The sequence below is a fragment of the Stenotrophomonas sp. 99219_Sma genome, from assembly GCF_056480785.1.
Genome location: NZ_CM151117.1, coordinates 1,011,373 through 1,065,735 on the forward strand (window position 1 = coordinate 1,011,373; position 54,363 = coordinate 1,065,735).

Here is a 54,363-nt window from a genome sequence, read left to right on the forward strand (position 1 = left end):
GCCCAGCGCCTGCAGCTTCCGCAGCGTGTGCCGGCGCGCATCGGCCAGGCGCGAACGTACCGACTGCATGTGGCGGCGGTAGCCGCTGTCGGTCAGCGCGATGTGCATCAACTGCATCGCCAGGTGACCGCCGCCGAAGCTGGTGGCCAGCTTCAGATCGGTCAGCGCCTCGATCCACTCAGGGCGAGCGGCGACGTAGCCACAGCGCGAAGCCGCCGACAGCGTCTTGGAGAAACTGCCGACGTGGATCACCCGCGACAGTCCATCGAGCGCGGCCAGCCGCGGTGCAGGCTGCAGTTCGAAGTCGGCGAAGATGTCGTCCTCGATGATGATCAGTTCATTGCGTTCGGCCAGGCCCAGCAGGCGGTGCGCGGTGCTGGCGGAAAGCACCGCGCCGGTCGGGTTGTGCAGGCCTGAGTTGGTGATGTACAGCCGCGGCGTATGCGCCTGAACTGCCTGCGCGAACGCCTCCAGGTCCGGGCCGCTGTGCGTGTACGGCACGCCGATGGCCTGCACCTGGTGCGCCTTCAGCAACGCGTGGTAGTTGAAGTAGCTCGGGTCATCCACCAGCACGCAGTCGCCGGGCTTGAGCAGGAAACGGCAGAGCAGATCGACCGCGTGCGTACCGGATTCGGTCAGCAGGATCTGCTCCATCGGCGCATCGATGCCCAGCGCCGCGCTGCGCCGTTGCAGCAGCTGGCGCAATGCGGGCAGCCCGAGCGGGCCGGCGTAGTCGACCAGCTGTGATGCATCGGCACGTGCGAGCCGACGCAGGCCGCGGCGCACGCCATCGTGATACAGCCAATCACTGGGCATCCAGCCGCAGCCCGGCTTGAGGTGGCCCGCCGGCGTTTCCAGCGATTGCCGCGACACCCACAGCGGATCCACCGCGCGGTCCAGCCGCGGCTCCATTTCAGCCAGCGCCAGCGGTGCGGCCGGCCCACTGACGTAGAAGCCGGATCCTGCGCGCGCACTGATCAGGCCTTCGGCGGCCAGGCGCTCGTAGGCCTCGACCACGGTCGAGACCGACACCCCCATCGCCGCCGCCTGCGCACGTACCGAGGGCAGGCGGGAGCCGGGGCCATCCACCCGCGCACCGATGCGGGTGCGGACGGTCTGGATGACCGATTCGATGCGGGTGAGCGAACGTGGCATGGCGGAACCGTAGTGGAAGTGTGGGCAGTACAGTTACTTGCGACTGTACTGGATTGTAGCTGGGGTCGTTCCGCGCTGGATGCTTCCATACAGGTCCAGCCGGGCATCGTCCGGCACCTTCAGGAGTACAGGTGTGGAACGGTCGGCGAGTGGTTGGATCAATGGCTTCATCGGTGTGGTGATCTTCGCGGGCTCCCTGCCGGCCACCCGCTTGGCGGTGCTGCAGCTGGACGCCGGATTCGTCACTGCTGCACGCGCGACCATTGCCGCTGTGCTCGGCCTTGGCCTGCTCCTTCTGCTGCGCCAGCCGTGGCCGCGGCGCAATGACCTGCCAGGCCTGGTGGTGGTCAGTCTGGGGGTGGTGGTCGGCTTTCCGCTGTTGACCGCGCTCGCGCTGCGGCATGCGTCATCGGCACACACCATCGTGTTCCTCGGCCTGCTGCCACTGAGCACTGCGGTGTTCGGCGTGCTGCGCGGCGGCGATCGACCGCGCCCGGCGTTCTGGTTGTTCTCGCTGCTGGGCAGTGCCTGCGTGGTCGGCTATGCGGTGCGCAACGGCATCGAGGCCTCGCTGCAGGCTGACCTGCTGATGCTGGCGGCGATCGTGGTGTGCGGGCTCGGCTATGCCGAAGGTGGTCGACTTGCCCGCCACCTTGGCGGTTGGCAGGTGATCAGCTGGGCGCTGCTGCTGGCGTTGCCGGTGATGCTGCCGCTGACAGTGCTGATGCGCCCGGCCTCGTTCACCGCGGTCGGTGCGTCGGCGTGGTGGGCGCTGGGCTACGTGGCGGTGTTCAGCATGCTGATCGGCTTCCTGTTCTGGTACCGCGGGCTGGCCCAGGGCGGCATCGCCGCTGTTGGCCAGCTGCAGTTGCTGCAGCCGTTCTTCGGCCTGGCCCTGGCCGCGCTGCTGCTGCACGAATCGGTCAGCCTCAGCATGGTGCTGGTGACCGTGGTCGCGGTGATCTGCGTGGCAGGCGCGCGCCGCTTCAGCCGCTGAGCGAAAAAGGGGACGGAGGGGATTAAGTCGTTTCAGGCACGGTAGGGTGAGTTACGACTTAATCCCCTCCGTCCCCTTTTTCGGTGATAGCGAGAGCGTATCGTGGCCGATGGTCAACGGTATTGGCGGGGGCGGTGAGCTTGGCTGAAGCTGTGCGCATGAAGCCGATTTCGCATATTTCCTTCGAGGGCCAGGTGGGCCTGGTGACCGGTGCCGCGGGTGGGTTGGGCCTGGCCTACAGCTGCCTGCTGGCCGAGCGCGGTGCGCAGATGGTGATGCATGACGTCGGTGCCGGTACCGATGGCCGCGGCGCCGATCCACAGCGCATCCTGCGCAGCGTCGAAGCGCTGCAGCGGCAGGGTTTGCCAGTGCAGGCCGCAAATGGTCCCATCGATCATCGCAGCGGTTGCCATGCGCTGGTGCAGGATCTGCTGCAGCAGCACGGCCGCATCGATTTCCTGATCCACAACGCCGGCTGGGTCGAGTACCAGACGCTGGAAGCGATCGAGGACGATGCGCTGGAGCAGATGCTGTGCCTGGCCGCGAAGACGCCGTTGTGGCTGGCGCAGGCGGCGTGGCCGGCAATGCGCGCGGCGGGCGGTGGGCGCATCGTCATCACCACGTCCGATCGCGCGCTGTATCCGCAGTACGCACAGCGCGGGCTGTCTGCGTACGCGATGGCCAAACTGGCCGCGCTCGGTCTGGTCAATGTGCTGGCACTGGAAGGTGCCGAGCATGGCATCGTGGTCAATGGGGTTTCGCCGGTGGCAAAGACGCGCATGTGGGGCATCGAGGGTGAGCCCGATGAGCTGCATCCGGAAGCTGTTGCGCAAGGTGTGGCCTATCTGGCATCCACGCGCTGCCAGGACGGCGGCTGGGTGCTGCGCGCAAGCAATGGCCAGTTCCACGCACTGCGCCTGCAGGAGGCCGAGCATGTGGCGTACCCAAGGGATCTGCGCGCGGTCAGTGCCGACAGCATCGAGTCGGTGGCGCTGCAGTGGCCGGCCATCGCTCGCGCCAGCGTCGACGTGCGCGGCTGAGGGCGTACCCTAGGCGGGTTCCCACTGCCTGCATCGAGATGATCGACCTGCGCCTGCTGCGCCAGTTCGTGGCCGTAGCCGAAGAGCTTCATTTCCACCGCGCCGCAGCCCGCCTGCACATGTCGCAGCCGCCGCTGACCGCGGCAATACGACGCTTGGAAGACGAACTCGGAAGCGAGCTGATCGTGCGCGGCAACCGTACCCTGGGCCTGACCGTGGCCGGGCAGACGCTGCTGGTGGAGGCGCGGGCAACGCTGCAGCAGGCCGAGCAGGCATTGCAGCGCACGCGCGAAGCCGCCGCCGGGCAGTCTGGCAGCCTGCGCGTGGGTTATGTGGGCAGTGCGCTGTATGGCCGGTTGCCGGGCCTGATCCGCCGCTTCCGCCAGCAGTACCCGCAGGTGCAGCTGCATCTGCAGGAAGCGACCTCGCGTCAGCAGCAGCTGTGGCTGCGTGAGCAGCGCATCGATGTCGGCGTGTTGATCCCACCGATTCCCGCCGCCGAGCTGGTGCTGTACGACTTCGACCACGACCGCCTGGCGATTGCGCTGCCGCGTGCGCATGCGCTGGCCGATGCGACGGAGGTCAGTGTGGCGATGCTGGCCGACGAACCGTTCGTTTCATGGCCGGCAGGCGAGGGCATCGGCTTCCACGCGCAGGTGCTGGGCCTGTGCACGGCTGCGGGTTTCACCCCGCGCGTGGTGCAGGAAGCGCAGGGCATGCATGCGGTGTTGTCGCTGGTGGCGGTGGAGGCGGGCGTGGCGATCGTTCCGGCCAGCATGGCCAGCTTCCGCCCGGAAGAAGTTGTGTACTCCCTGATCGACGGTGCCGAGGCCGGTTTCGAACTGCAGTTCTGCACGCGCCCGGCCGTGGCGGGGCCGGTGCTACGGCACTTCCTGGCGATGGCCGTCCAGTAGGATTCCGTCGTGATGGACATCGTGACATGCGTTAGTCGGCCACGCAGCGCCTGAAACGCGGCGTGCAGCACGCTGTTGCACCGCTGCGTGGGCACCGCAGGGCAAAGGTTTCAGAGCGACACGCTGGCAACTCGTAGATTACTGATTGGTACTTGCTGGCAAGCCCTGCAACCAGCGTCGTCGCATGCGGTCAGCAGCCCTGCGCCGGCTGTCATGGCTAGTTGGGATTGGTATCCCACACACAAATCTGGCGTGTGCTCGGAAGATGTCCAAGGAGGGCGCTTCCCGGATGACGCGGCCCGCTGGTCTGTGGTGGGTGATGAGTGGGGATCACCACATTCCACCGGTCCTTTCCAGAGTTGCCGGTATGCCAACCCGTATCGCCCGCGCACCCGCGCACTGCGTGAGTGTGAGGGATGCCGCTTCGCAACGCGGAGCGCACCCCATATGGGGAATGGCGGCGGGCGGTGCATTTACGACAGCGAGGCGGATGGTCGCAGCCTACGGCAGCAGATGGCGTGTCATGCGGAAGATGTCGGTGACCGCGTACAGGCCCCAGTGCCGCGCCAGATGTGCGTTGTCCGGGCCCTGCGCGATGCCGCTGGCGAGCAGGCGGAACTGATGGGCCGGGTCGGGCTGCTGCTGCAGGCCATACAGCGCATACCGGTCCAGATACGCGCTGCCATCGTCGGATCGCCCACCACGGGCGTTGACACCCTGCAGCTGCTCCCATGCCAGCGGCATGGTCTGCACGATGTCGTAGAACTCGACGATAGGCGCGCCCTGGCGGACCTCCAGTACATGAAAGGCATGGTGGAGATCAGCCACCTGCATGCCGACCACGTCACCGCTGCGCCACGCGGTGTGCGCTTTCGCCATCGCGGGGCGGCGTGCCGGCATCACAGCCGGGCTGCGTAGCAGCGCCTCGATATCCACGCGGCGGCGGTGAAATACGTCATTCAGCGCAACAGCGGCATTCAAGGCGGTGATCGCCGCCACCGCTGCGTTGGTGAGTTCCGCATCGGCGAATCCCTGCCGGTGCAGGCACACTGCCAGCGCCAACGCGGTCTTATGGACATACAGCGGCGCAACCCCGGCCGGGTCGGCCTGCAGGATGCAGTTCCAGCGCAGCAGCACATTCGCGATCACCTCTGCGCCGATCTGCGCAGGCTCACGCGTGGCCGCTTCAGGGGGCAGCCGCGTCTTGAGCGAGCAATGCTTGACGTCGCCGTCGATGGCCGCGACCAGGTCGGTGGCGGCGAGTAGTTTCAGTACGTCCAGGTGTTTGATCGCCATGTGCGTGGCCGCTTCCGATATTGCTGCACAGTCTATCGAGCGTTGAACAGGTGCTCGACCATGTAGTCGATGAACACCCGCAGGCGTGCACTGGGATGGCGCCCACCGGGCCACAGCAATGAGAACTGCCCCTGGTGCGTGGGCAGTGCAGGCAGTACCCGTTGCAGGCGGCCATCGGCCAGCGCGTCGGCTGCGAGGAAGTCAGGCATCCAGGCCAGGCCCATGCAACCGATCGCAGCGGCCAGCACGGCCTCCATGTTGTTGCAGGTCATCGCCGTGGGAAGGCGCGCTCCAGCATCGCCTTCGACGCCCGGCAGCTGCCAAGGGTGCAGCTTTCCGGTGGTGGGGTAACGGAAGCGCAGCGCGGTATGCAGGCGCAGCTCGCTCACATCACCGGGCGTGCCGTGCGCCTGAAGATAGCCGGGCGCCGCACAGAGGATGAAACGAAAGCCACCCAGTCGCCGTGCGGTCAGACTGGAATCGGCCAGTTCACCGCTGCGTATCACCGCATCCAGGCCTTCGCTGACCACGTCGACGATGCGGTCGTTGAAGTCCAGTTCCAGCTGCACCTGCGGGTAGCGTTGCTGGAAGCCGGGCAGCACCGGCAGCAGGAAGCGGTAGCCGATGGTGGGCAGGCCGATGCGCAGCAGTCCACTCGGGGCGTGCTGTCGCTGCGCCAGATCCGCCTGCGCTTCGGAAAGTTCATCCAGTGCCCGCCGGCAGCGCTGCAGCAGCAGTTCGCCTTCGTCGGTGAGGTGCACGCGGCGGGTGGTGCGCTGGAACAAGCGGGTGCCGAGTTCCTGTTCAAGGCGGGCGATGCGCTTGCCCACGGCCGACGCGGACAGGCCTAGGACGCGAGCGGCGCCGACGATGCTGCCTGCTTCGGCGGTACGGACGAAGGCCAGCAGGGCAGAGATGGAATCCATGCGGGGCATGATTACGGAACATTGGGCCGCAATCAACGTCCATCGAGCCTGTTTTTCAGGAATAGCGGCCTGTCCATCATCAATGCCCCTGATGGATGGAGGCCCGCATGGCCCCGGTTTCGATGCTTCCCGTACCTTCCCACACGCAGCAGCGCTGGGCCCTGCTTGCCGTCTGCCTGGCTGCACTGGCGCTGCCCTTGTCCTTCTCGGCCGGTGCCGTCGCGGTGCCGGCGCTGGCCCGTTCCGCGGCGTCGTCGCCGACTGCGCTGGCCTGGGTGACCAACGCCTTCATGCTCACCTTCGGCAGCCTGTTGCTTGCTGCCGGTGGCCTGGCGGACCGCTATGGCCGACGGCGGTTGTTCCTGCTGGGTACCGCGGGCTTCAGCATCGCCACTGCCGTCGTCTGCCTTGCGCCCACGCTGCTGTGGCTGGATCTGGCGCGCGGGCTGCAGGGCGTTGCCGCTGCAGCGGCGCTGGCGTCCGGCACCGCTGCGCTGGCGCATGCCTGGCAGGGCCCGGTGCGTGCCCGTGTGTTCGCCCTGCTGGGCACCACATTCGGTGCGGGGCTGGCGCTGGGGCCGCTGCTCGCGGGTCTGCTGTTGCAGGCATTGGGATGGCGCAGTGTGTTCGCCGCGGGCGGTGTACTGACGCTGGCGGCGTTCGCCGTGGGCGCGCGCGCGTTGTCCGAAAGCCATGGCGAACGCGGGCGGCTGGATGTCGGCGGCATGCTGGGTTTCAGCCTGATGCTGGCGGCGTTGACCCTGGCCCTGCTGTGGCTGGGTGAATTCGGCCTGCATGCCATGCACGTGCAACTGGCGCTGTTGGCGACGCTGATGCTGGGCGGGGTATTCGTCTGCATCGAACGGCTGCACCGCTCACCGTTGCTGGACCTCTCGCTGTTCTCGCAACCGGCGTTCCTCGGTGTCCAGCTGCTGCCGGTCGCAACCTGCTTCGGCTACGTGGTGCTGCTGGTGGTGTTGCCTCTGCAGCTGCTGGGCGTGCATGCACAGAGCGCGACATTGGTCGGGCTGCAGATGCTGGCCCTGTCCGCGCCGATGCTGGTGCTGCCGATGCTGGCCGCGCGCTGGGCGGAACGCGTTGGAAGTACGCGGCTGTGTACGCTGGGCCTGCTGGTCTGTGCCTCTGGGTTGTACCTGTTGTCGCGCCACGCATCGCATCCGTCGCCGTCGCAGTGGGTGCCGTTGCTGATGCTGATCGGCGCTGGAACGGCCTTGCCGTGGGGCTTGATGGATGGGCTGTCGGTCAGTGTGGTGCCGGTGCAGCGTGCGGGCATGGCCGCCGGCATCTTCGGAACCGTGCGGGTGGCCGGCGAAGGCATCGCATTGGCCGCAGTCACGGCCTTGCTTGCGCTGCTGATCGGCCACCAGCTGCAGGGAGCATCGCCGGCATCGTTGGCGCGTGCCGGTGCCTATCTGGCCACGGGGGCGCAGGCACAGGCGCAGGCACTGCTTCCGGCGATGAGCGGCGCACAGCTGCAGCAGGCCAGTGCCGAGGCGCTGGCGATACTGCTGCGTGTCCTGGCGCTGCTGACCGCCGCATGCGCGGTGCTGTTGCACCTGCTGCTGCGGCGGCCAGCGTTGGCCGTGATCAGAACCGATAGCTGATGGTGCCGGTCACCACGCGCGGGTAGCCGGCGAAGCAGTCGCCAAAGGTGCGGCACGGCGCGTAGTAGCGCTTGCCGGTGAGGTTGGTGATGTTCAACGCCATCGTCCAGTCGGTCACCTGCACTTCCAGCAATGCATCGGCCAGCGTGTAGCTGGGCGTGACGATGCGCCCGCCATTGCCCAGCGACACCGTGTTGCCGACATGGCGCACGCCCAGGCCCAGGCGCAGGCGTGCGGCATCGTCCAGTTGGAAGCCCTTCGACACCCAGGCCGAGGCCAGGGCCTGCGGGGTGTCGTTGAGGCGCTGGCCTACTTCCAATGCGAAGTTGCTGCGGCTGACCTCGGCCTCGTTGCGCGCAACGGCAGCGGTGACCGTCAGGTCGTTGGCGAACTGGAACTGCCCTTCCAGCTCCACGCCCTTGGAGCGGATCTGCCCGGTCTGCACCACGTTCAATACGTTGTCCGGGTCGTTGGTCTGCCGGTTGGTTTCGGTGATGCGGTACGCCGCCAGCGTCAGCAGCAGGCTGCGCGCCGGTTGCCACTTGATGCCGGCCTCGGACTGGCGGCCGCGCATCGGCTTGAAGGCGCTGCCGAACAGATCCTGGCCGGATACCGGCAGGAACGATTCGCTGTAGCTCAGGTAGGGCGAAACGCCCGCACCCAGTTCGCCGATCAGCCCGGCGCGGTAGGTGGTGGCATTGTCGGTCTGGCTGGGCTGGCCTTCGGTCTTCGAGCGTGCATGGTCGCGGCGCGCGCCCAGCACCAGCGAGATGCGGTCGGCCCAGCGGATCTGGTCCTGCACATAGACACCCAGCTGGGTGGAGGTCTGGTCCGGCTGACGATTCCAGCCACGCACGATCGGTGCGACCGATACCGGGGTGTAGATGTCGATCGGCGTGCCGGTGGCGTCCAGCCGCTGCAGTTGCTCCTTGTATTGGCTGTAGTCCACGCCGGCCAGCAGCAGATGCTGGAAGGCACCGGTGGCGAAGTCGAACTGCAGCGCATTGTCGGCGCTGAAGATCTGCACGTCGGGGCGGGTGCCATAGGCCGTGCGGTTGACCACGCGCCGCTCGGCGTCGATGAAGGGATCTTCCGGATTGCTGTAGCTGTCCACGTACATCTGCTGCAGGGTGGTCCTGCCATCGATGTAACGCACTGCCGAGCGCAGGCTGAGCGTGTCGTTGAAGCTGTGGTCGAACAGCGCGGTCAGGCTGTAGACGCGCGAGTCGATGCGGTCGAAACCGGGATCGCCGATGAAGGTGGACGGGTCGAGGCGGCGTCCGGGCGGGGCAAGCAGGGTCGCGGCCAGCGGCAGGAACTGCTGGCTGGAGCCGGTCTTGTCATGCTGATAGCTGGCCAGCAGGGTCAAGGTGCTGCGTTCACCGCGCCAGCTGATCGACGGTGCCAGATAGACGCGGTCATCCTTCAATACATCGGTCTGCATGTTCGATTCGCGCACCAGCCCGACGAAGCGGCCGGCAAGCGTACCGGCATCGTTCAATGCGCCGCCGATGTCACCCTGCAGCTGCCTGCGGTCGAAACTGCCGAGCTGCACGCCGACCTCGCCGTTGAGGGTGCCGAAGGTCGGGCGCTTGCTCATTGCATTGATGATGCCGCCGGTGGCGCCGGCACCATACAGCACCGAGGACGGGCCGCGCAGCACTTCCACCCGCTCCAGGCCATAGATTTCCGGGCGGGCGAGGGGGCTGAAACCGTAGCTGCGGCGCAGGCCATCCTGGTACTGCACCGGGTCCAGCCCGCGCACCGAGGTCGCATCGTTGCGGGTATCCAGCCCCCATGCATCGGCGGTGACGCCGGCGCTGTAGCGCAGCACTTCCTGCAGGTTGTGCGCGCCGCGATCGGTGAACAGCTGCTGGGTGACCACGCTGATCGCCTGCGGCGTCTCGGTCAGGGCGGTGTCGGTCTTGGTCGCGGTGCTGGCCCGCTCGGCCACCACCGTTACCTTGTCCAGGGTGCGCGCCGCCGGGGTGTCCTGGGCCTGGGCGATGGCCGAGGCCAGCAGGGTGGGCAGGGCGAGCGTGTACAGCAGCGGACGCGACGGCAGAGCGGGCATCGGGAGTGATCCGGGAAGGGCGGTGACGGCGGATTATCCGGATGCCCGCCCTCAAATACAAATGATTCCCAAGTGCGATTGGGGCGCCCTGGCCCGGCGTCAGGGCAGGCCGTCCGTCGCGCCGCGGATGCTCATCCAGGCGCCACCACCGGGGGCGCTGCCGGCGCGGACACGGAAGCCGTGCAGGCCGGCAATGGCGGCCACGATCGACAGGCCCAGGCCGAATCCCGGTCCTTGGCCGGCACTGCTGCTGCCGCGGAAAAAGCGCTGGTAGATCAGCGTGCGGTCCTGTGGCGGAATGCCCGGCCCGTTGTCGATCACATCGATCCTGGGGACGCCCTGGTCATCGACCGCACGCAGCAGGATGCGGCCCTGCGCCGGCGTGAACTGCAGGGCGTTGGACAGCAGGTTGGCCAGCGCTTCGAACAGCAGTTCGCGGTCGCCACGAAGTTGCCCGAGCTTCGGGTCCACCTGCAGTTCCAGCAGCTGTTGCTTCTCTTCGGCCAGCGGCAGGTAGAACTGGTGAAGTTCCTGCAGCAGATCGGCGATGTCCACCGCGTCGAAGGCCGAACGCCGCTGGTGGCTCTCCAGCTCGGATACCCGCAGCAGCGCGGCGAAGCGCGCCATCAGCATGTCGGTCTCGGCCAGCGCCTTGTCCAGTGGATCGGCATGCGGGTTCTGTTCGTCCAGGCCCACGCGCATGCGGTACAGATGCGCGCGCAGGCGGGTCAGCGGGGTGCGCAGATCGTGGGCGATGCTGTCGCAGACTCCTTTGACTTCGGTCATCAGCTGTTCGATGCGTTCCAGCATGGCATTGACGATGCTCGACAGCCGATCGATCTCGTCGCGACGGCTGGAGACCGGCAGGCGCTGGCCGAGGTCGCCGGCAACAATGCGGTTGGTGGCCGCTTCGATCTGCTGGATCCGTTTCAACGGGCGCCGGCGCAGCAGATGCCAGCCCACCAGGCCGGGAATGACGGTCAGCGACACGCCCCACAGCAGTGCATCAAGGATGATGCTGTTGACCGCCATGAGCTTGCCGTTCTGGCGCACAAATACCAGCGTGCGGCCATCGCGGGTCACCACGCCGAGCGCACTGCCGCCGTTGTCGTGGCGGCCATCAGCCAGCGTCCAACCGTCCACCGCATGCGAGTTGCCATCCAGCGGCAGTCCCGCGGGGATCGCTGTCAGCGGGCCTGCCATCGGCATGCCGGCCTTGTCGAACAACCCATAGGTATAGACCTGGTGCAGATCGAAGCGCTGGCTGTCGCGCAATGCTTCATCCAGTGCCGGCCCGTCGAAGCTCATGAACAGGTGGGCGCGCTGCTGCAGGCCCGATTCGGTCAGGTCACTGAGGTAGTCCGAGATGCGCCAGTACATCACGCCCAGCAGCAGGCTCGACCACGCTACGAACAGGATGCAGTACAGGCCCAGCAGCCTGCTGCTGGAGGAACGCCAGTGGTCAGGATTGCGCGTCGAAGACATAGCCGGTTCCACGGACGGTCATGATCGGCTGCGGCCGGCCGGGTTGTTCGATGCGTTTGCGCACGCGACCGATATGCACGTCGATCAGGTTGGTACCCGGATCGAAGTGGTAGCCCCAGACTTCCTGGAACAGCATGCTGCGGGTGACTACCTGGCCGGCGTTGCGCACCAGGAATTCGAGCAGCTTGAACTCGGTCGGCAACAGCGCGATTTCATGCCCGCCGCGTCGCGCCGAACGGGTCATCAGGTCCAGTTCCAGGTCACCGGCGCGCAGCACGTTATCGATGGCGCCAGTCGGGCCCTGGCGCCGGATCAGCACTTCCACGCGTGCAGCCATCTCATCGGAGGCGAAGGGCTTGGTCAGGTAGTCGTCGCCACCGGCGCGCAGGCCACGCACGCGTTCATCCACGTCCGACAGCGCACTGATCATCAGTACCGGCGTGGTGATGCCTTCACGGCGCAGCGTGGTGACCAAGGCCAGCCCGTCGATGCCGGGCAGCATGCGGTCCAGGGTGATCACCGCGTAGTCGCCTGCACGTGCCAGCGCCAGGCCGTTGCTGCCGTCGCTGGCCAGGTCCACGTCGAAGCCGTGGCTGCGCAGTTCGGTGGCGATCTCCTCGGCGGTGACAAGATCGTCCTCGATGGTGAGTACGCGCGGCATGGGCCAGTGTGCAGAGTGGGACAGGGGCATCCTCGCAATCGTGGGCAGCGACTGCAAATGAAAAATGTTTCATGCGCGATTTAGCAGGATCGTGCCGCCACGTCTTCTATATTCGGCGCCGAACGCTCCCCCACGCGTGGAACCCTGCAGCCGATGATCCTTCCGAACCCCTCCCGTCCGTACCGTGCCTGGCGGCTGCCGCGAACCGCGGGCCTGCCGCTGCTGGCGCTTGCCCTGGCGGGCCTGCTCAGCGCCTGCGGCAAGGACGCGCCCAAGCCCGGCGCCGCGGCACCGGAGGTGACCGTGCTGACCCTGCGCAGCCAGCCGCTGGCACTGCAGCAGGAACTACCCGGGCGCAGCGTCGCCTCGCAGGAATCGGACGTGCGCCCGCAGGTCGATGGCGTGCTGGTGAAGCGGTTGTTCGAGCAGGGCCAGTGGGTGAAGGCCGGGCAGCCACTGTTCCAGATCGAGCCCGCGCTGTACCAGGCGGCGCTGAACGAGGCGCAGGCCAACCTGAAGACCGCCGAGGCCGCTGCGGTGACCGCGCGCCTGCGGGCGCAGCGCATGCAGGCGTTGGGCAAGGACCAGCTGGCCGCGCGCCAGGACGTGGACGATGCGATCGCCAGCGACCAGCAGGCTGCCGCCGCGGCGCAGGCCACACAGGCCGCGCGTGACACGGCCAGCACACGGCTGGGGTTCGCCACGGTGACCTCGCCGATTGCCGGGCGCATCGGCCGCGCGCTGTTCACGCCGGGGGCGCTGGTCACCTCGGGCCAGGCCGATCCACTGGCACGGGTGCAGCAGATGGACCCGATGAACGTGGACATCACCCAGTCCAGCAATGAGTACCTGGCACTGCGCCGCGCCATCGCCGACGGTGGCGTGCAGGCCGACACAGCACCGGTGCGGCTGCGCTTGTCCGATGGCACCGACTACCCGCTGCCCGGCACGCTGGAATTCGCCGACGTGGACGTGCAGCAGGAGACCGGCAGCATCACCCTGCGGGCGCGTTTCCCCAACCCGGATGGGCAGCTGCTGCCAGGCATGTACGTGCGCGCGCTGGTGGGACAGGGAATCCGCCAGCAGGCGCTGCTGGTGCCACAGGCTGCGGTCGACCGCAGCCCCAAGGGCGAGGCACAGGCGTGGCTGGTGGACAAGGACGGCAAGGCGCGGCTGCGGCTGTTCCGCACCGCGCGTGCGATCGGCGACCAGTGGCTGGTCCTTGATGGCCTGGCCGCCGGCGAGCAGGTGGTGGTGGCCGGCGCGCAGGGCCTGGCCGATGGCATGACGGTGCGGGTGAAGCCTGCACCGGCACCGGTCGGGAAGGACTGAGCAGATGCTGCCGCGCTTCTTCATCCATCGCCCGGTATTCGCCTGGGTCCTGGCGATCTGCATCATGGCCTTCGGCACCATCGCGGTGACCCAGCTGCCGGTGGAGCAGTACCCGGACATCGCGCCGCCGCAGGTCAACATCACCGCCAACTACACCGGTGCCTCGGCGCAGACGGTGGAAGACAGCGTCACCCAGGTGATCGAGCAGCAGATCAAGGGCATCGACCACCTGCTGTATTTCTCGTCCACCAGTTCCTCGTCCGGGCAGGCGCGCATCACGGTCACCTTCGACCAGAGCGCCAACCCGGATATCGCCCAGGTGCAGGTGCAGAACAGCGTCAATCAGGCGATCAACCGGCTGCCGCAGGAAGTGCAGCAGCAGGGCGTGACGGTCGCCAAGTCGCAGGGCGATTCGCTGATGGTGGTCTCGCTGTACGACACCAGCCGGCGCATGGAGCGCGTGGACGTCTCCGATTTCCTTGTCAGCAATGTGCAGGATCCGATCAGCCGCATTCCCGGTGTCGGCGAGATCAACGTGTTCGGCTCGGCCTATGCGATGCGGGTGTGGTTGGACCCGCACAAGCTGCGCGCCTACGACCTGATGCCGTCGGACGTTCGCGCTGCGATCCAGGCGCAGAACACCCAGGTGACGGCGGGTGAGCTGGGCGCGATGCCGTCCAGCCCGACGCAGAGCCTCAACGCCACGGTCACCGCGCAGTCGCGCCTGCAGACGCCCGAACAGTTCCGCGCGATCATCCTGCGCACGCTGCCCAATGGCGCGGCGGTGTTGCTGGGCGACGTCGCACGGGTCGAGATCGGCGCGGAGAACTACCAGACCAGCAGCTATCTCAATGGCTATCCGGCGGCTGGCTTCTCGGTCACTCTGGCCTCCGGCGCCAATGCGTTGGCCACGGCCGATGCGGTGCGCGCGGAGATCGAGCGGCTGCGGCCGACTTTCCCGCCCGGCCTGCAGGTGGCCTACCCGCGTGACAGCACACCGTTCGTGCGGGTCTCGATCGAGGGGGTCATCCATACCCTCATCGAAGCCATCGTTCTGGTGGTGGTGGTGATGTTCCTGTTCCTGCAGAACCTGCGCGCCACGCTGATTCCGGCGATCACGGTGCCTGTGGTGCTGCTGGGCACGTTCGGCGTGCTGGCCGTTGCCGGATTCACCATCAACACACTGACCCTGTTCGCGATGGTGCTGGCGATCGGGCTGCTGGTCGACGATGCGATCGTGGTGGTGGAGAACGTGGAGCGCATCATCCACGACGAGCATCTGCCGCCGCGCGAAGCGACCGAAAAATCGATGGGCGAGATCACCGGCGCGTTGATCGGCATCACCGTGGTGCTGGGCGCGGTGTTCCTGCCGATGGCGCTGTTCGGTGGTTCCACCGGCATCATCTACCGGCAGTTCTCGATCACGATTGCATCTGCCATGGCATTGTCGGCGCTGGTGGCGCTGACGCTGACCCCGGCGCTGTGCGCGACCCTGCTCAAGCCGTCTTCGGCGCAGAAGCCACAGGGTCGTTTCTTCCGGGCGTTCAACCGGGGCGTCGAGCGCAGCCAGTTGGCCTACCAGGGAAAGCTCGGTGGCGTCGTTACCCGGCCGCGGCGCTGGATGGCGTTCTACCTGCTGCTGGTGGTCGCCATGGTCGCGCTGTACGCGCGCATGCCCACCGGCTTCCTGCCGGTGGAAGACCAGGGCCAGGTAACCTTCCAGTTCTCCACGCCGGAAGGCACGCCGATGGCGCGTACCGAAGCATTGGGCGAGCAGATCAGCCGCTACTTCATGGAGCACGAAAAGCAGAACCTGGATGTGGTGTTCGTGGTGGTCGGCCGCAACAATGCCGGCACCGGCCAGAACGCGGGGCAGGGCTTTCTCGCACTGAAACCCTGGGATGAGCGCACGGGCGACAACACCGCTGCAGCGATCATCACACGCGCCAATGCCTACTTCCGCAGCTTGCCGGATGCCAAGGTCAATGTACTGGCACCGCCGGCGGTGCGTGGACTGGGCCAGTCCAGCGGCTTCGAACTGTGGCTGCAGGACACCAGCGCGGCCGGGCGCGTGGCCCTGCAGTCAGCGCAGGAACAGGTGGTGCGTGCGGCCGGCGAAGACGACGGGCTCACCTCGGTGCGCCTGAACGGTCTGGGCGACAAGGCCGAGCTGCGGCTGGACATCGACCATGCCCAGGCCAGCGCGCTCGGCCTGGCCCAGGCCGACATCAATTCAACGTTGTCCGCGGCCTGGGGCGGCAGTTACATCAACGATTTCCTCGACCGTGGCCGGGTCAAGCGGGTCTACATGCAGGGCGACCAGCCCTACCGCAGCGTGCCCGACGACATCGGCCAGTGGTATGTGCGTGGTGGCAACGGCCAGATGGCGTCGTTCGCCAGTTTCGCCAGCAGCCATTGGGCACGCGGGCCGCAGCTACAGCAGCGTTTCAATGGCCTGCCGGCAATGCAGATCCAGGGCAGCGCCGCTGAAGGGCGCAGCTCGGGCGAAGCGATGCAGCGCATGCAGGCGCTGGTTGCCGATCAACCCGGGTTCGACCTGCAGTGGAGTGGCCTGTCCTACCAGGAACAACTGGCCAGCAACCAGACGTTGTGGCTGTACACCGCCTCCATTGCTTTCATCTTCCTGTGCCTGGCGGCGCTCTATGAGAGCTGGACGGTGCCGGTGGCGGTGGTGCTGGTGATCCCGCTGGGCGTGATTGGTACGGTGCTGGCGACTACCGCGGCCGGGTTCGTCAACGACATCTACTTCCAGGTGGGGCTGCTGACCACCATCGGCCTGTCGGCCAAGAACGCGATCCTGATCGTGGAGTTTGCCGAGGCCCGCTATCGTGCCGGCAGTTCAGCGGTGGAAGCGGCCCTGCAGGGCGCACGCCTGCGCCTGCGCCCGATCGTGATGACGTCATTGGCCTTCGTGGCCGGTGTGATTCCGTTGGCATTGGCGACCGGTGCGGGCGCAGTCAGCCGCCGTGAAATCGGCATGAGCGTGATCGGCGGCATGGTCTCCGGCACGGTGCTGGCGGTGGTGCTGGTGCCGTTGTTCTTCGTGCTGGTGCGTCGCCTGGGCCGGTCACGGCCGCAGGACTGAGGGGGGCGCGGCTGTCATCTGGCTGCCGCAGCACCCTCACCCGTTCTTTGCCCAGGTGCCGCTAGCGTAGGTCGTCCCCGTCCCCCACGGAGACCTGCCATGTGGCTGCTCGATCATCTCTGGCCCGGCCGCAGACCTGTTCCTCCCCCGGTCGTCACCGAACCGCAGGCGACGCCCCGCCGGCCCTGGCTGAAGCGCCCGGTGCGGGCAGGCCGCAGCGGCATGGCCCCCTGGCAGAAGGTTGCCGCACCGCCACGGCGCACGCGCCACTAACCGGTGCGGTCGGCGGGATGGTTGACCCCATCGTTGACCGGGATCACACCCAGCGCGAACGGGTCGATGCCTTCCAGGCAGGCCACGTTGTAGCCGTACTGTTCCGGGTTGGAGCGGCGCCGGTGATGGGTGTAGATGCCGCACACGCCACAGAAATAGTGCTCGGCCACATGGGTGTTGAACTGGTACCGCTGCAGGTGGTTCTGCCCGCGCACCACCTGCAGGCCCGCGCGGCTGACGCTGGCGGCAATGGCCCCCCGGCGCCGGCACATCGAGCAGTCGCAGCGGCGGGGTTCGACAATACCGTCCGGCAGGTCCAGCAGCAGTTCGACCGTGCCGCAGTGGCAGGTGGCTCGGTGCCGGGGTTGGACCGGAACGCCGGCCACGGAAGTGATGCCCATCGTTGCTCCTGTGAAGTGAACCTGGCCGCAGAGGCCGCCGCCGACGGTGCGCTGCCCAGCCTGAACGGTCCGTAGATGCCACGGTGAACCCGCTTGTGGCTAACTATGCGGCTTCAAGACCGCGACAGGATGCCAGTGAACGCCGCAGGACGTTGGATGACAGGGAGTGCCATGGCGCTGGCGGCGCTGTGGGTGAGCGGGCTGCTGGCCTACCAGCTGCCGGGGCCGGATTGGCTGGCCACCGGCGTGGCCGTGCTGTGGCTGCTGGTGGCGCTGTGGGCGTCCTGGCGGGGCGCGCGGGGACGTGCCTCGCGCCGCCTGGGCACGGCCTTCGGTGTGGCGCTGGCGTTGGCCGGCCTGTGGTGGCTGCTGCTGACCCCGCGCCAGGACCGCGTATGGGCCGACGACGTGGCCCAGCGCCTGCATGTGGTGTCCTTCGACGGGCGCCATGTGGTGCTGGACAACGTGCGCGACTTCAGCTGGCGCAGTGAAACCGACTACGACGCGCACTGGGTGCGCCGCGAATACGACCTGGACCAGCTGCGCTCGGCCGACCTGGTGCTGTCGTACTGGATGGGCCCGGCGATCGCCCACACGCTGATCTCGTTCGGTTTCGAGGATGGTCGCCACGTGGTGTTCTCGCTGGAGATCCGCAAGGAGCGCGGTGAGTCGTTCTCCGCGCTGGGCGGCTTCTTCCGCAAGTTCGAGATGACCCTGGTGGCTTCGGAGGAGACCGACATCATCCGCACCCGCACCAACGCGCGGGGCGAGGATGTCTACCTGTACCGTCTGCATGGCATGGACCGCGCGCAGCTGAAGGAACTGTTCGCTGCGTACATCGAACAGGCGCGTGAACTGGATGCCAAGCCGGGTTTCTACAACACGCTGACCAGCAACTGCACGACCATCGTCTTCGACCTGGCCCGCCACATCGCACCGCGCCTGCCGTTGGACTACCGCCTGCTGCTGTCCGGCTATCTGGCCGAGTACGCGCAGGAGGTCGGTGCGCTCACGCCGGGCATGCCGTACGCCGAGCTGCACGACAAGGGCCGCATCACCCAGCGCGCATTGGACCTGGGTGATGGCGAGCATTTCTCCACCGTGATCCGCCAGGGCGTGCCCGGCACCGAGCAGGACCCGCAGTAATGACCCAACTCTTTCTGACCCGCTGGCAGCGCCTGCTGCCGGTGTTGTTCGCCGCCTTCCTGCTGCTGGGCAGCAGCGGCTGCGCGATGGTTACCGTCAAGCAGGTCAAATCCAGTGATTCACTGGTCAACAAGCGCGCGGATGTGCTCAACACTGGCAAGCTCAGCCCCGCCGCGCGTGAAACGCTCAGCGCAGCGGGCCTGGACGAATCGCAGTGCGAGAAGGACTTCCTGGTCTGCCGCAGCACGTTGCTGATGACCGACGACCTCAATGTCGAGCAGCGGCTGTCGGCGCTGTCCGAGCTGTGGGTGAAGGCTGCATTGGCGATGACGCCGAAGAAGACCGCCGCAGGCGATCCGCCGATGAGCGATGCGGCATTGGATGCCTGGCTGGAAGCCGCGCGCTATGCCTATGCCTACCTGTTCTACAGTGGCCGCTCACCGTCCGACCGGGCCTTCGAGGACCGGCAGACGCAGGTGCGCGACTACTACAACTACGCGGCCGAGAAGGCGGCGGTGGTGTTGTTCGTGCGCGCACGCGCCGCTGCGCTGGCCGGCGAGGACTATACGAAGCCGCTCACGGTCGGTAGCTGGTCGCTGGCCTCCAACTACCAGCAGCTGGGTCTGAAGAGCATTCCGGCGCAGCTGGTGCCAGCGGGAACGGTCAGCTTCGTTGGCCTGCGCAGCACCTATCGCCGCGATGGCTTCGGTGCCGAACTGGTGATGGTGATGGACCCGCCGAAACTGGTCGCGCCAGTGATCGCGCCCGACGGCCCGAAGGCTGAAACCGCGCAGGACGACGAGGACGACGAGCGTCGTGGCCGCCGCCACCGCCATGACGATTCGGTGCCCGAGTTCAGTGAGATGTCCTCGATCAACGTCACCGCACTGCTGCGGTTCGAGGGCAGCAGCCTGGAAGACGTGATGCGCACGCGCCGGGTCGAGCTGGATGCCTATTCGCCGGAAGCGACCGAGCGCATCACTCTGCACGGTGAGCAGGTACCGCTGGCCGGCAACTTCACTGCCGCCTACGGCCTGTGGCTGGCGCAGAGTGGCTTCGCCCGGCAGTCGCTGCGTACCCTGTTCGGCATGAGCGAGGGCATCGGCGAGCCGCACATCTACCTGATGCAGCCGTGGGACCCGAACCGCCGCATCATCTTCATGCTGCACGGCCTGGCCAGCAGCCCGGAAGCGTGGGTGAACCTGGCCAACGAGATCATGGGTGACCCCGAGCTGCGCCAGCAGTTCCAGGTGTGGCAGGTCTATTACCCGACCAATGCGCCGATCGCGCTGAACCGCTACGAGATCGCCAATGCATTCAACGACACGCTGAAGCATTTCGATCCCAACGGCAGCACGCGTGCGTCGAAGGACATGGTCTACATCGGTCACAGCATGGGCGGCGTGCTGGCCCGCCTGCTGGTGAGCGATTCCGGCGATGTACTGTGGAACGACCTGCTGGCCAACTACGACCTGAAGGGGGAACGGCTGAAGCGGGTGCAGAACAAGCTGGGCCCGCTGCTGCATTTCAAGGCACAGCCGAACGTGGAGCGTGCGATCTTCATCGCCGCGCCGCACCAGGGCACCGACATTGCCGGCAACAAGGTCGGTCGCCTGATCGGTCGCCTGGTACGCCTGCCGCTGACCATTCTCGGCAAGTTCGAGGACGTGTTCATGGCACTGGCACAGGCCGAGCAGCAGGTCGATGGCACCGCCAAGCCGAAGATCCCGAACAGCATCGACAACCTCAAGGCCAGCGATCCGTTCGTGAAGGCCGCCGCACAGCTGCCGATTGAGGCGGGCCTGAAGTACCACTCGATCATCGCCCAGCGCAAGCCGGAGCTGCCGGTGGAAAAATCCGATGATGGGCTGGTGCCGTACTGGAGCGCACATCTGCCGGGCGCGCTGTCGGAGAAGGTGATCATCTCCGGCCACAGCGTGCAGGAAACCCCGCAGGCGGTGCTGGAGGTGAGGCGCATCCTGCACCGGGATATCGATGACATGGGGACGGGTACCCGGTAGTGCCGGCCGCTGGCCGGCAATCCCGCAATGCGGCGGTGCTACACCCGCCGCGCGATCACCGTGGACAGCAGCGCCAGTCCGAAGGTGATCGCCAGGCACAGCAGGTAGCCGGTGTGTGGCGCGGCTTCCACGAACAGCGCGAACAGTGCACCGGAAACCGCCAGTGCGGTGGTCACCGACAGCGCCTCGCTCAGCTGCAGCGCCGAGGTGTTGGCGCCCTGCTCATGCGGCGCCGACAGCGAAAGCGTCAGCACCGACAGGCTGGCGTAGATCATGCCCATGCCGAAGCCGGTCATGGCCCAGCCGACCAGTGCCACCGGCAGCGGCACTGCGTTGAACAGCACGGCCAGTGTGGCGGCGATACCGATCGTCATCAGCGGTGTGCCAACGCGCAGCAGCTGCTGGCGTGACCAGCCGCGCTGCTGGTGGCCCTGCAGCCATGAACCGGCGAACCAGCCCAGTGCACCAAGACTGAGCACGGCACCGGCCCAGCTGGGCGAGAGCCCGCGTTCGCGCTGCAACAGCAGTGGCAGGTAGGCCTCACAGGCGAAGAAGGCCGCAGCGGCGATGCCGCGCAGCGCGATCACGCTGGGCAACCCGCGGCGCAGCAGCAGCGTGCCGGCCGGCAGCAGGCGGTGCACGCAGAACAGCAGCGCCAGCAGCGCTGCGCCAATGCAGAGCAGGGCGGGCAGGCCGCGCTGCTGGCCACCGAAGTACAGCAGCAGCGCCGCCAGCGAGGCGCCGCTGGCCCAACGCACCACGTTGCCGCGACCATCGTCGCTGTTTCCTGCATCGGTCGGTTGCATGCGCGCCAGCGCCGGGCGCAGCAGCAGCGCGGCCGGGACCGCCAGCAGGGGTACCGCCAGGAACACCCAGCGCCAGCCGAGATGCTGCACGATCAACCCGCTCAGCGCGGGGCCGATCATCGACGGCACCACCCAGCCGGCCGAGAACGCGGCGAATACCTTCGGGCGCAGGTGCTCGGGATAGCTGCGCCCGACCATAACGTACAGTGAAACCGAGATCGCGCCCGCACCCAGGCCCTGCAGCAGGCGCCCGGCCACCAGCATGCCCATGCGCATGGCGAAGCCGGCCAGCAGCAGGCCCAGCACGAAGCAGCCCAGGCCATACCACAGCGGCCGAGCTGGCCCATGGAGGTCGGCCCAGCGTCCGGCCAGGGTCATGCCGATGACACTGGTGGCCAGGGTGCCGCCAAAGGCCAGCGCATACAGGCGCAGGCCATCCAGCGCCTCGGCCACGGTCGGCATGGCGGCGGCCACCGCCAGGGCCTCGAAGGCATGCAGCGCCACCAGTGCCACCATGCCGATGGTGGTGGCGCGATAGCGGGGAGACAGGATCGACGTATCAGCCGGCGCACGGGCGTCGGCGGGCGAAAGAGTGGGGGACATACGAGTCAGATGCGGGCCGCGCTTGTCAACTGGCGGCGAAGATAGCAGCATGCCACCTCAACTGCAGTTTAGGTCAAGCAATGGTTTCCCAGGAACTCAGCGTTGGCGAAGTCTCCCAGCGCAGTGGCGTGGCGGTTTCCGCGCTGCATTTCTACGAGCGCAAGGGGCTGATCAGCAGCCTGCGCACCTCGGGCAACCAGCGGCGCTACAGCCGTGATGTGCTGCGACGGTTGGCCGTGATCCGCGTCGCGCAACGGGTGGGCATGCCACTGGAAGCTGTCGGCCGTGCCTTCGAAAGCCTGCCCGAGGGCCGCGCGCCGACCAAGGCCGACTGGGCCAAGCTGTCCGCGCGCTGGCGCACCGAGCTGGAGGAGCGCATCCACATGCTGGAACTGCTGCGCGATGAACTGACCGGCTGCATCGGCTGCGGCTGCCTGTCGCTGCAGCGCTGCCGCCTGGCCAACCCCGAAGACGTCCTCGGCGAACGCGGCGACGGCCCGATGCGCTGGGAGTGACCGACAAAAAGGGGACGGAGGGGATTAAGTCGCAAGTGCACAAACGACTTAATCCCCTCCGTCCCCTTTTTCTTACCAGACCGTGATCGTCTCGCCGCTCTGGATGCCTTCCACCGCGCGCTGGAAGGCCAGTGCCGCGCGCTGTGCGCTCACCGCTTCAAAGCCGGGGAAGTAGGGCCCGTAAGCCGCCATCGATTCGATCAGCACGTTCGGGCTGACCACGTTGATGCGCAGGCCACGCGGCAGCAGCTCCAACGCGGCGGCACGCACGAAGCCTTCCAGCGCGGCATTCACCGAGGTGGCGTTGGCGCCATCGCGGATCGGCTGTGCGCTGACGATGCCGCTGGTCAGGGTGATCGAGCCGCCGGCGTTGAGGTGGTGCTGGGCGACCAGTGCCAGCCGCACCTGGCCCAGCAGCTTGTCCTGCAGGCCGAGGTTGAACTGCTCGGGTGTCATGTCCTTCAGCGGACCGAAGTGCAGCTTGCCAGCGGTGGAGATCACTGCATCGACCGGACCGGTGCGCGCGAAAAGTTCGGCGACGCTGGCGTCGTCTGTCAGGTCGACGCGCAGCTCACCGCTGTTGCGGCCGGCGGCGAGGATCTGATGCTGCTGGCCGAGCTGGTGGGCGACTGCCTGGCCGAGGGTGCCGCTGGCACCGACGAGGAGGATCTTCATGGCCGTTCCTTGCGAGAGGGGGAATGGGCGCAGTCTGCGCCCTCACAGTGGGGTTAGGTAAGCGGCGTATGCTTCGCAGATTCCTAACTCTGGATTAGCAATGGATACGCTTCGCTGCATGCAGGCCTTCGTCGCCGTGGCCGAGTGCGGAAGCTTTGCAGGCGCCGCCGAACAGCTGCAGGTGTCGGCGGTGATGGTCGGCAAGTACATCCAGCAGCTGGAGGCGCACCTGGGTACCGCGCTGCTGCAACGGAACACCCGCCGCCAGCGCCTGACCGAAGCCGGCAGCGCCTACCTGGCCGGGTGCCGGCAGGTGCTGGAGCAGGTGCAGCAGGCGGAGGCGGACGTGGCCGGACTGCAGGTACAACCCCGCGGGCTGCTGCGGGTCAGCGCGCCGACTACCTGGGGCAGCTGCGTGCTGGCGCCGGTACTGTCCGGACTATTGCGTGAGCAGCCGTTGCTGAACATCGAACTGGACCTGAGCAACCGCCGCGTGGACCTGATCGAGGATGGCTTCGACGTGGCAATCCGCGTTGGGCCGCTGCCGTCACAGGAAGTGGTGGCGCGGCCGTTGCCGCCGTACGCGATGAGCCTGTGCGCGGCACCGTCCTATCTGCGCCGGCGTGGCACGCCGCGCACCCCTGGGGATCTGGCCGGGCATGACTGCCTGAGCCACCTGGCCTGGCGCGGCGGCCATGGCTGGCAGCTGGCCAACGGCGAACAGGTGGACTGGGAAGCGCGCCTGACCTGCAATGATGGTGTCGCGTTGCGCGAGGCCGCCGTGGCCGGCGCAGGGCTGGTGCTGCAGCCGACCGCGCTGCTGGCCGGCGAAATCGCGGCCGGGCGGTTGAAGCCGCTGCTGCGCGACTACCTGCCCGAACCGCGACCGATGCACCTGATCTACCTGCCGGATCGACGGCCGCGCCCGCGCCTGCAGTGCTTCGTCGATTTCGTCATGGCCACATTGGGGCAATGAACATCCACGCCATGCGTGGATGATGGTAGGTGCCGACCGTTGGTCGGCACACATCGGGATCAATCATTCGCCGCAGACAGTTCCTGCCCACGTACCTGCGCGGCGCGCAGCGCGGTGTCCACCAGCGCCTCGAAACCACCGGCCTGGAAGCTCTCGATCGCGGCCTGGGTGGTGCCGTTCGGCGAGGTCACGCGACGGCGCAGCTCGGCCGGGCTTTCACCGGCCTCATCAAGCATGCGCGAGGCTCCCAGCAGGGTCTGCACCACCAGCGCACGCGCAGCGTCGGCCGGCAGGCCCTGGGCTATGCCCGCCGCTTCCATCGCTTCTGCCAGCAGGAATACGTAGGCGGGGCCGCTGCCGGACACCGCAGTGACCGAATCCATCAGCGATTCGCTGTCGATCCACACCGTGCGCCCGGCACTGGCCAGCACCTGTTCGGCGCGCGCGTGCTGCTGTGCATCCACCGATGGCGTGGCATACAGGCCGGTCACGCCGGCGCCAAGCAGGGCCGGGGTGTTGGGCATCGCGCGCACCACCGGAAGATTGCCGCCCAGCCAGCGTTCCAGCTGCGCGCTGGTGATGCCGGCGGCAATGGACACCACCAGCGGCTGGTTCGCCTGCGCCAGCGCCTGCAGCGACTGGCACACATCGCGCAGCACCTGCGGCTTCACCGCCAGCAGCCAGGTGCGGCCGTGCGCGGCGGCATCGGCGGCGTTGTCGTGCACCTGCACGCCGAAGTCCGCCGCCAGTGACTCGCGCAGTGCTGCAATCGGTTCGGCCACGTGGATGTGTGCGGCAGGCACGCCCTGGCGGATCAGGCCGGCGATCAGGCTGCGGGCCATGTTGCCGCCGCCGATGAAGGTGATGGAATCAGCTGCCATGGAAGTCTCCTTGGAAAATCAGGCCGGGCGCGGGCGGGCGCCGAACAGGGCGGTGCCGATGCGTACCAGGGTGGCACCCTCGGCGATGGCTTCGGCGTAGTCACTGCTCATGCCCATCGACAGCGTGTCGATCTGCGCGTGCTGGGCAGCCAGCGACTGGAAAAGTGTGCGCATGCGCACGAATGCATCCCGACGGCGCTCCGCTTCCGGCCACGGTGCGGGAATCGCCATCAGGCCACGCAGGCGCAGGCTGGGTTCGGCGGCAATCGCGGCGGCCAGTGCATCCACTTCTTCCGGTGCACAGCCATGCTTGCTGGATTCATCGTCGATGTTGACCTGGATCAGTACGTTCAGCGGGCCACGCGCGGCCGGGCGATGGCGTGCCAGCGCGGTCACCAGCTTGGAACGGTCCACGCTCTGCACCCAGTCGAAATGGCTGGCCACGGCATCGGCCTTGTTCGACTGCAGGTGGCCGATCAGGTGCCATTCCAGCGCCAGGTGCTGCAGCGCCTGCATCTTGGCCAGTGCTTCCTGCACGTAGTTCTCGCCGAAGGCGTGCTGGCCCTGTGCGGCCAGCGCGGCCACGGCCTCGGCCGGCTGGGTCTTGGACACCGCCAGCAGGCGTGGGTCGGGCCTGCCAGCGGCCTCGGCGGCGGCGTGCAGGTTGCTCAGGATCTGGGGCAGGGGAGTGGCCACGTAACGCGTTCCGTTGAATCAGGAGGCTATACTGCCGCCCGGGGAAAGATCCTTCCAGTCGAAGCCGTTATTGGGGAGTAGCCGCTCATGGATATCGCCGAGCTGTTGGCGTTTTCCGTAAAGAACAAAGCGTCCGACCTGCACCTGTCCGCAGGCCTGCCGCCGATGATCCGCGTGGACGGCGACGTGCGCCGGATCAACATCCCAGCCCTGGACCACAAGCAGGTCCACGCGCTGGTGTACGACATCATGTCCGACAAGCAGCGCCGCGATTACGAGGAATTCCTCGAAGTGGACTTCTCCTTCGAGATCCCGTCGCTGGCGCGCTTCCGTGTCAACGCGTTCAACCAGAACCGCGGTGCCGGTGCGGTGTTCCGTACCATTCCGTCCGAGGTGCTCACCCTCGAGGACCTGGCCTGCCCGCCGCTGTTCCGCGAAGTGATCCAGCAGCCGCAGGGCCTGATCCTGGTGACCGGTCCGACCGGTTCGGGCAAGTCGACCACGCTGGCGGCGATGATCGACTACATCAACAAAAACGAATACGGCCACATCCTCACCGTCGAGGATCCGATCGAATTCGTGCACACCTCGCAGAAGTGCCTGATCAACCAGCGCGAAGTGCACCGCGACACGCATGGCTTCAACGAAGCGCTGCGCTCGGCACTGCGTGAGGACCCGGACATTATCCTGGTCGGCGAACTGCGCGACCTGGAAACCATCCGCCTGGCACTGACCGCCGCGGAAACCGGCCACCTGGTGTTCGGCACTCTGCACACCAGCTCGGCGGCCAAGACCATCGACCGTATCATCGACGTGTTCCCGGCCGGCGAAAAGCCGATGGTGCGTTCGATGCTGTCCGAATCGCTGCGTGCGGTGATCTCGCAGGCGCTGCTGAAGAAGGTCGGTGGCGGGCGTACCGCTGCGTGGGAAATCATGGTCGGCACCCCGGCCATCCGCAACCTGATCCGCGAGGACAAGGTGGCGCAGATGTACTCGGCGATCCAGACCGGCCAGCAGTACGGCATGATGACCCTGGACCAGCACCTGCAGGACCTGGTCAAGCGCAGCCTGATCACCCGCAACCAGGCCCGCGACTACGCCAAGGACAAGCGCCTGTTCGAGTAAGGCGGGCAGCAACGGGGCGGCGGGCGCCAGTGCGCCGCCGTTTCCGCGCCGTTTCCGCCTCCGACCGTTTCCTGGTACATGCCCCATTGGGAGCCCGCCGTGAACACCACCGCGACCACCATCGATTTCACTTCGTTCCTCAAGCTGATGGCGCACCAGCGCGCCTCGGACCTGTTCATCACCGCAGGCATGCCGCCGGCGATGAAGGTCAACGGCAAGATCTCGCCGATCACCCAGACACCACTGACCCCGCAGCAGAGCCGCGACCTGGTCCTGAACGTGATGACCCCGGCGCAGCGCGAGGAATTCGAAAAGACCCATGAGTGCAACTTCGCCATCGGCCTGTCCGGTGTCGGCCGCTTCCGTGTCAGCTGCTTCTACCAGCGCAACCAGGTCGGCATGGTGCTGCGTCGCATCGAGACGCGCATTCCGACCGTGGAAGAGCTGAGCCTGCCGCCGATCATCAAGACGCTGGCGATGACCAAGCGCGGCATCATCCTGTTCGTCGGTGCCACCGGTACCGGTAAATCGACCTCGCTGGCGGCGATGATCGGTTACCGCAACCAGAACTCGACCGGCCACATCATCACCATCGAAGACCCGATCGAATTCGTGCACAAGCACGAGGGCTGCATCATCACCCAGCGCGAAGTCGGCATCGATACCGACAGCTGGGAAGCCGCGTTGAAGAACACCCTGCGCCAGGCGCCGGACGTGATCATGATCGGCGAGGTGCGTACCCGCGAAGGCATGGACCACGCCATCGCGTTTGCCGAAACCGGCCACCTGGTGCTGTGCACCCTGCATGCCAACAACGCCAACCAGGCGATGGACCGCATCGTCAACTTCTTCCCGGAAGACCGCCGCAACCAGCTGCTGATGGACCTGTCGCTGAACCTGAAGGGCGTGGTCGCGCAGCAGCTGGTGCCGTCGCCCGATGGCCGCTCGCGCAAGGTGGCGATGGAGATCCTGCTGGGCACGCCGCTGGTGCAGGACTACATCCGCGACGGCGAGATCCACAAGCTGAAGGAAGTGATGAAGGATTCGGTCCAGCTGGGTATGAAGACCTTCGACCAGAGCCTGTTCGAGCTGTACCAGGCGGGCGAGATCAGCTACGAGGACGCGCTGCGCTACGCCGATTCGCAGAACGAAGTGCGCCTGCGCATCAAGCTCAGCCAGGGCGGCGACGCCCGCACCCTGTCGCAGGGGCTGGATGGCGTGGAGATTTCCGAGATCCGTTGACCTGGGTGTTCCGTAGCGTCGAGCCTGCTCGACTGTTCTTTTCGAGTGGAGCAAGCTCGACTCTACGGGCGGGCGGCTGCGCGAATTGATGAATTCCAGTCATGACCAACTGCAACGCTGCCCATTCAATCGGTTGCCCTTGCAGGCGTATCGTCAACGCTCCCCCTCTGGAGCACGACGATGCAGACACGTGAACTCGGCCGCAGTGGCCTGAAGGTCTCCGCCCTGGGCCTGGGCTGCATGGGCCTGAGCCATGGCTACGGCCAACCGGTGGAGCGCAGCCAGGGCATCGCCCTGCTGCAGGCCGCCGTCGAGCGTGGCGTGACCTTCTTCGACACCGCCGAAGTGTATGGCCCCTACACCAACGAAGACCTGCTCGGCGAGGCGCTGGCGCCGTACCGCGACAGGCTGGTGATCGCCACCAAGTTCGGCTTCAAGGATGCGCGCGTCGATACCGGGCTGGACAGCCGTCCCGAGAACATCCGCGCGGTGGCGGAGGCCAGCCTCAAGCGCCTGCGCACCGACCATATCGACCTGTTCTACCAGCACCGCGTCGACCCCAACGTGCCGATCGAGGATGTGGCCGGTACCGTGCGCGACCTGATCGCCGAAGGCAAGGTCGGCCACTTCGGCCTGTCCGAGGCCAGTGCCGCCACCGTGCGTCGCGCCCATGCAGTGCAGCCGGTGGCCGCCGTGCAGAGCGAGTACTCGCTGTGGTGGCGTGAGCCGGAGCGCGAACTGTTGCCGACGTTGCAGGAACTGGGCATTGGTTTCGTGCCGTTCAGTCCGCTCGGCCGCGGCTTCCTGACCGGCGCGATCAACGCCGATACCACCTTCGACGCCAACGACTTCCGCAACAGCGTGCCGCGTTTCGAAGTGGAAGCGCGTCGTGCCAACCAGGCACTGGTTGATCGCATCAGCACGATTGCTGCGGCCCGTGGCGCCACCCCGGCGCAGGTGGCGCTGGCCTGGCTGCTGGCGCAGGCACCGTGGATCGTGCCGATTCCGGGCACCACCAAGATCCATCGCCTGGAAGAAAACCTGGGCGCGGCTAACCTGCAGCTCGCACCGGAAGAGCTGCAGCGCATCGCGCTGACGTTGGAGGAAATCTCCATCGTCGGCGAGCGCTACAACGCGCAGCGCGCGGCGCAGGCCAAGGGCTGACCGAGGTAGGTGCGGACCGTTGGTCCGCACGCTTCATGCAGCCATCGGCCCACGCAGTGCATCAAGCACCGTGCGCATCGCCACGGTGACGTGGCGGCGCGACGGGTAATACGCGTAGTAGCCATCGAAGTGCGGGCACCAATCGTCCAGCACGGATTGCAGGCGGCCATCGTCCAGCATCGGCTGCACCTGGTCTTCCGGCAGCCAGGCCAGCCCGCTGCCGGCCAGTGCAGCCGCGCGGGTCATGCCCATGGTGTTGAAGGTCCACTGACCGGTCACGCGCACGCTCAGTTCGTTACCGTCCTGGCCGAAATCCCACGGCATCAGCCCGCCATGCGTGGGCAGGCGCAGGGTGATGCAGTTGTGGTTGGCCAGGTCGTGCGGATGCCGTGGCACCACATGCTGGCGGAAGTAGCTGGGCGCACCGACCACGCGCATGCGCAGCGGTGGGCTGACCGGTACCGCGATCATGTCGCGCGCCAGCCGTTCGCCGAGGCGGATGCCGATGTCGTAGCGCTCGGCGACGATGTCGGCCAGCCCGTAGTCTGCAGCCAGTTCCACCTTCAGGTCCGGATACTGCTGCAGCAATGGCGCCAGCCGCGGCCAGGCGATGTATTCGGCGGCATGGCCGGTGGCATTGATGCGGATGGTGCCGGCCGGGCGTTCGCGGTACTCGGCCAGTGCGGCCAGTTTGTCCTCGATCTCGGCCAGGCGCGGGGCGAGGGTCTCGAGCAGGCGCGCACCGGCTTCGGTGGTGGACACGCTGCGGGTGGTGCGGGTCAGCAGGCGCACGCCGAGGCGCTCTTCCAGCCCGCGCATGGCATGGCTGAGCGCCGACTGGGAAACGCCCAGCTGGGCGGCGGCCCTGGTGAAGCTGCCTTCGCGGGCAACGTGGACGAAGGCCTGCAGGTCGTTGAGGTTTTCACGGGGCATGAAGGGATGATACGGCTCCCGGATTGAACGGATCTGTCGATTTCCGGCTCCCCGGTTCGTCGTACCCGTACATCCAATGCAAGGAGCTTCCACATGAGCACTGACACCAAGCCGAAAGGCCCGGCCTCGTACTTCCCCTCCATCGAGAAGACCTATGGGCAACCGGTGACGCACTGGTTCGGGCTGCTGGCGGGCAAGAAGGGCCTGAAACACATGGAACTGGTCAGCTTCCTGAAAAGCGAGCATGGGCTGGGCCACGGCCATGCCAATGCGTTGGTGGCGCACCATCTGGCCGGAAAGGGCTGAGCAGGCAACCCGGCGCTGAACGGTCGTGTGGGGGTCAGGCTACACGGCCTCCGGGGTCAGGCAGACTGGGCGTTCATCCCGAGGCAGGACGCCCTCATGCAGGTCACGCTGGACGCGATCACCGTCGACAACTACGAAGCCGTGTGCGATCTCGACGTCAGCGAGGCGCAGCAGGACTTCGTGGCCGGCAATACCTGGTCGCTGGTGCAGGCCGCATTCCATCCCGGCTACCAGACCCGCGCCATCCAGGCCGATGGCGAGCTGGTCGGGTTCTTCATGTGGGTGCCGGAGACGCCGCAGCGCATCTCGATCTGGCGCTTCATGGTCGATCAGCGCTGGCAGGGGCGTGGCATCGGGCGGCGCGCGCTGGAAGTGGCGCTGGCGCAGATCCGGGACACGCCCGGCCTGGCCGAGATCGAGATCTGCTACAACCCGCGCAATCCGGTGGCGGGCGCCTTCTATGGCAGCTTCGGTTTCGTCGAGACCGGCATGGACGATGATGGCGAGGACATGCTGGCCGTGCTGCCGGTGATGCCTCCGGAATAACCTGAATGGGCGAGCGCAGCTGAACGATTTCATCTGCAACTGTCATGCAGATCGTGTCTAATATCGCTCCCCACCTGCTGTTCCCCCACCCGTATGTCCCTTCCCGCCCATGGCTCTGCGCCGTGCGACGACGCTGACGGCCACCTGGTCACCGCTGGTCCGCTGACCCCGCCGCCCGACAGCGCCGGCACCACCGCCGACGAAAAAGCGCTTCGCCACTCGATTGCCGAGGACGTGCAGGGCATGGTGCTGGCTACGATGGTGGCCTCGCTGGGCCTGGCCATCTTCGCCAAGGGTGGGCTGATGATCGGCGGCATGGCCGGCATGGCCTTCCTGCTGCACTATTCGATGGGCTGGAACTTCGGCCTGGTGTTCGTGCTGGTCAATCTGCCGTTCTACTGGGTGGCGCTGCGGCGCATGGGCTGGGAATTCACCCTGAAGACCTTCGCCGCGGTCACCGCCTGTGGCGTGCTGACCGACCTGCTGCCGCGCTGGATCGACTTCTCGCACATCAACCCGTTGTATTCGGCGATCGTGGGCGGTGCGTTGTCCGGCCTGGGCATCCTGTTCTTCATCCGCCACCGCGCCAGCCTCGGCGGCATCGGTATCCTGGCGGTGTACCTGCAGCGCACCCGCGGCTGGAGCGCGGGCAAGGTGCAGATGTCCTACGACGCCTGCCTGATGGTGGCCGCGTTCTTCGTGCTGTCGCCGTCGAAGGTGCTGTACTCGGCGATCGGCGCGGTGGTGCTCAGCCTGGTGCTGATGTTCAACCACCGCCCGGGCCGTTACATGGGCGTGTGACGATTCGACGGTAGTGCCGGCCGCTGGCCGGCAACACCTGAGGCGTTCCGAGGTTGCCGGCCAGCGGCCGGCGCTACCGGGAGGCCTGCAACCACGGCGGCGACAGCGTCAGCAGCCGCGCATGCACCGGGCAGTCCTCGGCGTGCGCACCGGGCAAGTAGCCCAGGCTCATCAGGAATTCGCCGGTGATCTCGCCGCCGGTGAAGCGGAACGTCTTCTTGAACAGCTTCACCCAGTCGGCCTTGCTGCGCGGATGGTGCGCGTCCAGCCACGCCGCGAAGCTGCCGTGGCTGGCCCGCAGCTGCTGGATCACCTGTGCGTTGTGGATCGCCGCCAGCACCTTCAGCCGGTTGCGGATGATGCCCGCGTCCGACAGCAGGCGTTCGATGTCCTGCTCGGCATACGCCGCCACGCGGTCCACATCGAAGCCGTCATAGGCCGCGCGGAAGCCCTCGCGCTTCTTCAGGATGGTCTCCCAGCTCAGCCCGGCCTGGTTGATCTCCAGCACCAGCCGCTCGAACAGCTCGCGCTCGTCACGCTGCGGGAAGCCGTATTCGTTGGCGTGGTAGTAGTCGTGCACCGGATGGCCCGGGGCGATGAGGCAGTAACCGCTCATGGAGAAGACTCGTTGGATTCGGGTTCGGGATCGATGGCCACCGCGGGGCGCCCGCCGATGGACAGCATCGGCCAGCGCGGTGGCACAAGCATGAGTTCGCCGTCACGCAGGGCCTGGTTGATCGCCTCGGCCTGGCCGCTGACGGTGCCGAACAGCGAACCGGCGCGGCGCCACTGGGCATCCCTGCCACGTGCGTACAGCACGCAGTCCGGCCCGCGGTGGGTGTACAGCTCGCACAGCAGTACCTCGGCGTTGCCGTCGCCATCCAGGTCGCGATGCACGATCAGGCAGTCGCGCTCGCTCTGGGCGCACGATTCGCCATTGATCGCGCGGGTGGCCAGTGCCTGCCACCAATCGTCCGGTGGCGAGCTGGATCCCTTGGCCAGCTTCAGCGCGCGCTGCAGGGCGGCGACGTCCTGCAGACCCTTGTCGAGGCGCTGTCCATCGTCCCAGCGCGAGGTACGTGCCAGCGCGGCAGCGATCACCTGTGGCGCGTTGGCATCGGCGGTGATGGCCGGATCACGCTGCAGCTCGCGCAGCGCCTGCACGCCACGGCGCCCAAGATCGAAGCGCAGCACGTTGACGTCACTGCTGGTGATCGCTGGCGGGTCCGCACGCAGGCGCGCCAACTGGCTGGACAGGGTCAGCCGCACCGGGTCCAGCAGCGGCGAGTTGCCCAGCAATGCCAGTGCCAGCACCGCCCAACACATCCAGCGGTTGACCGGCTCCAGCGTCTGCAGCCAGCGGCCCTGCCGGCGCACTACCGCCAGCGCGTAGCCCAGTGCATAGCCGGCCACGGCCAACGCGATCAGCACCGCCCAGAAGCGGTCCAGGGTCCAGCCGTACTGCACCACGCGCAGGCCCAGTGCATACAGCGCCAGCACCGCATAGACCGGCAGCGCCAGCAGGCTGGCCTCGACCAGCCGGCGCAGCACGACGGGGTAGGGCGCGGTGTCGTCGCCCTGCTGGTAGACCGCATTGGTGAACGACACCAGCAGCAGCGACAGCACCAGCAGCAGGCTGGCGGCCGAGCGGGTCTTCCACAGCGGCTCCAGCCCGGTCAGCGGCAGGCTCAGCACGAACAGCACGGCGATGAACGAGAGCAGCGGCAGCAGCCCGCGGCAGATCGCGAACAGCACCTGGCGGGTGATCTGGATCGCGCGGTGCTGGGTGCGCCCGATCAGCACGCCGAACCCGGCCAGGCTGCCGGTGGCCAGCGCGATGAACGCGTCCTGCCGGAACAGGTCGCGGAAGACGGTCACGTCGAGCAGCTGGAACAGCGCCGCCCACAGCCACAACAGCAGCCAGGTCAGCCCGGTGAACAGCGCGGCGAGGGCCAGGGTCAAACCATTCTGCCAGGCGCGCTCGAACAGCTCCGGGTAGCTGGCACGCCAATGCCCGTGCTGCAGCTGGAACTGCCACCAGGGCAGGGCCACGAACACCGCCACGGCCATGCCCAGGGTCAGCGGGAACTGCAGCGCGCCCGATTCCAGTGCGGTCTCGCCGTTGAGGTTCCAGCCGGTCCAGGCGGCCAGCGCCAGCACCACCGCCGAGCCGAGCGCGGCCTGCAGCCACAGGCGGCGCTGGCCCAGCTCGACCAGGCTCAGCGCCACCGCGCTGGGAATGGCCAGCACCCAGGCGTACCAGCAGTAGCGCCAGCCGATATCGCGGAACGGCCACGCATCGGACAGCTCCTGCGCGGCATACAGCATCAGGCCCTGCAGCAGCGCGATCAGGACGATGGCGCTGCGTGCCGGCAGGGTCAGGGGCGATGAAGACTGCATCGATGACCTTCCATGGCAAAGCACCATCCTAGCCCATCGCGGTTCGGCGCCATCGCGCGACCATCCCGCCCCCAGCAGGTAGAATGGGCCCATGCCTGTTACGCCGACTTCCCTTGCCGATCACCTGCTCGTCGCGCTGCCGTCGCTGCTCGACGCGACATTCGCCCGCAGCGTCGCGCTGATCTGCCAGCACGACGAGAACGGGGCGATGGGCGTGCTGGTCAACCAGCCTTCCGAGTACACGCTGGGGGAAGTGCTTGCACAGATGGACATCACCACCGGTGATGGCGACCTGCAGGCGCGCATGGTGCTCAACGGCGGCCCGGTGCATCCCGAGCGCGGCTTCGTCATCCATGACGACGCACGCGCATGGGATTCCAGCCTGATCGTGGGTGAAGGCCTGTACCTGACCACCTCGCGCGACATCCTCGAAGCGATGGCACGTGGCGAAGGCCCGGCCAATGCCGTGGTCACGCTGGGCTGTGCGGGTTGGGGCGCAGGGCAGCTGGAAAGCGAGCTGTCCGAGAACAGCTGGCTGACCGTGCCGGCCGATGCCGAGCTGGTGTTCCAGCTGCCGCTGGAGCAGCGCTGGCAGGGTGCAGCCTCGCGTATCGGTGTGGACCTGTTCCGGCTGACCGACTACAGCGGCCATGTCTGAGCCCATCGCGCCCGCGCCGGATTCTGCTGCCCCGGCCATCCGCCGTGATGGCACCGTTCTGGGGTTCGATGTTGGCTCGCGGCGTATCGGCGTGGCCATCGGCAGTGCCTTCGCTGCGCATGCGCGCGCGGTGGCCGTGGTCGATGTGCACGGCAACGGCCCGGACTGGACCGCGATCGAACGCCTGCTCAAGGAATGGAAGCCCGACGGCCTGGTGGTCGGCGACCCGCTGACCCTGGACGGCCAGGACCAGCCCAACCGCAAGCGCGCGCAGGGCTTTGCCCGCCAGCTGCGGGAACGTTTCAAGCTGCCGGTGGTGATGATCGACGAGCGTTCCAGCTCGGTCGAGGCCGCCCGCCGCTTCGCCGTCGAGCGCGCCGAAGGGCGCAAGCGCCGCCGTGATGCGGCCGCCCTCGATGCCGTGGCCGCGGCGGTGATCATCGACCGTTGGCTGTCGTCGCCGGACGACGCCACCCCCATTCCCTGACTGCCCGACACCGCCATGACCGCCCAGCAACTCGATGCCTCCGGCCGCCTGCGCCACCTGCTGACCCTCGAAGGCCTTCCGCGCGACACCCTGCTGCAGCTGCTTGACCGGGCAGGGCAGATCCGCGACGCCGCGGTCGGTCGTGTCGGCAACAAGCGCCACGTGCTGGCCGGTTCGGCGGTGTGCACGCTGTTCTTCGAACCGTCCACACGCACCCGCAGCTCGTTCCAGCTGGCCGCGCAGCGCCTGGGCGCCGACGTACTGAACTTCGATGCATCGACCTCGTCCACGCGCAAGGGCGAAACCGCCTGCGACACGCTGCGCAACCTGGAGGCGATGGGCGTGCGCGGCTTCGTGGTGCGCCACCCCGATGATGGCGCCGTGGCCGCACTGGCCGAGGCAGCGGGTGAGGGCACTGCACTGATCAACGCCGGTGACGGGCGCAGCGCGCACCCGACCCAGGGCCTGCTGGACATGCTGACCCTGCGCCAGGCCAAGGGCCCGGATTTCTCGAAGATGAAAGTGGTGATCGTCGGCGACGTGAAGCACTCGCGCGTGGCCCGCACCGACCTGCATGCGCTGCGTACGCTCGGCGTGGGCGAGATCCGCGTGTGCGGCCCGCAGTCGCTGCTGCCGGACGACGAGACCCTGAAAGGCTGCGTGGTCGGCGATGATTTCGACGCGATGCTGGAAGGCGTCGACGCGCTGATGATGCTGCGCCTGCAGCGCGAGCGCATGGAAGAAGGCCTGGTGCCGTCGCTGGAGCAGTACCACGCGCAGTACGGCCTGACCAACGAACGCCTGGCCCGCGCCGGCAAGGATGCCGCGGTGCTGCATCCAGGCCCGATCAACCGCGGCGTGGAAGTGACCGACGAGGTGGCCGACGGCCCGCAGTCGTGGGTGCTGCGCCAGGTCGCCAACGGCGTCGCCGTGCGCATGGCCGTGCTGGAAACGCTGCTGGGCTGACCACTTTGGTGGGTGCCAACCTTGGTTGGTACTGCTGTTGTGGTGGGTGCCAACCTTGGTTGGCACACTCACCGCTCGGCTTGTCCGCGCACCGCTTTGGTAGATGCCAACCTTGGTTGGCACTATCCACCGGAGCTCATGTCATCGGGTAGATCACATGATGCCCCAAGCTCCCATTCGCACCAGGCATGGGGATATTGCCCCAACCGCGTCGTCAGCCCGGCCCTGATCGGATTTCCCATCAGGTACATCGCATGTCGGTGCAACGATTCGTCCGAGCGGATCGCATGATCGTGATAGCAGGCCTGCCAGAAGCGCCCGACTCGCCCCAGCAGCCGGTTTGCCTGCTGGGCTGTGCGCGACTTGAAACGCTTCATGACGGTTTCCAGTGACCCGGCGCGCAGTTCGACCAGCCAGTGAATGTGGTCGGGCATGACCACGTAGGCAATCGAGCGGGTGAAGCCTTCCTGATCAAGTCGCTGGAATTCGCGCACTGCCAAGGCGGCCACTGCGGCGTTGGTGAAGAGCGGTGCGCGGTCATGGACGACTGTGGTGAGGATATAGCTGAGGCCGACGCTGGAGCGACGACCGAGCAGGAGACGTGTGTTCTGCATGGAGCAAGCATGGATGGGCCTGCTTCCAGTGAACATCGGGGAATGGCTTGGTTTCAGGTAGGCCAGTGCCAACCAAGGTTGGCAACTACCAGAGCAGTCAATGCCAACCAAGGTTGGCAACTACCAGAGCAGTCAATGCCAACCAAGGTTGGCAACTACCAGAGCAGTCAGTGCCAACCAAGGTTGGCAACTACCAGAGCAGTCAGTGCCAACCAAGGTTGGCAACTACCAGAGCAGTCAATGCCAACCAAGGTTGGCAACTACCAGAGCAGTCAATGCCAACCCAGGTTGACAGCTACGAGAAACTGCGGTTCAGCGCTTCTGCGCGAACAGCCACGCCCACATGGCCGGGTCGGCGTAGGTAGCGTCCCAGGCATTGTGATTGCCTTCCGGGTACTCGGTGTAGCGCACATCGCGTGCGTTGGCGCTCTGGAATGCGGCATGCAGCCTGCGGTCGTCATCCGGAGGCACCACGTCATCCAGCGCGCCGTGGAAGATCCAGATCGGCGTGTGCTGCAGGCGCTGCGCGATCACGGCATACGGATCGGTTTCCTGGGCGACCTGCTCGACGAACAGGGTCGGGCGCTTTGCGCGTGGTGCCAGCACGGCACCGCACACGGGGACGATCGCGGCGAAGCGGCGCGGGTCGTCCAGGGCGATGTTCCAGCTGCCGTAGCCGCCCATCGACATGCCGGTCAGGTACTGCCGTGCCGGGTCGGCGCCGAACTCGGCGATTGTCGTGTCCAGCGCGGCCACGGCCGCACGGTTGTTGCGGCCGCTCCATTCCTCATGGCCCGGTACCTGTGGAAACACCACCAAGGCAGGGAAGTTGGGATGCTCGCGCAGATAAGGCCCCAGCCCGGCGTGGGTCTGCTTGATGCCATCGGCGCCGCGCTCGCCCGAACCGTGCAGGAACAGGATGACCGGGACGTTGGAGGTTGCGGGCGTCTGCCCACCAGGGCTGCGGGCCTGCAGGCCCGCGGGAATGAACACCTGGTAGTAAGCCGTGTGCCCGTCCACCTTCACCGCACGTGCTTCGAAGCGGCCACGCGCGCTGTCCGGCAGCGAAGTGCAACCGCTCATCATCAGAAGGGCCAGCAATGGCAGCCAGCGCGACAGCAGACGGACCATGGGGTTTTCCGAAGCGGCGAGAACGCCTGCATCGTAGTCCGCCAACGTCGGCCCGGCATCATGCGCCGCGTCACTGCGGGCGCGGAAAGCTGGCGATGATGTCCAGCTGTTCCTGTGCCTCGGCATTGCCTTCGGCGGCCGCAGCCTGCACCTGCGCCATATCCGGGTGCAGCACCACCAGCAGCGGGTTCTCGCAGACCGGGCAGTCGTACTCGGTGGCGTCCTCGTCCAGCTCCATCTCCATGGCGCGCGAGCTGCCCTTCCATTCGCAGGCCGTGCAGGTGTACTGCTGGTCACGCCAGCCGGGCTGGAAGTAATTTTCGATCGTCGTTGCCATGGGTGTTCCAGTTGGGATCGGGTCAGCGCCCCGCGCGGTGGGGATCCGACCCTTGATAGGGTCAGTGCAGCAGCACCAGGGTGGCGAGGCCGAGGAAGGTGAAGAAGCCCATCGAGTCGGTCACGGCGGTCAGGAAGATGCCGCTGGCCAGCGCCGGGTCGAAGCCGAAGCGTTTCAGGGTCAGTGGCACCAGCACGCCGGCCAACGCGGCGAACAGCAGGTTGCAGGTCAGCGCGATGGCGATCACCGCCGACAACCCGGGCGAGTGGAACCAAGCGAGTACGATCAGGCCCAGCACCGAACCCAGCATCACGCCGTTCAACAAGGCGACCCGCACTTCCTTCCACAGCAGCGTGCGCGCGTTGGAGGCGCCCACCTGGCCCAACGCCAGGCCACGCACCATCAGCGCCAGCACCTGGGTGCCGGCGTTGCCTCCGAGGCCCGCAACGATCGGCATCAGCACCGCCAGCGCCACCAGCTTGTCGATGGTGCCCTCGAAGTGGCCGACCACGCTGGACGCCAGGAATGCCGTGCACAGATTGACCGACAGCCACATCAGGCGGCGGCGCATGGCGCGCCAGACCGGGCTGAACAGATCCTCGTCCTCGTCCAGGCCGGCGGCGCCCAGCGCCTGGTGCTCGGCCTGTCCACGGATGATGTCGACCACGTCATCGATGGTGATGCGGCCGACCAGGATGTTGTTGTCGTCCACCACCGGCGCGGAGATCCAGTCATGGTCGGAGAACTGGCGGGCGACCTCCTGGTCGCTTTCGCCGACATCGATCGCCGGTTGCTCGTCGTCGATCAGGCGGTTGATCGGGGTGGTGTCCTCGTGGGTCACCAGTGCCGCCAGCGACACCCGGCCGAGGTATTGATGGCGACGGCTGACCACGAACAGATGATCGGTGTGGTCGGGCAGTTCGCCACGCAGGCGCAGGTAGCGCAGCACCACGTCAACGTTGACGTCGGCGCGCACGGTCACCACGTCCGGGTTCATCAGGCGGCCGGCGCTGTCCTCGGGGTAGGACAGCACCTGCTCCAGGCGCTCGCGGTTCTCGCGGTCCATCGACTTGAGGACTTCGTCGATGACCGTGTCCGGCAGATCTTCGACCAGGTCGGCCAGATCGTCGATGTCCAGGTCTTCGACCGCGGCGATGATCTCGTCCGGGTCCATGTCGGCGAGCAGGCTCTCGCGCACGTCGTCGCCGACGTGGACCAGCACCTCACCGTCATCTTCCGGATCGACCAGGCCCCAGACCACCTCGCGCTTGCCCGGCGGCAGCGATTCGAGCAGGTTGCCGATCTCGGCCGGGGCCAGGGTGTTGACCAGGCGGCGCACCGGGCCCAGCCGACCGCTGTCCAGTGCGTCGGACAGCATCCGCAGTTGGCGCGCAGTCTTGTCGTGGCGTACAGCTTCAGCCATCGCAGCTCCCGCGGGATAAGAAAAGCCGCGATCCCGGCAAGGATGCGGCAACAGGGGTGTTCAGCGCGTCATTATCGCAAGGGGATGTTTCAACGCATAGCCGCCGGGCGGTGGTAGTGCCGGCCGCTGGCCGGCAAGCGGCCCCATCGAAGGCCATGAGGTTGCCGGCCAGCGGCCGGCACTACCCTTGGCGCTCAGGGCGTATCCGCCACCAGCGCCAGCCAGCGCTCGATCGCGCGGCGGTCGCGTGCGGCCAGCAGCTTCGGTGCGCGCGCGCGCAGCGCGGCCAGGTCGGCCTCGCGGATCGCGCGGCGCACCTCCAGCAGTGTGCCGGGGTGCAGGCTGAATTCGCTCAGGCCCAGCGCCAGCAGCAGCGGAGTCATCCGTGCATCACCGGCCATCTCACCGCAGACCGCCACCGGAATGCGATGCCGCGCGCCGGTCTCGATCACCATCTGCAGCAACCGCAGCACGGCCGGATGCAGCGGCGAATACAGCTCGCCCAGTGCCTCGTTGTTGCGGTCGGCGGCCAGCAGGTACTGCACCAGGTCGTTGGTGCCGATCGACAGGAAGTCGACCAGGTCGATGAAGCTCTCCAGCGCCAACGCCGCAGCGGGCACCTCGATCATCGCCCCCAGCGGCACATGGTCGGACACCATGTGGCCTTCGCTGCGCAGCTGTTCGGTCAGCTTGAGCATGCGCCGGCGCACCGCCAGCAGTTCCTCGCGGGTGCTGACCATCGGCACCAGCACGCGCAGCTTGCCGTAGGCCGAGGCGCGCAGGATCGCGCGCAGCTGGGTGTCGGCCACCTTGGGCCGTGCCAGCGACAGGCGTACGCCGCGCAGTCCCAGGGCCGGGTTTTCTTCGTTGCTCAGGGTCAGGCCGGTGCGGTCGGCCTTGTCCGCGCCCAGATCGAGCGTGCGGATGGTGACCGGTCGCCCGCTCATGCCCAACGCGGCATCGCGGTAGGTCTGGAACTGTTCTTCTTCGTCCGGCAGCTCGTTGCGCTGCAGGAACAGGAATTCGGTGCGGTACAGGCCCAGCCCCTGCGCGTCCAGCGCATGCGCCTGGGTGACGTCCTCCAGCGATTCGGCATTGGCCAGCAGGGCGATGTCGACCTGGTCGCGGGTACGGCTGGGTTTGCTGCGCAGGCGGCCGAGCTCGCGCTGCTCGCGCGCATGTTCTTTCAGGCGCGCGCGGTAGTCGCGCAGGTTGTCGGCCTGCGGGTTGGCGGTGATGCTGCCGTCGGCGCCATCGATGATCAGCACGTCGCCATCGGCGATGCGGCTGAGCAGCTGCGGCACGTTGACGATCAAGGGCAGGTGCAGGCTGCGCGCCAGGATCGCACTGTGCGACAGCGCGCTGCCGGCGGCGGTGACGATGCCGACCACGCCCTGCGCCTGCAACTGGGCAAGCTCGGAGGGCGCGATGTTGTCGCAGACCAGGATTTCACCGGCCAGGCCTTTCATCACCGGCGGGCGTTCGGGCTGCAGGAAGGCGTGGATGCGGCCGATCACATGGTCGAGGTCGTCCATGCGGCTCTTCAGATAGGCATCGTCCATGCCATCGAAGACCTTGGCCAAGCGGTCACGCTGCAGGCGCAGCGCATAGCCGGCGCTGTACGGGCCGCTGCGGATCAGCTCGTCCAGCCCGAACAACAGCTCGGGGTCGTCCAGCAGCAGGGCATGCAGGTCGAGGAACTCGCCCACCTCCTGGTTCAGGGCGCCATGCAGGCGCTGCCGCAGTTCGTGCATTTCCGTGCGCGCGGCATCCACCGCGCGGTGCAGGCGGGCCAGCTCGGCCTCGACCTGATGGGCGGCGACGCGCTGCTCGGCCACTTCCAGCGCATGTGGCAGGCGCACCCGCGCCCGGCCCATCGCCGCGCCACGGGCAGCACCGTGCCCGGCCAGCAGCTGTACCGGCCGCTGGCCGGAAGGGACCTGGCCGGCGCGCGCGCGTGGCACGCTCAGCTGTCCTCGTCGAAGCGGCGTTCGAACAGGCCGACCACCGCTTCCATCGCGGCGGCTTCGTCCTCGCCGTTGATGCGCACCGTGACCGGGGTGCCCTGGCCGGCGGCCAGCAGCATCACGCCCATGATGCTCTTGGCGTTGATCTCACGGCCCTTGGCGGCCATGGTCACGTTGCAGCGGAACGGCGCCAGGGTCTGCACCAGCTTGGCGGTGGCCCGGGCGTGCAGGCCCAGGCGGTTGCTCACGGTGAGTTCTCGTTCAAGCATCGTCGACTATCGCTCCATTACGGGTACCCGCCGCGGCTGTGGCGGGCAGTTGATCCAGTCCCTGTTCCGGATAATTCATCACCCGCAGCAACATCGGCAGGCTCAGCGCCGACACCCGGCGAACCGGGGTCCCCAGCCGGGCCAGCTGCCCGGCAAGGTTGGCGGGGCTGGCGCCGTACAGGTCGGTCAGGATCAGCACGCCTTCACCATTGTCGACCCGCCGCAGAGCGGCTGAGGCGAGCGGGAGCAGGGCGTCCAGGTCTGCGTCGAACGGTACTTCGAAAGCTTCGGTTTTCAGCGGCAATTGCCGCAGGAGCCGGGTCGCCACGTCAAGCAGGGCGGTCCCGACCCCGGGATGTGTTACGAGGAGAATGCCACAGGTCATTACTGCACGTTAACAGGTCAAGGTGAATTGGCGATAGCAGCAGATGAGGGGCACTGTATCCCGTATTCAGCGTTGCTCGGGTCAGAGCCCATTTCCGTTGGAAAAGGATCCGACCCCATCCGTTTTTCGATGCCTGACCGGGACTCATCCACGCATGGCGTGGATCTACCGTGTCGACCAAGGTCGACACCCACCAACAGCACACCGCCTCGCCATCCCAGGGAATGCCGCTTTTGCTTTTGCTGTTGCCGGCCAGCGGCCGGCACTACCCGCGGGTGCCGGGCGCAGCCCGGCCGCACCCCTCAATCCTGTTCGCGGTGGTAGGTCGCCACGTCTTCCCAGCCCATCTCGCGGGCATGCCGGGCCAGGCGCTCGGCCAGGAACACCGAACGGTGCTTGCCGCCGGTGCAGCCGAAGGCCACGGTCACATAGCTGCGGGTGCCATCCCCCAGCTTCGGCAGCCAGGTATCGAGGAAATCCATCAGCTGGGTCAGGTAGCGCTGCACGTCCGGCTGCGCTTCCAGGTAGTCGCGCACGCCCGGTTCGCGGCCACTCAGCGCACGCAGATCCGGGTCCCAGTGTGGATTGGGCAGCACCCGCGCATCGAACACGAAGTCAGCCTCGGCCGGCACGCCGCGCTTGTAGGCGAACGATTCGAACAGCAGCGACAGGCCGGTGGCATGGTCCATGGTGAACTCGGTGATGATCCGCCGCCGCAGCTGATGCACGTTGAGATTGCTGGTATCGATCACCGCATCGGCCTCGCGGCGCAGCGGTGCGGTCAATTCACGCTCACGCGCGATCGCTTCGGGCAGCGACAGGCCCAGCTGGCTCAGTGGATGGCGGCGGCGGGTGTCGGCGTAGCGTTTGAGCACGGCCTCGTCGCTGGCCTCGAAGAACAGCACCTTCACTTCCACGCCGGCATCGGTGGCCAGCTGCCGCCAGTCGCCCAGCTGGCTCAGGTCGGCCTGGCCGCGCACGTCGATGCCTACGGCAAGGCGGCGTGGTGCGCTGCCGTCGTGGTTGGCCAGCAGGCTGCGCACGAAGTCGGGCAGCAGATTGATCGGCAGGTTGTCCGAGCAGTAGTAGTCCTGGTCCTCGAAGGTCTTCAGGGCGACGGATTTACCCGAGCCGGACAGGCCGCTGACGATGATCAGGGTCGGGGCGGAGGGGGTGACGGTGCTCATGGACAGGCTCTTCGAAGGACAGGGGAATCAGGGTGTTCGCCGTTCCAGCAGGTTGCTGTGGCGGGCGATGAACATGGCTGCCGGGTCGATGCCCTTGGTGCGCAGGATGTGCAGGCGGGTCGCGGCCTCGGTCAGCACGGCCAGGTTGCGGCCGGGCATCACCGGCAGGGTGATCAGCGGTACATCCAGGTCCAGCACATGGCGGGTGCCCGAGTCGCCGGTCAGGCGCTCGTAGCCATGCGGGGTGGGTTCGGTCATCGGCTTGGTCAGGTGGACGATCAGCCGAAGGTACTTGTTCTTCTTTACAGCCGTGTCGCCGAACATCTCGCGCACATTCAGCACGCCCAGGCCGCGCACTTCCAGCAGGTCCTGCAGCAGTTCGGGGCAGGTGCCATCGAGCACGTCGGGCGCGATCTGGGTGAATTCGGGCGCATCATCGGCGACCAGGCGGTGGCCGCGGCTGAGCAGCTCCAGCGCCAGTTCGCTCTTGCCCGATCCGGCCTCGCCGGTGATCAGCACGCCGATGGAATAGATCTCCATGAACACGCCATGCAGGATGACCCGCGGCGCCAGCGTACGGGCCAGGTGGTAGGACAGATGGTTGAGCAGTTCGTGGCCGCGCTTGGGTGACAGCCACAGCGGCGTGCCGGATTCATCCGCGGCGGCGCGCAGGTCTTCCGGGCAGGCCTGGTTGCGGGTCAGCACCAGCGCCAGCGGGTGCGACTGCATGATCTTTTCGATGGTCTCCCAACGCTGGCGTGGTTCCAGCGCATCCAGCCAGGACAGCTCTTCGGTGCCCAGGATCTGCACCTTGTTGGGGTAGATCGCATTGAGATAACCAGCCAGCGATGGACGCCGCGAGACCGTGTTGCCGGCCTCCAGCTCGCGCTTCTCGCCGGACTTGCCGGCAGCCCAGCGCAGCCCCAGCCGCTCGCGCTGCTGTTCGAACAGTTCACGGGCGGTGATGCTGGTATTCATGCGGCACTCGCAGGTGGGGTCATGTCCAGCGCCTCGCGCAGCGCCCGGGCATCGCCCGCTTCGCGCAGGGCCTGGCGGATGTCGGGCGCCGAAAACAGCTCGGCCAGCTCGGACAGCAGCATCAGGTGCTGGTGGGTGTAGTGGGCGGGGACGGCCATGGCGAACACCAGGTCCACCGGCTCGTCGCCACCGAAGTCGACCGGGGTGGCCAACCGCAGCAGGGCGCCGCGGGGGCGGTCCAGGGTTGGCGCGCGGCCGTGGGGAATGGCGATGCCGTGACCGATCGCGGTGCTGCCCAGCGCTTCGCGCTGACACAGGTTCAGATAGATCTGTTCGGCGTTGGCCTGGCGGCAGGCCAGCAACCCGGCGGCGGCCTGCAGGACGCTGTCGCGGTCGGTGGCCGTGCAGAGCTGGGTCTGCACGGCCGCCAGGAGGTCAGTCAGGGGCATGTCTGCGGGGAACGGTGGCGATCAGCCACCATTGTCGCCCACCGGCAGCGGTGCGTGCTGCTGTTTTTTCTCCTTGTGCTTGATCACCAGACGGTCAAGCTTGTCCGCAAGCAGGTCGATCGCGGCATACATGGTCTGGGCATTGGCCTCGGCGTGCAGGGTCTGGCCGGGAATGTTGAGGCTGGCGTCGACGTGGTGTTCGGTCTTCTGCAGCTTGAGGGTCACCCGCGCTTCGCAGTGCTGGTCGAAGTGTTTGCCGATCCGGGCCAGCTTCTCCTCTACATAGGACTGCAGGGCCGGGGTGACTTCGACATCTTTGCCAAACGTTTCGATGCGCATCGGGTTTCTCCTGTGTTCGGATGTGCCAATGAACCTCTCCGCCGGGCGCGGCGGCGCGTCAAGCGATTCTGACCCTTTCGTGCGAGGCGGAAATGTTCATGGCTTCACGATACTTCGCCACGGTGCGTCGCGCTACTGGAATTCCCGACGATTTGAGCAGGTCAGCCAGCTTGGCGTCAGAAAGCGGCTTGCGTGGGTTCTCGTCGTCGATCAGGCGCCGGATCATCGCCTGGATGGCCGTGCTGGACGCCTCGCCACCGCCCTCGGTATCGATGCCCGAGGCGAAGAAGGCGCGCAGCGGCAGGGTGCCGCGCGGGGTACGCACGTGCTTGCGGGCGATCGCGCGCGAGACCGTGGATTCGTGCAGGCCGAGCTCGGTGGCGATCTCGCGCAGGGTCAGTGGACGCAGCGCCTGCTCGCCGAATTCGAGGAAGCCGGCCTGCTGCAGGATCAGGCTGCGTACCACCCGCAGCAGGGTTTCGCCACGCTGCTGCAGCCCTTTCAGCAGCCAGCGCGCTTCCTGCAGCTGGGCACGCAGGTAGCCGGCATCGGCGTCGCCACAACGTCGGATCAGCTGTTCGTAGCCGCGGTGGATCACCACCTTCGGCCCGGCATGCGCGGCCAGCGCTGCGCGCCATACGCCGTTCTGCCGCCACACCACCACATCCGGCACCACGTAGGTGTCCTGCGACAGCGGTGCGATCTGCGTGCCCGGGCGCGGGTCCAGCGAGCGCAGCAGGGTGACTGCCGTCTCGACCTCGTCCAGGGGCTGTTTCAGTTCATGGGCCAGCCCGGCGACGCCGCTGCGCGGCAGCCGTTCCAGCGGGCCTGCGGCAATCTGTCGCGCCAGCACCAGGCCGGGCGTGTCACCGGCCAGCACATCCAGCTGCAGCAGCAGGCATTCGCCCAGCGTGCGTGCAGCCACACCGACCGGATCGAAACGCTGGATGCGATGCAGCACGGCGAGGATCTCGTCCTCGTCGGCGTGGATCGCCGGCAACAGGGTTTCGGCGATGCCGGCCAGCGGCTCGCGCAGGTAACCGTCGTCGTCCAGCGCATCGATCAGTGCGGCACCGATACTGCGATCACGCGAGGACAGATGCGACAGATGCAGCTGCCACAGCAGATGGTCGGCCAGTGTTTCGGTTTCGGCTACGCGCTCGGCGGCGCTGCCGGTGTCGTCGTCATCGTCGAAGCTGCCGCCGCTGCCGGCCGCGCTCCAGTCCAGTTCGGCCGGTGCCCAGTCGTCACCAGCATCGGTACGTTCTGCGGGGGCGTCACCGTCGTTGCCATCGCTGCCTTCGTTGCCGGCGCTGCTGCTGTCACTGCTGTCGGCCCAGTCCAGCAGCGGATTGCTTTCCACCGCCTGGGCGATCTCCAGCTCCAGCTCGGTGGTGGACATCTGCAGCAGCTTGATCGCCTGCTGCAACTGGGGCGTGAGCACCAGCTGCTGTCCCAACGATGTCTGCAGCCGAGTCTTCATGCCTGTGCCGAAGGGAAGGAGAGGAACCCGGCGACTGCTTCACAGCTTGAAGGAATCCCCGAGGTAGACGCGACGTACATCGGCGTTGTCCAGGATCGCTTCCGGCGAACCCTGGGCCAGCACGCTGCCCTCGGCGAGGATATACGCGCGGTCGCAGATACCCAAGGTCTCGCGCACGTTGTGGTCGGTGATCAGCACACCGATGCCACGCTGCTTGAGATGGGTGACGATGCGCTGGATCTCGCCGACGGAAATCGGGTCGACGCCGGCGAACGGTTCGTCGAGCAGGATCAGGCGCGGCTGCGCGGCCAGGGCACGGGCGATCTCGCAGCGGCGACGTTCGCCACCGGACAGGCTGGCGCCGAGCTGGTCGGCGACGTGGCCCAGCTGCAGTTCGTCGAGCAGGCTGTTCAATTCACGCTCGCGGCCAGCCGAATCCAGGCCCTCGCGCAGCTCCAGCACCAGGCGGATGTTGTCGGCCACGGTCAGCTTGCGGAACACCGACGGCTCCTGCGGCAGGTAACCCACGCCCTGCTTGGCCCGGGTATACATCGGGTCGCCGGTGATGTCCTTGCCGTCGAGCACGATGCTGCCAGCATCGGCGGCAACCAGGCCGACGATCATGTAGAAGCAGGTGGTCTTGCCGGCGCCGTTGGGGCCGAGCAGGCCGACCACTTCACCGGCGTCGAGGGTCAGCCCGAAGTCCTTGACGACTTCGCGTTGCTTGTACTTCTTGCGCAGGCCCTTGGCGACGAGCATTACTTCCTGCTCCCGGCCGGCTGTGCCGGCGTGGTGGCCTTGGGCTGTGCCGCAGGTGCGGCCGGGGTCTTGTTCTTCGGCGGGATGACGGTGCGCACGCGGCTGCCGTCACCACCGGAGTTCATTTCGCCGGTGCGGGTGTTGTAGATCATGCGCTGGCCGGCATTGGTGCCGCGCGCGCTGGTGACCTTGTAGTTGCCGGTCAGGGTGATGATCTCGGTCTTGATGTCGTAGTCGATGCGATCGGCCAGCGCGTCCATCCAGGTGCCATCATCGAGCTGCTGCTTCATCTTGGCCTGCTTGCCGGTGAACACCACACGCACCGCTTCGCCGTCCTTGAGGTAGATCTCGGCCTCGGACGAGCGCAGGTCCAGCGTGCCCTGGGTGATGATCACGCCCTGCGACAGCACGGTCTTGCCGTCGCCGGTGAGCATGCCCGACTGGGCGCCGGAATCGATGTGCATGTCTTCGTTGCGGTCGGTGGACTTGGCGAAGGCGGCGCTGGGGACAAGAAGACCAAGCGCGAGTACGGCGGCAAAGGGAATCTTCATCGGGGTCCGTTCTACCGGTGGGGGCCTCCCGGGTGGACCGGGGGCGGGCGGGTGGGGCTGCCGGCCTTGCGCCTGTCCGGAGACGTCGCAGGCTGGCGGCGGAATCAGCGTTTGGGCGTGTAGCGGCCCTTGGACTGGCTGAGGAAATGATACGTGTTGTTCTTCGAATCCACTTCGAAGCCGACGCCGGACTGTTCCATGCCCGGGCGGGTCATGGTCACCAGGGCGTCGGTGCGGGCGCGGTTTTCCTTCGGGAACACGTCCAGATGATCGGTGCGGAAGGTGGTCGGCACCGTGCCCGGGCCGACCGGGCTGTCGCCGGCGACATTGCCGCGCAGCTTCATCTCGTCGCCCTTGGCGCTGAGCCAGCCGGTTTCGGCACGCAGGGTCCAGTGCCTGCCATCCTTGTCCGGCATCTCGAACAACGGCGTGGCGATGTTGATGGTCTGGTCACCGCGCTGGCGTTCCAGCAACGGCGCACGCAGCGTGGTCGATTCCTTGCCTTGCTCATCCAGGGCGACGATCTGGAAGTCGTGCAGGATGTAATCCACGCCCACTTCCTGGCCGCCACTGGCTGGCCCCTTGTCGCGGTTGCGCAGCGCCGCCCAGCTGCTCAGCAGGGCGGCCAGCAGCAGGCCGATGCCGAGCAGGGTGCGCCAGTTCACGGTCGGCAGGTTCATGCGCCGAACCTCGCCAGCACCGCATCCACATGCCCCTGCGCGGCCAGCAGGATGTCGCACAGCTCGCGCGCGGCGCCACGCCCGCCATCGGCACGGGTCTGCCAGTGCACGCGCTCGGCGATCCACGGATGGGCGTTGGCCGGCGCCACCGCCAGGCCGACCGCGCCCAGCGGCGCCAGGTCCGGCAGGTCATCGCCCATGAAGGCCACCTGTTCCAGGCCGATGCCATGCTGCGCGCACAGCGCCTGCACGCTGGCCAGCTTGTCGCCTACGGCGATCTGGGTGTCGATGCCGAGGTCGGCGCCGCGCTTGAGCGCGGACTGGCTGTTGCGCGCGGTGATGAGCACGGGATGGATGCCGTGCTGCTGCAGCAGTTTCAGGCCCAGGCCATCCTGCACGAAGTACGCCTTGCTCTCGTTGCCGTCCTTGTCGTAGTACAGCCGACCGTCGGTGAGGGTGCCGTCCACGTCGAAGCAGGCCAGGCGGATACGGGCCGCGGCGGCATGCAGGTGGGCAGGGAAGGCGGGCAAGGGGGACCAGGGCATCAGGGCGGCAGGCTCGGTGGGTTCGGGTGGGGCAGTACAGACTGAATGGGGTCTACGGACTGTCGGTTAAACCACCCGGGCCCGCAACAGGTCATGAATGTTCAGGGCGCCGACCGCACGCCCCTGGCCATCGACCACGATCAGGCCGGTGATCTTGTGGGTCTCCATCAGCCGGGCCGCCTCCACCGCCAGCTGGTCGGCGCCGATGGTGCGTGGGTTGCGCGTCATCACATCGGCGATCTTGGCGGTGCGCACGTCCAGCGCGCTGTCCAGCGCGCGGCGCAGGTCGCCGTCGGTGAACAGGCCGATCAGCACGCCGCCGGCATCGACCACGGCGGTCATGCCCAGCCGTTTGCGGCTCATCTCCATCAGCGCTTCACTGAGACTGGCGTCGGCGCCCACGCTGGGCAGATCGTCGCCGGTGTGCATCACGTCGGTGATGTGCAGCAGCAGGCGGCGGCCGAGGCTGCCGGCCGGGTGTGAACGGGCGAAATCGTCGGCGGTGAAGCCGCGTGCGTCGAGCAGGGCCACGGCCAGCGCGTCGCCCATCGCCAGCGAGGCGGTGGTGCTGGAGGTCGGCGCCAGCGCCAGCGGACAGGCCTCGGCCGGCACGCTCACGTCCAGGTGGATGTCGGCGGCGGTGGCCAGGCTGGACTGTGGGCGCCCGGTCATGGAAATCAGCACGTTGCCCTGGCGCTTGAGCACCGGCAGCAGCATCAGCACTTCGTCCGACTCGCCCGAATAGGACAGCGCCAGCACCACGTCGTCCTCGGTGATCATGCCGAGGTCGCCGTGGCCGGCTTCACCCGGGTGCACGTAGAACGCCGGCGTACCGGTGGACGCCAGGGTGGCGGCGATCTTGCGGGCGATGTGCCCGGACTTGCCCATGCCGGTGGCGACCACCCGGCCGCGGCTGGCCAGGATCGCCTGGCAGGCCTGCTGGAACGCCTCGCCAAGGCGGTCGGCCACGGCGTCCAGCGCCTGCCGCTCGATCTCGAAGACGCGGCGGCCGCTGGCGACCAGGCCGGCAGGGTCGACGGAACGGGGGGGCAACAGGGATTCGGCCATGCGGACGCCACGCAGCGGAAGTAGAATGGAGGCACATTTTATTAGGAAAGCCCGTTGGACGCCGACACCATCCGCAATCTGATCGAAACCGGCCTGCCCGGCGCCCGCGCCGACGTGCAGGGCGACGATGGCGTGCATTTCGAAGCGACCGTGGTCTGCGAGGCCTTCGCCGGCAAGATGCCGCTGGCCCGCCACCGCATGGTGTATGCCACGCTGGGCGACCTGATGGGCGGCGCGATCCACGCGCTGGCGCTGAAAACCGTGACCCCGGCCGAAGCCGGCTGAACCGCAGAAGATCCCGAATACATGGCCAAGATCGTTGTGACCGGCGGCGCTGCGCTGCACGGTGAAGTGAGCATCTCCGGCGCCAAGAACGCCGTCCTCCCCATTCTCTGCGCGACCCTGCTGGCCGATGCGCCGGTGGAGATCACCAACGTGCCGCACCTGCACGACGTGGTCACCACGGTGAAGCTGCTCGGCGAGCTGGGCGCCAAGGTCACCATCGACCAGGGCACGCTGTCGCGCGGCAGCGCGATCGTGGTCGACCCGCGTCCGGTCAACCAGCACGTCGCACCGTATGAGCTGGTCAAGACCATGCGCGCCTCGATCCTGGTGCTGGGCCCGCTGCTGGCCCGCTTCGGCGCCGCCGAAGTGTCGCTGCCGGGCGGCTGCGCGATCGGCTCGCGACCGGTCGACCAGCACATCAAGGGCCTGCAGGCGCTGGGCGCCGAGATCGTGGTCGAGAACGGCTTCATCAAGGCCACCGCCAAGCGGCTGAAGGGGGGCCACTTCACCTTCGACATGGTCAGCGTCACCGGCACCGAGAACGTGCTGATGGGCGCGGTGCTGGCCGAAGGCACCACCATCCTCGACAACTGCGCGATGGAACCGGAAGTGACCGATCTGGCGCACTGCCTGATCGCGCTGGGCGCGAAGATCGAAGGCCTGGGCACTGCCCGGCTGGTGATCGAAGGCGTCGAGCGCCTGTCCGGCGGCCGCCATGAAGTGCTGCCCGACCGCATCGAGACCGGCACCTTCCTGGTGGCCGCAGCGATGACCGGTGGCAAGGTCACGGTCAACCGTGCGCGCCCGAACACCATGGACGCGGTGCTGTCCAAGCTGGTCGAAGCCGGTGCGAAGATCGAGACCACCGACGACAGCATCACCCTGGACATGCAGGGCAAGCGGCCGAAGGCGGTCAACCTGACCACCGCGCCGTACCCGGCATTCCCGACCGACATGCAGGCGCAGTTCATGGCGCTCAACTGCGTGGCCGACGGCGTGGGCGTGATCAACGAAACGATCTTCGAGAACCGTTTCATGCACGTCAACGAACTGCTGCGCCTGGGCGCGGACATCCAGGTCGAAGGGCATACCGCCATCGTGCGTGGCAACGAGCACCTGAGCGGCGCGCCGGTGATGGCCACCGACCTGCGCGCCTCGGCCTCGCTGATCCTGGCCGGCCTGATGGCCAGCGGCGAGACCACCATCGACCGCATCTACCACCTTGATCGTGGCTACGAGAACATCGAAGAGAAGCTGTCTTCGCTCGGTGCCACCATCCGGCGCGTGCCATGATCCTGCGCGGCAAGTTCAGCCCGCGTCGCAAGGCGCTGCTGGCGCTGGTGCTGATCGTGCTGGCGTGGCTGGGCTATGCCTGGTACGCCAACATCGCCATCACCCAGGGCATCGAGCAGAAGGACATGGACTGGAACGGCGATGGCACGGTCTCGCGTGATGAAATCATCGAGTCGTTCTATGCGGTCGCAGTGAACGACAGCCAGGACGGCAACCGTCATTGCCGCACCTTCGTCTGGCGCAGCACCGGTGAGCAGATCCGCGTGGACTGCCGGACCGAGTTCAAGCCGGCCGAGGAACAGAAACCGGCTGAAGCGAAGAAATAAGAAGACGCCCGCGAAAGCGGGCGTTTTCTTTGGGGTACACCCATCCACGCATGGCGTGGATCTACTTCAGGTTTCCAGTAGATCCACGCCATGCGTGGATGATGTGGATCTCCCGTCAGTTCATCGCCTTGATGGTCAGGTCCAGCGCATCGCGGCCGCTCTCACGCTGCAGCATGCGCGCCGGCACCGGGAATTCCGGCACGATCCAGGCGATCAGCTCCTTGTTGCCGTCGGCGCGCGAGACCTTGGTGGCCTCGTAGCTCTTGCCGCCCACGGTGATCGATTCCTTGCCGATCACACGGTACGTCATGTTCTTGATGCGGCCTTCGTCGACCATGCGATAGGTCAGCGGCTTGCCCGCCGCCAGGTCACGGGCGATCGCCAGGTTGATCAGCAGCGCGTCCATGTCACCGGCTTTCAGCGCAATCGGGCCAGCGCGATCCGGCTTGATGTCACCGGTCCAGGTGGCCTGGTTGCTGGTCCAGTTGTAGTTGGCCTGCACGTTGCGCTTCTTCACCAGCAGCGCCGAACGGTCCTGGCTGCTGAGCGGGCGCAGCTGGCCACGCACTTCCTCGAACACCGTGCTCTGGCTGAGGTCGGCCAGCTGGTTCTTCACCTGCAGGCTGTAGCGCCACTTGTTGCTGCCTTCGCTGGCCAGGGTCATGGTGCCGTTGGCCTGCATGCCCATGTAGCTGGCCAGGTAATCGGCCTTGAACGGTTCCAGCGCCATGGCCGGCAGGCTGGCCACGGTCAGGGCAGCGGCTGCGATCCAGGTGAGGGGGCGGGTCAGGGTATTCATGCTCAGACTCCTTGGTATTCGATCAGGCGCAGATCGACGCGGTCTTCGCCGTCTTCGCGTTGCAGGATGCGCACCGGGGTGGGGACACCGTTGGCGATCCAGAGAATGGTTTCGTTTCTGCCACCGTTGGTCCGGTAGACCCGCAGTGCGTTGTAGGACAGGTCGCCGACCTCGACGTTCTCGGTCTGCGGCGCGGCCTGGTAGTCGTGTTCGCGGACCTTGCCCATGTCCACGTAGCGGTAATGCATGGAGGCGCCTGGACGCGCATCGCGCATGATCGCCAGGTTGATCAGCAGCGCGCTCTGGTCGCCCGGCTGCAGCGGGATCGGCTGCGCGCGTTCCTTCTTGACGTCACCGGTCCATTGCGCGGTGCCGGCCTGCCAGTTGTAGGTGCCGACCGCCTTCTTGCCCAGGAACAGGCCCTTGCGCACCGTGCTCTGGCTGAGCGGCGCATACACGCCGCTGCGCTCCTCGAACACCGTGCTCTGTTCGATGTTCAGGCCCAGCACGCTGGCAAAGCCGCGGCGGCCGACCACCTGCATGTCCACCCGCCACTGGCTGCCGCCGGTGTGGGTGACCTGCATGCTGGCATCGCCCGCTTCCTTGCCCTTGTAAAAGGCCTGGTAGGTGGCGCTGAACGGTTGCAGCGGCGGTGGCTCCCAGGCCAGTGCCGGTGGCATCGGTACGGCCGGCGCATCGGCTGGCGGCTGCGCTGCGGGCACCGGTGCCGGCGGGGTGGCGGGCGCCTGTGCCTGGCCCCAGCCCACGCCGGGGAACACGGCAAGCGACAACAGCAATGGAGTGGACAGCAGGGTCGTGGTCTTCATGGAGGACAGGGACCGCAGGAGGGGGCAGGATGCCAGCCCCGCAGTCAGCGGGGCGTGTGCATGGGGACTACCGGTTCAGGTTCCCGGCGGAATCTAGGGCCAACGGGCTAAACAGGGGGTGACCGTCCAGTTGCGGCTGGCCCTCCCGTTCAGCCAGGCGGCCGGCGCACAACAGCTGCAGGGTAGCGATCAGCAGCGGATGCTCCACCGCCAGCACGCGCGCGGCCAGGCTGTCGGCGTCATCGCCGGGCAGCACCGGCACCCGCACCTGCGCCAGCACGGCGCCCGCATCCAGCTCGGGCACGACCAGATGCACGCTGGCACCGTGCTCGGCGTCGCCCGCCTGCAGCGCCCGTGCGTGGGTGTCCAGGCCCTTGTGCAGCGGCAGCAGCGATGGATGGATGTTGACCAGCCGGCCATTGAAGCGCTGTACGAA

General features: G+C 67.1%; 56 protein-coding genes (2 of these 56 cut by a window edge). 22 read left to right on the forward strand and 34 right to left on the reverse strand.

What is annotated here, in order from left to right; translation table 11 throughout:
• Window positions 1-1,155 carry the 5' portion of an aminotransferase-like domain-containing protein gene (locus tag ACZK13_RS04655; RefSeq protein ID WP_478482302.1) on the reverse strand. Its footprint begins 225 nt before the window's first position, so only the first 1,155 of its 1,380 coding nucleotides appear in the window; the start codon lies at window positions 1,153-1,155; its stop codon lies off the left edge, out of view.
• 133 nt (window positions 1,156-1,288) lie between these two features.
• Here ACZK13_RS04655 and ACZK13_RS04660 point away from each other — a divergent pair, with 133 nt between their 5' ends.
• From ACZK13_RS04660 to ACZK13_RS04670, 3 genes are all read left to right on the forward strand, one after another.
• Window positions 1,289-2,152: a DMT family transporter gene (locus ACZK13_RS04660; protein ID WP_049463495.1), complete on the forward strand. Its 864-nt coding sequence runs from the start codon at window positions 1,289-1,291 to the stop codon at window positions 2,150-2,152.
• A 158-nt stretch (window positions 2,153-2,310) separates the two neighbouring features.
• Window positions 2,311-3,192 carry an SDR family NAD(P)-dependent oxidoreductase gene (locus ACZK13_RS04665; protein WP_478482303.1) on the forward strand — a complete coding sequence of 294 codons (882 nt, stop codon included), beginning with the start codon at window positions 2,311-2,313 and terminating at the stop codon, window positions 3,190-3,192.
• A 38-nt stretch (window positions 3,193-3,230) separates the two neighbouring features.
• Complete coding sequence (locus tag ACZK13_RS04670) at window positions 3,231-4,106, forward strand: LysR family transcriptional regulator (RefSeq protein WP_478482304.1); 876 nt, start codon at window positions 3,231-3,233, stop codon at window positions 4,104-4,106.
• Between the two features lie 501 nt (window positions 4,107-4,607).
• Here the strand turns inward: ACZK13_RS04670 and ACZK13_RS04675 are convergent.
• Both ACZK13_RS04675 and ACZK13_RS04680 read right to left on the reverse strand, forming a co-directional pair.
• On the reverse strand, window positions 4,608-5,402 hold the full coding sequence (locus tag ACZK13_RS04675; protein WP_478482305.1) for a hypothetical protein: 795 nt from the start codon (window positions 5,400-5,402) through the stop codon (window positions 4,608-4,610).
• 32 nt (window positions 5,403-5,434) lie between these two features.
• A complete protein-coding gene (locus tag ACZK13_RS04680; RefSeq protein WP_478482306.1) occupies window positions 5,435-6,328 on the reverse strand; it encodes a LysR family transcriptional regulator in 894 nt (297 codons plus the stop codon).
• Between the two features lie 107 nt (window positions 6,329-6,435).
• On the opposite strand from ACZK13_RS04680, the gene ACZK13_RS04685 reads away from it, so the two are divergent.
• The gene (locus tag ACZK13_RS04685) at window positions 6,436-7,953 is read left to right on the forward strand and encodes an MFS transporter (RefSeq protein ID WP_478482307.1); all 1,518 of its coding nucleotides are present in this window, start codon (window positions 6,436-6,438) and stop codon (window positions 7,951-7,953) included.
• On the opposite strand, the gene ACZK13_RS04690 is transcribed toward ACZK13_RS04685, so the two are convergent.
• The 3 genes from ACZK13_RS04690 to ACZK13_RS04700 form a co-directional block, all read right to left on the reverse strand.
• A complete protein-coding gene (locus tag ACZK13_RS04690) occupies window positions 7,937-10,027 on the reverse strand; it encodes a TonB-dependent siderophore receptor (RefSeq protein ID WP_478482308.1) in 2,091 nt (696 codons plus the stop codon). The genes ACZK13_RS04685 and ACZK13_RS04690 overlap by 17 nt on opposite strands.
• Before the next feature lie 99 nt (window positions 10,028-10,126).
• Complete coding sequence (locus ACZK13_RS04695; protein WP_125895232.1) at window positions 10,127-11,512, reverse strand: sensor histidine kinase; 1,386 nt, start codon at window positions 11,510-11,512, stop codon at window positions 10,127-10,129.
• The gene (locus tag ACZK13_RS04700) at window positions 11,490-12,173 is read right to left on the reverse strand and encodes a response regulator transcription factor (RefSeq protein WP_032969121.1); all 684 of its coding nucleotides are present in this window, start codon (window positions 12,171-12,173) and stop codon (window positions 11,490-11,492) included. Before ACZK13_RS04700 ends, ACZK13_RS04695 begins: the two co-directional genes overlap by 23 nt.
• Before the next feature lie 153 nt (window positions 12,174-12,326).
• Here ACZK13_RS04700 and ACZK13_RS04705 point away from each other — a divergent pair, with 153 nt between their 5' ends.
• Together ACZK13_RS04705 and ACZK13_RS04710 are read left to right on the forward strand one after the other, a co-directional pair.
• Window positions 12,327-13,505, forward strand: a complete 1,179-nt coding sequence (locus tag ACZK13_RS04705; protein ID WP_478482309.1) for an efflux RND transporter periplasmic adaptor subunit — start codon at window positions 12,327-12,329, stop codon at window positions 13,503-13,505.
• A 4-nt stretch (window positions 13,506-13,509) separates the two neighbouring features.
• A complete protein-coding gene (locus tag ACZK13_RS04710; protein WP_180854080.1) occupies window positions 13,510-16,611 on the forward strand; it encodes an efflux RND transporter permease subunit in 3,102 nt (1,033 codons plus the stop codon).
• Window positions 16,612-16,880: 269 nt separating this feature from the next.
• Here ACZK13_RS04710 and ACZK13_RS04715 read toward each other — a convergent pair whose 3' ends face one another.
• Complete coding sequence (locus tag ACZK13_RS04715) at window positions 16,881-17,285, reverse strand: GFA family protein (protein WP_049421554.1); 405 nt, start codon at window positions 17,283-17,285, stop codon at window positions 16,881-16,883.
• Window positions 17,286-17,456: 171 nt separating this feature from the next.
• Between ACZK13_RS04715 and ACZK13_RS04720 the strand changes: the two genes are divergently transcribed.
• Both ACZK13_RS04720 and ACZK13_RS04725 read left to right on the forward strand, forming a co-directional pair.
• Window positions 17,457-18,431, forward strand: coding sequence for an Lnb N-terminal periplasmic domain-containing protein (locus tag ACZK13_RS04720; RefSeq protein WP_125895274.1), 975 nt, complete (start codon window positions 17,457-17,459; stop codon window positions 18,429-18,431).
• Complete coding sequence (locus tag ACZK13_RS04725; protein ID WP_049463618.1) at window positions 18,431-20,452, forward strand: esterase/lipase family protein; 2,022 nt, start codon at window positions 18,431-18,433, stop codon at window positions 20,450-20,452. The genes ACZK13_RS04720 and ACZK13_RS04725 overlap by 1 nt, the downstream gene beginning before the upstream one ends.
• A 38-nt stretch (window positions 20,453-20,490) precedes the next feature.
• Here ACZK13_RS04725 and ACZK13_RS04730 read toward each other — a convergent pair whose 3' ends face one another.
• The gene (locus tag ACZK13_RS04730) at window positions 20,491-21,912 is read right to left on the reverse strand and encodes an MFS transporter (protein ID WP_478482310.1); all 1,422 of its coding nucleotides are present in this window, start codon (window positions 21,910-21,912) and stop codon (window positions 20,491-20,493) included.
• A gap of 29 nt (window positions 21,913-21,941) precedes the next feature.
• On the opposite strand from ACZK13_RS04730, the gene soxR reads away from it, so the two are divergent.
• The gene (gene soxR / locus ACZK13_RS04735) at window positions 21,942-22,376 is read left to right on the forward strand and encodes a redox-sensitive transcriptional activator SoxR (RefSeq protein WP_032127734.1); all 435 of its coding nucleotides are present in this window, start codon (window positions 21,942-21,944) and stop codon (window positions 22,374-22,376) included.
• 72 nt (window positions 22,377-22,448) lie between these two features.
• On the opposite strand, the gene ACZK13_RS04740 is transcribed toward soxR, so the two are convergent.
• Entirely contained in the window at window positions 22,449-23,051 is a 603-nt protein-coding gene (locus tag ACZK13_RS04740; protein ID WP_125895221.1) for a short chain dehydrogenase, read from the reverse strand.
• Between the two features lie 100 nt (window positions 23,052-23,151).
• Between ACZK13_RS04740 and ACZK13_RS04745 the strand changes: the two genes are divergently transcribed.
• Window positions 23,152-24,027: a LysR family transcriptional regulator gene (locus tag ACZK13_RS04745; RefSeq protein ID WP_049421550.1), complete on the forward strand. Its 876-nt coding sequence runs from the start codon at window positions 23,152-23,154 to the stop codon at window positions 24,025-24,027.
• Between the two features lie 59 nt (window positions 24,028-24,086).
• Here the strand turns inward: ACZK13_RS04745 and proC are convergent, their stop codons facing one another.
• Both proC and ACZK13_RS04755 read right to left on the reverse strand, forming a co-directional pair.
• The gene (proC, locus tag ACZK13_RS04750; RefSeq protein WP_125895219.1) at window positions 24,087-24,908 is read right to left on the reverse strand and encodes a pyrroline-5-carboxylate reductase; all 822 of its coding nucleotides are present in this window, start codon (window positions 24,906-24,908) and stop codon (window positions 24,087-24,089) included.
• Between the two features lie 18 nt (window positions 24,909-24,926).
• Entirely contained in the window at window positions 24,927-25,604 is a 678-nt protein-coding gene (locus ACZK13_RS04755) for a YggS family pyridoxal phosphate-dependent enzyme (RefSeq protein ID WP_125895217.1), read from the reverse strand.
• An 87-nt stretch (window positions 25,605-25,691) separates the two neighbouring features.
• Between ACZK13_RS04755 and ACZK13_RS04760 the strand changes: the two genes are divergently transcribed.
• From ACZK13_RS04760 to ACZK13_RS04770, 3 genes are all read left to right on the forward strand, one after another.
• Entirely contained in the window at window positions 25,692-26,729 is a 1,038-nt protein-coding gene (locus ACZK13_RS04760) for a type IV pilus twitching motility protein PilT (protein WP_006422551.1), read from the forward strand.
• Window positions 26,730-26,807: 78 nt separating this feature from the next.
• The gene (locus tag ACZK13_RS04765; RefSeq protein ID WP_049400675.1) at window positions 26,808-27,971 is read left to right on the forward strand and encodes a PilT/PilU family type 4a pilus ATPase; all 1,164 of its coding nucleotides are present in this window, start codon (window positions 26,808-26,810) and stop codon (window positions 27,969-27,971) included.
• Window positions 27,972-28,151: 180 nt separating this feature from the next.
• Window positions 28,152-29,135, forward strand: coding sequence for an aldo/keto reductase (locus tag ACZK13_RS04770; RefSeq protein ID WP_478482311.1), 984 nt, complete (start codon window positions 28,152-28,154; stop codon window positions 29,133-29,135).
• A 33-nt stretch (window positions 29,136-29,168) separates the two neighbouring features.
• On the opposite strand, the gene ACZK13_RS04775 is transcribed toward ACZK13_RS04770, so the two are convergent.
• Window positions 29,169-30,068 carry a LysR family transcriptional regulator gene (locus ACZK13_RS04775; protein ID WP_478482312.1) on the reverse strand — a complete coding sequence of 300 codons (900 nt, stop codon included), beginning with the start codon at window positions 30,066-30,068 and terminating at the stop codon, window positions 29,169-29,171.
• Window positions 30,069-30,161: 93 nt separating this feature from the next.
• Here ACZK13_RS04775 and ACZK13_RS04780 point away from each other — a divergent pair, with 93 nt between their 5' ends.
• The 3 genes from ACZK13_RS04780 (at window position 30,162) to ACZK13_RS04790 (ending at window position 31,721) form a co-directional block, all read left to right on the forward strand.
• The gene (locus ACZK13_RS04780; protein WP_005408372.1) at window positions 30,162-30,374 is read left to right on the forward strand and encodes a DUF4287 domain-containing protein; all 213 of its coding nucleotides are present in this window, start codon (window positions 30,162-30,164) and stop codon (window positions 30,372-30,374) included.
• Window positions 30,375-30,470: 96 nt separating this feature from the next.
• Window positions 30,471-30,920 (forward strand): GNAT family N-acetyltransferase, encoded by a 450-nt coding sequence (locus ACZK13_RS04785; protein WP_100437447.1) that lies wholly within the window; start codon window positions 30,471-30,473, stop codon window positions 30,918-30,920.
• Between the two features lie 93 nt (window positions 30,921-31,013).
• Window positions 31,014-31,721, forward strand: a complete 708-nt coding sequence (locus ACZK13_RS04790; RefSeq protein ID WP_012510275.1) for a YitT family protein — start codon at window positions 31,014-31,016, stop codon at window positions 31,719-31,721.
• A 73-nt stretch (window positions 31,722-31,794) separates the two neighbouring features.
• Here ACZK13_RS04790 and ACZK13_RS04795 read toward each other — a convergent pair whose 3' ends face one another.
• Entirely contained in the window at window positions 31,795-32,337 is a 543-nt protein-coding gene (locus ACZK13_RS04795; RefSeq protein ID WP_049400680.1) for a DNA-3-methyladenine glycosylase I, read from the reverse strand.
• A complete protein-coding gene (locus tag ACZK13_RS04800) occupies window positions 32,334-34,121 on the reverse strand; it encodes a DUF4153 domain-containing protein (protein WP_180838212.1) in 1,788 nt (595 codons plus the stop codon). The genes ACZK13_RS04795 and ACZK13_RS04800 overlap by 4 nt, the downstream gene beginning before the upstream one ends.
• Window positions 34,122-34,212: 91 nt before the next feature.
• Between ACZK13_RS04800 and ACZK13_RS04805 the strand changes: the two genes are divergently transcribed.
• Genes ACZK13_RS04805 through ACZK13_RS04815 form a run of 3 tightly spaced genes read left to right on the forward strand, consistent with a single transcriptional unit; the run spans window position 34,213 to window position 36,232 of the window.
• A complete protein-coding gene (locus ACZK13_RS04805; protein ID WP_004147177.1) occupies window positions 34,213-34,779 on the forward strand; it encodes a YqgE/AlgH family protein in 567 nt (188 codons plus the stop codon).
• Complete coding sequence (ruvX, locus tag ACZK13_RS04810; RefSeq protein ID WP_049400682.1) at window positions 34,772-35,266, forward strand: Holliday junction resolvase RuvX; 495 nt, start codon at window positions 34,772-34,774, stop codon at window positions 35,264-35,266. The genes ACZK13_RS04805 and ruvX overlap by 8 nt, the downstream gene beginning before the upstream one ends.
• A gap of 15 nt (window positions 35,267-35,281) precedes the next feature.
• Window positions 35,282-36,232, forward strand: a complete 951-nt coding sequence (locus ACZK13_RS04815) for an aspartate carbamoyltransferase catalytic subunit (RefSeq protein WP_032130186.1) — start codon at window positions 35,282-35,284, stop codon at window positions 36,230-36,232.
• Window positions 36,233-36,354: 122 nt separating this feature from the next.
• Here the strand turns inward: ACZK13_RS04815 and ACZK13_RS04820 are convergent, their stop codons facing one another.
• The 17 genes from ACZK13_RS04820 to ACZK13_RS04900 form a co-directional block, all read right to left on the reverse strand.
• Window positions 36,355-36,846: an REP-associated tyrosine transposase gene (locus ACZK13_RS04820; protein ID WP_071228058.1), complete on the reverse strand. Its 492-nt coding sequence runs from the start codon at window positions 36,844-36,846 to the stop codon at window positions 36,355-36,357.
• Between the two features lie 312 nt (window positions 36,847-37,158).
• On the reverse strand, window positions 37,159-37,977 hold the full coding sequence (locus ACZK13_RS04825; RefSeq protein ID WP_478482313.1) for a carboxylesterase family protein: 819 nt from the start codon (window positions 37,975-37,977) through the stop codon (window positions 37,159-37,161).
• A gap of 70 nt (window positions 37,978-38,047) precedes the next feature.
• Window positions 38,048-38,314, reverse strand: a complete 267-nt coding sequence (locus tag ACZK13_RS04830) for a hypothetical protein (protein WP_253144172.1) — start codon at window positions 38,312-38,314, stop codon at window positions 38,048-38,050.
• Between the two features lie 61 nt (window positions 38,315-38,375).
• The gene (gene mgtE, locus ACZK13_RS04835) at window positions 38,376-39,737 is read right to left on the reverse strand and encodes a magnesium transporter (protein ID WP_010483662.1); all 1,362 of its coding nucleotides are present in this window, start codon (window positions 39,735-39,737) and stop codon (window positions 38,376-38,378) included.
• A 194-nt stretch (window positions 39,738-39,931) separates the two neighbouring features.
• Complete coding sequence (gene ptsP, locus ACZK13_RS04840; RefSeq protein ID WP_478482314.1) at window positions 39,932-41,701, reverse strand: phosphoenolpyruvate--protein phosphotransferase; 1,770 nt, start codon at window positions 41,699-41,701, stop codon at window positions 39,932-39,934.
• Window positions 41,702-41,703: 2 nt separating this feature from the next.
• On the reverse strand, window positions 41,704-41,973 hold the full coding sequence (locus ACZK13_RS04845) for an HPr family phosphocarrier protein (protein WP_005408385.1): 270 nt from the start codon (window positions 41,971-41,973) through the stop codon (window positions 41,704-41,706).
• Entirely contained in the window at window positions 41,966-42,358 is a 393-nt protein-coding gene (locus ACZK13_RS04850) for a PTS sugar transporter subunit IIA (protein WP_049462131.1), read from the reverse strand. Before ACZK13_RS04850 ends, ACZK13_RS04845 begins: the two co-directional genes overlap by 8 nt.
• Window positions 42,359-42,660: 302 nt before the next feature.
• The gene (gene rapZ, locus ACZK13_RS04855) at window positions 42,661-43,545 is read right to left on the reverse strand and encodes an RNase adapter RapZ (RefSeq protein ID WP_032130190.1); all 885 of its coding nucleotides are present in this window, start codon (window positions 43,543-43,545) and stop codon (window positions 42,661-42,663) included.
• A gap of 27 nt (window positions 43,546-43,572) precedes the next feature.
• Window positions 43,573-44,523 (reverse strand): HPr(Ser) kinase/phosphatase, encoded by a 951-nt coding sequence (gene hprK, locus ACZK13_RS04860; RefSeq protein WP_005408388.1) that lies wholly within the window; start codon window positions 44,521-44,523, stop codon window positions 43,573-43,575.
• Entirely contained in the window at window positions 44,520-44,972 is a 453-nt protein-coding gene (locus ACZK13_RS04865) for a PTS sugar transporter subunit IIA (protein ID WP_032130191.1), read from the reverse strand. The genes hprK and ACZK13_RS04865 overlap by 4 nt, the downstream gene beginning before the upstream one ends.
• 21 nt (window positions 44,973-44,993) lie before the next feature.
• On the reverse strand, window positions 44,994-45,311 hold the full coding sequence (hpf, locus tag ACZK13_RS04870) for a ribosome hibernation-promoting factor, HPF/YfiA family (protein ID WP_004147311.1): 318 nt from the start codon (window positions 45,309-45,311) through the stop codon (window positions 44,994-44,996).
• A gap of 58 nt (window positions 45,312-45,369) precedes the next feature.
• On the reverse strand, window positions 45,370-46,794 hold the full coding sequence (locus tag ACZK13_RS04875) for an RNA polymerase factor sigma-54 (protein WP_125894152.1): 1,425 nt from the start codon (window positions 46,792-46,794) through the stop codon (window positions 45,370-45,372).
• 39 nt (window positions 46,795-46,833) lie between these two features.
• Entirely contained in the window at window positions 46,834-47,553 is a 720-nt protein-coding gene (gene lptB, locus ACZK13_RS04880) for an LPS export ABC transporter ATP-binding protein (protein ID WP_049400688.1), read from the reverse strand.
• On the reverse strand, window positions 47,553-48,104 hold the full coding sequence (gene lptA, locus ACZK13_RS04885; RefSeq protein WP_049462882.1) for a lipopolysaccharide transport periplasmic protein LptA: 552 nt from the start codon (window positions 48,102-48,104) through the stop codon (window positions 47,553-47,555). Before lptA ends, lptB begins: the two co-directional genes overlap by 1 nt.
• Before the next feature lie 104 nt (window positions 48,105-48,208).
• Window positions 48,209-48,784 (reverse strand): LPS export ABC transporter periplasmic protein LptC, encoded by a 576-nt coding sequence (lptC, locus tag ACZK13_RS04890; protein WP_071228064.1) that lies wholly within the window; start codon window positions 48,782-48,784, stop codon window positions 48,209-48,211.
• Window positions 48,781-49,329 (reverse strand): KdsC family phosphatase, encoded by a 549-nt coding sequence (locus ACZK13_RS04895; protein ID WP_049398160.1) that lies wholly within the window; start codon window positions 49,327-49,329, stop codon window positions 48,781-48,783. The genes lptC and ACZK13_RS04895 overlap by 4 nt, the downstream gene beginning before the upstream one ends.
• A gap of 66 nt (window positions 49,330-49,395) precedes the next feature.
• Entirely contained in the window at window positions 49,396-50,397 is a 1,002-nt protein-coding gene (locus ACZK13_RS04900; protein WP_049421533.1) for a KpsF/GutQ family sugar-phosphate isomerase, read from the reverse strand.
• A gap of 54 nt (window positions 50,398-50,451) precedes the next feature.
• Between ACZK13_RS04900 and ACZK13_RS04905 the strand changes: the two genes are divergently transcribed.
• From ACZK13_RS04905 to ACZK13_RS04915, 3 genes are read left to right on the forward strand one after another with little or no spacing between them, the layout of a single operon-like run.
• Entirely contained in the window at window positions 50,452-50,682 is a 231-nt protein-coding gene (locus tag ACZK13_RS04905) for a BolA family protein (protein WP_005408396.1), read from the forward strand.
• 21 nt (window positions 50,683-50,703) lie between these two features.
• The gene (murA, locus tag ACZK13_RS04910) at window positions 50,704-51,975 is read left to right on the forward strand and encodes a UDP-N-acetylglucosamine 1-carboxyvinyltransferase (RefSeq protein ID WP_125894155.1); all 1,272 of its coding nucleotides are present in this window, start codon (window positions 50,704-50,706) and stop codon (window positions 51,973-51,975) included.
• Window positions 51,972-52,301, forward strand: coding sequence for a hypothetical protein (locus ACZK13_RS04915; protein ID WP_032130368.1), 330 nt, complete (start codon window positions 51,972-51,974; stop codon window positions 52,299-52,301). Before murA ends, ACZK13_RS04915 begins: the two co-directional genes overlap by 4 nt.
• A gap of 115 nt (window positions 52,302-52,416) precedes the next feature.
• Here the strand turns inward: ACZK13_RS04915 and ACZK13_RS04920 are convergent, their stop codons facing one another.
• The 3 genes from ACZK13_RS04920 to purN all read right to left on the reverse strand — a co-directional run.
• Entirely contained in the window at window positions 52,417-53,100 is a 684-nt protein-coding gene (locus tag ACZK13_RS04920; RefSeq protein ID WP_010483632.1) for a DUF3108 domain-containing protein, read from the reverse strand.
• A 2-nt stretch (window positions 53,101-53,102) separates the two neighbouring features.
• Window positions 53,103-53,927, reverse strand: a complete 825-nt coding sequence (locus tag ACZK13_RS04925; RefSeq protein WP_032130367.1) for a DUF3108 domain-containing protein — start codon at window positions 53,925-53,927, stop codon at window positions 53,103-53,105.
• 67 nt (window positions 53,928-53,994) lie between these two features.
• A protein-coding gene (gene purN, locus ACZK13_RS04930) for a phosphoribosylglycinamide formyltransferase (RefSeq protein WP_125894159.1) crosses the window boundary here: on the reverse strand, window positions 53,995-54,363 show its 3' portion. 291 nt of this gene lie beyond the right edge of the window; the window shows 369 of its 660 coding nt (coding positions 292-660); the start codon falls outside the window, past its right edge; its stop codon occupies window positions 53,995-53,997.

Excerpts from the sequence above, each read along its gene's own strand:
- ACZK13_RS04685 (WP_478482307.1), top strand. The coding sequence starts at position 6,436 with ATGGCCCCGGTTTCGATGCTTCCCGTACCTTCCCACACGCAGCAGCGC.
- ACZK13_RS04670 (WP_478482304.1), top strand. The coding sequence starts at position 3,231 with ATGATCGACCTGCGCCTGCTGCGCCAGTTCGTGGCCGTAGCCGAAGAG.
- hprK (WP_005408388.1), bottom strand. The coding sequence starts at position 44,523 with ATGAATACCAGCATCACCGCCCGTGAACTGTTCGAACAGCAGCGCGAG.
- ACZK13_RS04825 (WP_478482313.1), bottom strand. The coding sequence starts at position 37,977 with ATGGTCCGTCTGCTGTCGCGCTGGCTGCCATTGCTGGCCCTTCTGATG.
- ACZK13_RS04770 (WP_478482311.1), top strand. The coding sequence starts at position 28,152 with ATGCAGACACGTGAACTCGGCCGCAGTGGCCTGAAGGTCTCCGCCCTG.
- ACZK13_RS04850 (WP_049462131.1), bottom strand. The coding sequence starts at position 42,358 with ATGACCTGTGGCATTCTCCTCGTAACACATCCCGGGGTCGGGACCGCC.
- ruvX (WP_049400682.1), top strand. The coding sequence starts at position 34,772 with ATGTCTGAGCCCATCGCGCCCGCGCCGGATTCTGCTGCCCCGGCCATC.
- ACZK13_RS04895 (WP_049398160.1), bottom strand. The coding sequence starts at position 49,329 with ATGCCCTGGTCCCCCTTGCCCGCCTTCCCTGCCCACCTGCATGCCGCC.
- ACZK13_RS04785 (WP_100437447.1), top strand. The coding sequence starts at position 30,471 with ATGCAGGTCACGCTGGACGCGATCACCGTCGACAACTACGAAGCCGTG.
- ACZK13_RS04725 (WP_049463618.1), top strand. The coding sequence starts at position 18,431 with ATGACCCAACTCTTTCTGACCCGCTGGCAGCGCCTGCTGCCGGTGTTG.
- proC (WP_125895219.1), bottom strand. The coding sequence starts at position 24,908 with ATGGCAGCTGATTCCATCACCTTCATCGGCGGCGGCAACATGGCCCGC.
- ACZK13_RS04705 (WP_478482309.1), top strand. The coding sequence starts at position 12,327 with ATGATCCTTCCGAACCCCTCCCGTCCGTACCGTGCCTGGCGGCTGCCG.
- ACZK13_RS04915 (WP_032130368.1), top strand. The coding sequence starts at position 51,972 with ATGATCCTGCGCGGCAAGTTCAGCCCGCGTCGCAAGGCGCTGCTGGCG.
- ACZK13_RS04780 (WP_005408372.1), top strand. The coding sequence starts at position 30,162 with ATGAGCACTGACACCAAGCCGAAAGGCCCGGCCTCGTACTTCCCCTCC.
- ACZK13_RS04820 (WP_071228058.1), bottom strand. The coding sequence starts at position 36,846 with ATGCAGAACACACGTCTCCTGCTCGGTCGTCGCTCCAGCGTCGGCCTC.
- ACZK13_RS04800 (WP_180838212.1), bottom strand. The coding sequence starts at position 34,121 with ATGCAGTCTTCATCGCCCCTGACCCTGCCGGCACGCAGCGCCATCGTC.
- ACZK13_RS04815 (WP_032130186.1), top strand. The coding sequence starts at position 35,282 with ATGACCGCCCAGCAACTCGATGCCTCCGGCCGCCTGCGCCACCTGCTG.
- ACZK13_RS04720 (WP_125895274.1), top strand. The coding sequence starts at position 17,457 with ATGGCGCTGGCGGCGCTGTGGGTGAGCGGGCTGCTGGCCTACCAGCTG.
- ACZK13_RS04865 (WP_032130191.1), bottom strand. The coding sequence starts at position 44,972 with ATGCCCCTGACTGACCTCCTGGCGGCCGTGCAGACCCAGCTCTGCACG.
- ACZK13_RS04710 (WP_180854080.1), top strand. The coding sequence starts at position 13,510 with ATGCTGCCGCGCTTCTTCATCCATCGCCCGGTATTCGCCTGGGTCCTG.
- ACZK13_RS04845 (WP_005408385.1), bottom strand. The coding sequence starts at position 41,973 with ATGCTTGAACGAGAACTCACCGTGAGCAACCGCCTGGGCCTGCACGCC.
- ACZK13_RS04875 (WP_125894152.1), bottom strand. The coding sequence starts at position 46,794 with ATGAAGACTCGGCTGCAGACATCGTTGGGACAGCAGCTGGTGCTCACG.
- ACZK13_RS04920 (WP_010483632.1), bottom strand. The coding sequence starts at position 53,100 with ATGAATACCCTGACCCGCCCCCTCACCTGGATCGCAGCCGCTGCCCTG.
- ACZK13_RS04695 (WP_125895232.1), bottom strand. The coding sequence starts at position 11,512 with ATGTCTTCGACGCGCAATCCTGACCACTGGCGTTCCTCCAGCAGCAGG.
- ACZK13_RS04740 (WP_125895221.1), bottom strand. The coding sequence starts at position 23,051 with ATGAAGATCCTCCTCGTCGGTGCCAGCGGCACCCTCGGCCAGGCAGTC.
- ACZK13_RS04925 (WP_032130367.1), bottom strand. The coding sequence starts at position 53,927 with ATGAAGACCACGACCCTGCTGTCCACTCCATTGCTGTTGTCGCTTGCC.
- soxR (WP_032127734.1), top strand. The coding sequence starts at position 21,942 with ATGGTTTCCCAGGAACTCAGCGTTGGCGAAGTCTCCCAGCGCAGTGGC.
- ACZK13_RS04680 (WP_478482306.1), bottom strand. The coding sequence starts at position 6,328 with ATGGATTCCATCTCTGCCCTGCTGGCCTTCGTCCGTACCGCCGAAGCA.
- ACZK13_RS04675 (WP_478482305.1), bottom strand. The coding sequence starts at position 5,402 with ATGGCGATCAAACACCTGGACGTACTGAAACTACTCGCCGCCACCGAC.
- lptA (WP_049462882.1), bottom strand. The coding sequence starts at position 48,104 with ATGAAGATTCCCTTTGCCGCCGTACTCGCGCTTGGTCTTCTTGTCCCC.
- rapZ (WP_032130190.1), bottom strand. The coding sequence starts at position 43,545 with ATGAGCACCGTCACCCCCTCCGCCCCGACCCTGATCATCGTCAGCGGC.
- ACZK13_RS04745 (WP_049421550.1), top strand. The coding sequence starts at position 23,152 with ATGGATACGCTTCGCTGCATGCAGGCCTTCGTCGCCGTGGCCGAGTGC.
- ACZK13_RS04765 (WP_049400675.1), top strand. The coding sequence starts at position 26,808 with ATGCCCCATTGGGAGCCCGCCGTGAACACCACCGCGACCACCATCGAT.
- ACZK13_RS04760 (WP_006422551.1), top strand. The coding sequence starts at position 25,692 with ATGGATATCGCCGAGCTGTTGGCGTTTTCCGTAAAGAACAAAGCGTCC.
- ACZK13_RS04665 (WP_478482303.1), top strand. The coding sequence starts at position 2,311 with ATGAAGCCGATTTCGCATATTTCCTTCGAGGGCCAGGTGGGCCTGGTG.
- hpf (WP_004147311.1), bottom strand. The coding sequence starts at position 45,311 with ATGCGCATCGAAACGTTTGGCAAAGATGTCGAAGTCACCCCGGCCCTG.
- murA (WP_125894155.1), top strand. The coding sequence starts at position 50,704 with ATGGCCAAGATCGTTGTGACCGGCGGCGCTGCGCTGCACGGTGAAGTG.
- ACZK13_RS04830 (WP_253144172.1), bottom strand. The coding sequence starts at position 38,314 with ATGGCAACGACGATCGAAAATTACTTCCAGCCCGGCTGGCGTGACCAG.
- ACZK13_RS04690 (WP_478482308.1), bottom strand. The coding sequence starts at position 10,027 with ATGCCCGCTCTGCCGTCGCGTCCGCTGCTGTACACGCTCGCCCTGCCC.
- ACZK13_RS04790 (WP_012510275.1), top strand. The coding sequence starts at position 31,014 with ATGTCCCTTCCCGCCCATGGCTCTGCGCCGTGCGACGACGCTGACGGC.
- ACZK13_RS04795 (WP_049400680.1), bottom strand. The coding sequence starts at position 32,337 with ATGAGCGGTTACTGCCTCATCGCCCCGGGCCATCCGGTGCACGACTAC.
- lptB (WP_049400688.1), bottom strand. The coding sequence starts at position 47,553 with ATGCTCGTCGCCAAGGGCCTGCGCAAGAAGTACAAGCAACGCGAAGTC.
- ACZK13_RS04715 (WP_049421554.1), bottom strand. The coding sequence starts at position 17,285 with ATGGGCATCACTTCCGTGGCCGGCGTTCCGGTCCAACCCCGGCACCGA.
- ACZK13_RS04700 (WP_032969121.1), bottom strand. The coding sequence starts at position 12,173 with ATGCCGCGCGTACTCACCATCGAGGACGATCTTGTCACCGCCGAGGAG.
- ACZK13_RS04900 (WP_049421533.1), bottom strand. The coding sequence starts at position 50,397 with ATGGCCGAATCCCTGTTGCCCCCCCGTTCCGTCGACCCTGCCGGCCTG.
- ACZK13_RS04805 (WP_004147177.1), top strand. The coding sequence starts at position 34,213 with ATGCCTGTTACGCCGACTTCCCTTGCCGATCACCTGCTCGTCGCGCTG.
- ACZK13_RS04775 (WP_478482312.1), bottom strand. The coding sequence starts at position 30,068 with ATGCCCCGTGAAAACCTCAACGACCTGCAGGCCTTCGTCCACGTTGCC.
- mgtE (WP_010483662.1), bottom strand. The coding sequence starts at position 39,737 with ATGGCTGAAGCTGTACGCCACGACAAGACTGCGCGCCAACTGCGGATG.
- ACZK13_RS04730 (WP_478482310.1), bottom strand. The coding sequence starts at position 21,912 with ATGCTGCTATCTTCGCCGCCAGTTGACAAGCGCGGCCCGCATCTGACT.
- lptC (WP_071228064.1), bottom strand. The coding sequence starts at position 48,784 with ATGAACCTGCCGACCGTGAACTGGCGCACCCTGCTCGGCATCGGCCTG.